The sequence below is a fragment of the Nocardiopsis protaetiae genome (assembly GCF_045446735.1).
Lineage (GTDB): Bacteria > Actinomycetota > Actinomycetes > Streptosporangiales > Streptosporangiaceae > Nocardiopsis > Nocardiopsis protaetiae.
Genome location: NZ_JBJJBV010000017.1, coordinates 1 through 55898, shown reverse-complemented (window position 1 = coordinate 55898; position 55898 = coordinate 1). Strand labels below are relative to the sequence as shown.

Here is a 55898-nt window from a genome sequence, read left to right as displayed (position 1 = left end):
TCCTGGGGCTGATGGGCACCATGGGCGCGGTGGCCATCGCCGTCGCCGTGGTCGTCGCGGTCACCCTGGTCCCGGCGCTGCTGTCGCTGATCGGCGGGCGCATCCTGTCCCGCCGCGAGCGGGCCCGCCTGTCCGAGCGGGCGTCCGGCGGGGCGACCGCCGCGGAGACGGTGCGGCCGATGTCGACCGGCCGGGCGCTGCTGCGGGCCGCCGTCGCGGTGGCCGCGCTGGTGGTCGTCGCCCTGCCCGCCCTGGACCTGCGGCTGGGCATGCCCGACGGCTCCTCCGAGGCCACCGACTCCACCCAGTACCGGGCCTACACCGCCGTGGAGGAGGAGTTCGGCGAGGGCTCCAACGGCACCCTGCTGGTGATCGCCCGGCTCACCGGCGGCCCCGACGACGAGTCCGCCGAGCTGAACGCGGAGCTGGACCAGGTCACGGTCGCCGAGGCCATCTACGCCTTCGACGACGTGGCGGGCGTGGCACCGATCGCGTTGTCCGACGACTTCACCTACGCCGCCTTCCAGGTGGTCCCGGTCGAGGGCCCCACGAGCGAGTCCACCGAGCGGCTCGTGCACGACCTGCGCGAGCTGGAGCCGATCAGCGGCACCGGGCCCCTGGGCGTCGCGGGCGTGGCCAGCGGCAACATCGACATCTCCGAGACCCTCAACAACGCGCTGCCGACCTACCTGACCGTGGTCGTGGGCATGTCCCTGGTGATCCTGCTGCTGGTGTTCCGGTCGATCTTCGTGCCGGTGGTGGCCACGCTCGGGTTCATCCTGTCGTTCTTCGCGTCGCTGGGCGGCGTGGTGGCCGTCTACCAGTGGGGGTGGCTGGGCGGCCTCATCGGGCTGGAGAACAGCGGCCCGGTGCTGAACTTCCTGCCGACGATCCTGGCCGGGATCCTGTTCGGCCTGGCCATGGACTACATGCTGTTCATCGGGACGGGCATGCGCGAGGCGTTCGTGCACGGCGCGCCCTCGCGCACCGCGGTGGTGCAGGGGTTCCGGGCGGGGCGCTCGGTGGTGACGGCCGCGGCGATCATCATGATCTCGGTGTTCGGCGGGTTCGTGTTCTCGCACTCGGTGATGATCAGCTCGATCGGGTTCGCGCTGGCGTTCGGTGTGCTCATCGACGCGTTCGTGGTGCGGATGCTGCTGGTCCCGGCGCTCATGCACCTGGCCGGTGACGCCGCCTGGTGGCTGCCCAGGTGGCTGGACCGGCTGCTGCCCGACATCGACGTGGAGGGCGCCGCCCTGGAGACCCGCCACCTGCACGCGCAGGAGGGCGGGGAGGGGTCCGGCCCCGAGCGGGAGCTGGCGGACAGCACCCGCAGCTGACCCGTGACGCCGAACGGCCCGGACACGCCGCCCCCGCGGGGCGTGTCCGGGCCGTTCGGCGTACGGCGGCCCGCCGGGACGGAGTGGGCGGACCGCCCGGCGGTCAGGCGGGAACGCGGTTGCGGCCCACGAGGAACCACAGGATGGATCCGATGAAGGGCGCGATGACGACGAAGACCAGCCACACGACCTTCATGGCGCCGTCGGTCCGCGAGGCGATGATGCTGATCACCGCGGCGACGACGAACACGATCGCGGCCACCGACACCAGCAGCACGGCCACGACCGCGAACGCGGCCAGCGCCGTCTCGCCGGGGGTCGCCTGTGCCAGAGTGAGCAGGTCCATGTCCGTTCCCTTCCGTCCGGTGCGGCCGTGCTCGGTGCCCGGCCGCCGTCCGGTGCCGCAGCACCGGAACACCTCCGATGCTAGGTTTCCGACCTGCGCCGACACATCCGTCCACGGGACGCTTCGGGGTGTCGCCTTCGGTGGCACGGCGGCCCCGAACCCGTGATTTTCGTCGGTCGCCCGGCCGACTTTCGTCGATGTCCGGAACCCCCCGGTGCCGGCGTGCGTCGGCGGCCCCTGCGGCCCGCCGCCTCAGCGGTCGTCGGGGCGCGGGCCGGGCAGGCCCAGCGGGGTGGGCCCCTCCGGCCCGGTGGCGCATGCGGCAGCACCGGCTCCGGGTCCGGCCGGGTGGTGGCCGGGGCCGCGGCGGCGTCGGGTCACGGGGTGGTCCGCCGGGCGGCGGCCCCGGTGAAGGGCAGGGGGCAGCAGTCGCTGGTGGCGCATGCGTGGAGGTCGTCGCAGCCGGCGTCCAGGGCGGCCAGCAGGTCGGCGCGGATCGCCTGGAGATCTTCGATGCGGGACTCGACCTCGGCGAGCTTGACCCGGGCGCGGGTCTGGAGGCCGGAGTCGGGGGTGCGGCGGCGCCGCCCGAGTTCGAGCAGGTCGGCGACCTCGTCCAGGGTGAAGCCCAGGCGCTGGGCCGCCTTGATGGTGCGCAGGGTCCGGACGGTGCCGTCGTCATAGAGGCGGTGCCCGCCGGGGCTGCGCCCGGGGGCGGCGAGCAGGCCGCGGCGCTCGTAGTAGCGCAGGGTCTCCTTGTTGACCCCCGCGGCCTCGGCGACCTCGGTGATGCGCAGGCTCATGCCGCCCTCTCCTTCGCCCGGGCGGCGAGGGCGTCGAGGACCTCGCCGTGTTCGGGGGGAACGGCGACGGTGAGGACCAGGTCGCCGTCCGTCCCCTCGACGGTGAAATCGAAGAACGAGCAGCAGGCGCTCTCCCGCTCCGCCAGGTCGCGGACCCGGTCGGCGAGGCCCGCGGCGCCGCCGAGGTGGATGCGCGCGGTGGTGCCGTCCTGCTCGACCCGGCGCGCGGACGAGGTGAACAGGTCGTCGAACTCGGCCAGCCGCAGCGGGCGTTCGGCGGTGGGGAGCGTGCAGCTCTGCGGTACCCAGAGGTTCTCCGGGCCGTGGACCAGCGGATTCTCCGTCATGCACTCCACGCTAAACCCGTACCCCGGTCCGGGTTGCAAGTCCCGGGGCCGAATCTAGGAGGCGGTGGGCTCGCCGGTGCCGGTCTCCTCCCCGGTCCGGGCAGGGCGTCCGCGATCGTCACTCCGCGCTCGTGGAGGTGGAAGACCCCGGGATCGGTGTAGGAGTCCCGCGCCACCGCCTCGGTGTCGGGGAAGGGCGCGGGTCCCCGCCGTCAGTCCGCGCGGGGGACGCGCAGTCCGGCCAGGAGCAGGCCGACCATGCGCTCGGCGTCGTAGTCGGGATCGTCCTCGGCACCGGCGCAGAGGTTGCCGATGGCGCGCATCAGCTCGTAGGCGCCGACCCCTACGTCGACCTGTCCGGCGTCCGCCGCGGCGCGCAGGATCTCCTCGCAGACGGGCACGAGCCGGTCCAGGAAGGAGGCGTGCAGGGCCTGGAACCCGGCGCTGTCGCCCTGCATCGCGGCGGCGAGGCCGTGTTTGGTGACCAGGAATCCCACGAAGAGCCCGGCCCACTCCACCAGCGCGTCGTGGGGGGTGTCGGCGGTGGCCAGCAGCCGGGGCCCGGCCTCGGCGCAGGCCTCGATCTGGTGGCGGTAGACGGCGACGACCAGGTCGGCCCGGGTCGGGAAGTGGCGGTAGACGGTGCCCATGCCGACGCCCGCGCGGGCGGCGATGGCGCGCACGGGGGCGTCGACGCCGGACTCGACGAAGACGGCGGCCGCGGCGTCCAGCAGGACCTGCTCGTTGCGCCGGGCGTCGGCCCGCTTGCGCGGCGGGCCCTCCTGTCGTCCCTGGTCCGTCACCGTTCCCCGCCCCTTTCCGAACGCAGCCTTGCTAAGCGGAGCAGTGTTCCGTATAGTCAATCGGAGCAACGTTCCGCTTGTTCATTGTGGCACGGACGGGCTCTCCCCGTCGTGCCCGCCGAAGGGAATCCGCCATGAGCGACCCGACCCCGGTCATCTCCGTCCGCCCCGTCGTCCTCCCCGCCCCCGAACGCGGCACGGACCTGCACGTCCGTGTGTCCGCCCCCGCGACGGGCACCGACCGCCTGCCGGTCGTGGTCCTCTCGCACGGGTTCGGGCAGTCGATGGACGGCTACGCGCCGCTGGCCGACCACTGGGCCGCGAGCGGGTTCGTCGTGGTCCAGCCCACCCACCTCGACTCCCGGCGCCTGGGCCTGGCACCCGACGACCCCCGCACACCGGAGATCTGGCGCATTCGCGTGGACGACCTCGGCCGGGCCATCGACCACCTCGACGTGCTGGCCGCCGCCGTCCCCGGCCTGGCCGGACGGATCGACCACGACCGCGTCGCCGTCGCGGGCCACTCCTGGGGAGCCCAGACCGCCGGGACCCTGCTGGGCGCGCGGGTGCTGGACGCCGACGGCGTGCCGGGCGAGGACATGGCCGACCCGCGGGTCGGGGCGGGCGTGCTGCTCGCGGCGGCCGGGCTCGGCGGGGACACGCTCGCGCCGTTCGCCGCCGAGCACTTCCCGTTCATGAACCCGGACTTCTCCACGATGGCCGCGCCCACCCTGGTCGTGGCGGGGGACGACGACCACTCGCAGCTCTCCTCGCGCGGGCCGGACTGGTGGACCGACGCGTACCACCTGAGCCCGGGGCGCAAGAGCCTGCTGACGCTGTTCGGCGCCCACCACTCCCTGGGCGGGGTGGCGGGGTACGGCGCGGCGGAGACGACCGATGAGAGCCCGGAGCGGGTGGCGCTGCTCCAGCGCCTGACCACGGCCTACCTGCGGGACGCGCTCGGTGTGGAGTCCGAGTCCTGGAAGCGGGAGGACGCGGGCCTGGAGGGGTCCGCGCTGGGCCGCGTCGAGTCCAAGGGGTAGCCCTGTCCGACCTACCCGGTCCACCCCGCCCACCCGCCCACCCGGCCAGCCTGGCCTGCCCGGTCCACCCGACCTACCCGGACTACCCGGCCCGCCAGGCCTCTCCGGCCGCCAGATGGGCCCGGGTCGCGGCGCGGATGGCGCGCACGCATGCGGCGACCGCGGGGTGCCCGCCGGCTCCGCGCCGGTAGGCGATCCGGGTCCGGCGCCGTACCGGCAGCGGCAGCAGGCGCACACCGTCCGGCGGGCGTTCGGCCCCCAGGCGCGGGACCAGGGCCACACCCTGGCCCGCCGCGACCAGGGTCAGTACGGCGGTGAAGTCGTCCACGCGGTGGCGGATCCGCGGCGCGAACCCCGCCGCCCGGCAGGCCTGCACGGCGACGGTGTGGCACAGGGTGCCCGGCGTCGCCACGATCCAGTCGGCGTCCCGGAACCCGGCGACCGGGTCGACCGGGTCGGCGAAGTCGGCCGAGTCGACCGGGTCGACCGGGTCGGCAGAGTCGACCGGATCCGCGGACCGCTCGCCTTCCTCCGCGTCCGCCGCCGTCGCGACCCCGGGCGACCCACCTCCCTCCGCGTCGGCGGGCGGCTCGGCCCCCTCCCCGCCGGGGACCGCGAGGAAGACGGTCTCGTCCAGCAGGGGTGTGGAGTCGAGCGCCGGGTCGGGTTCGACCGGCGCCAGGTCGTAGTCGTGCAGCAGCGCCACGTCCAGCCGCCGTTCGCGCAGCGCCTCGGGCACCGCGGCCGGGTCCAGCTCGGTGACCGACAGGTCGAGCCCCGGGTGGTCGCGGCCCAGCGCGACCAGCGCCGCCGGGAGCAGCGTGTGCACGGCGGTAGGGAACGCGCCGATGCGCACGGTCCCGCCGAGCCCGGCGCGGGCGGCAGCCAGGGTCGCGGAGGCCGCCTCCAGGGCGGCGAGCACGGTCTCGGCGTGCCCGACCAGCGCGACGCCCGCGGGGGTGAGGGCGACACCCCGGCCGCTGCGCTCCAACAGCCGCACCCCCGCCTCCCGTTGCAGCGCCGCGAGCTGCTGGGACACCGCCGACGGCGTGCAGGTGTGGGCTTCGGCCACCGCGGCCAGGGTGCCGAGCCGGTCCAGGTCGCGGAGCAGCCGCAGGCGGCGCACGTCGATCATGAGCTCAGCTTACGAATACCTTCAGGAAGCTGAACTGGTCCTTCATATTCGCCCGCGCCACGATGGTGCCCATGACACTGAACGGTCTCTTCGTCCCCCTGATCACCCCGTTCGAGGCCTCCGGCGCGGTGGCCCTGGACGCACTGGAACGGCTCGCCCGGCGGCTGCTCGCCGAGGGCGCGACCGGCCTGGTCGCGCTCGGCACCACCGGGGAGCCCGCGGCGCTCACGGACGCGGAGAAGCGCGCCGTGGTCGAGGTGGCGACCCGGGTCTGCCGGGAGCACGCGGCCCCGCTCCTGGTGGGCGCCGACTCGGCCGAGGCGCTGCGCCGCCTGCGCGGCCTGCGCGATCTGGGCGACCCGCGCGACCCGGACGACCGCCCGGGCCGCTCCGGGAACGCGGGGGTCACCGCCGCGCTGACGGTGGTCACCGCGTTCGTCCGCCCCGGCGAGGAGGGCGTCATCGCCCACTTCGCGCACCTGGCCGCGCAGAGCCCGGTGCCCCTGGTCGTCTACGACATCCCCTACCGCACCGGCCAGCACCTGTCGGCGGCGGGCCTGCGCAGGATCGCCGCGATCCCCGGCGTCGCCGGGGTCAAGTCCGCGACCGGCGGGATCGGCGCCGACGTGGTCGACCTGCTGGCCGACCCGCCCGCCGGGTTCGCGGTCCTGGGCGGCGACGACCCGTACATCTCCCCGATGCTGGCCCTGGGCGCCCACGGCGGGATCCTGGCCTCGGCGCTGGTGGACACCGCCGGCTTCGCGCGGCTCGTCTCCGCGTGGCGGGACGGCGACATCACCGTGGCCCGGCCCCTCGGGCACCGGCTGGCCCGGCTCTCGTTCCGGCTGTTCGCGGAGCCGAACCCCACGGTGGTCAAGGCCGTCCTGCACGCGCGCGGCGAGATCCCCTCCCCCGGCGTACGGCTGCCGCTGCTGCCCGCCTCCCCGGTCACCGTCGCGGCAGCACTGGAGGAGGCGGTACCGGAGGAGGCGGCCTGACCGCGCCGGAAACGGTCACCCGTCACCGGCACCGCCGGCGCGCGCCGGCGCGCTGGGGGTCCGGCACCCCACGACGGCGGGGTCAGCGGCGCCGCAGCCCGGGATCGGCGGCGGTCAGCAGTAGCGCCGCCGCCCCGAGCCCCGCGATGATCCAGCCCAGGGTGTGCAGCCCGGTGTCGGTGGGCGCCGCCCCGAAGACCGGGCCGATGACGCCCGAGGCCGCGATCGCGCTGAGCTGCACGGCGGTGCGCGACAGGCCGGACACCACCCCCATCCGGCCCGCGGGCGCCTGCCGGTGGATCACCACCTGGTTGGACACCGCGGCGAGCCCCTGCGGGGGACCGAACAGCACGACCACGCCGAGCAGGACCCACACCGGCGCGTCGGCGCCGACGCAGGTCAGCAGCAGTCCGCCCGCGATCGGGACGGCCGCGGCGGCGACCAGCGGAACGCGGACGCCGCGAACGCGGGAGACCAGCGCGGCGGCCGCCCCCGCGAGGACGACCCCGGGCAGCTGCATCCACCCCGCGGCGTCCGCGCTGTACCCGGCCGCCGACTGCGTCCAGGGTGTGAACCCGTAGACGACCAGGTACGTGCACGCGTGCACCAGGAACATGCGCGCGTAGGTGCGCAGCAGCTCCGGATGGGCCGCGAGCATGCGCAGGACCGGGAACGGCGACCGCCGCCCGGGGCTCTCCGGGGTCGGGTGGTCCCGGTCGGAGGGCAGGCCGGCCAGCGCGCACGCCGCCGCGACCACCGCGTAGGGGGTGTTGACGACAAAGATCGCCTGCCAGCCGAAGGACTCCACGAGCACCCCGCCCAGCACCGGCCCGACCGCGGCGCTGACCAGGCTCGACACCGAGAGCGCGGAGAACAGCCCGCGGGGCGGCTCGCGCCCCGTGCGCACCGACCGGTCCCTGATCGCCGTCATCGCGGCCGGGTAGGCCGCGGACGTGCCGATCCCGACGGCGACCCGCGACACCAGCGCCCCGGCGAAGGTCGGGGCCGCGAGCGGGACCAGCCCGGCGACGGCCGCGACGGCCATCCCGGCGACGTAGAGCCGCTTGGGCCCGTACCGGTCCACCAGCCTGCCCAGCACGGGCTGGGCGACCGCGCTCGCCAGGTAGAGGGCCGTCACCAGCAGGATCACGCCCGACGCGCTCGTTCCGGTCGCCCGGGAGATGGGCACGAGCGCGACGGCGATCATGGTGGTGTTGACGGAGTTGAGCGCGGGCCCCAGGAGGACGGGGAGCGCGAAGCGCGGGCCGAACCCCTCCGAGCCCGTCCCGTCACCCGTCCCCTCCTCCCGGGGGCCGCTCAATGCCGGACCCGCCTGAGGGCCAGGAGGCCCTCGGGGGTGAAGTCCGCGGACCGGGCCCACGTCACGATCTTCTGCTCCTCCTCGCGGATCTCCCCGGCCAGGCCGGGCAGCTCCCCCGCGACGGCGGCGGGGATCCTGAGCACGCCGTGCCCGTCGCCGTGCAGCAGGTCGCCCGGCGCGATGTCCAGGCCCGCCACCCGCACGGGGACGCCGACGGCGGTCAGCCGCATGTGGGCGCGGGCCACGCACGGACCCGCCGCGTGCACGGCGTACCCCATGCCGCGCAGGTCGGGGATGTCCCGCACCCGGCCGTCGGTCACGAACCCGGAGATCCCCAGCGCGTCCAGCAGCGTTCCGTTGACCTCCCCGAGGAACGCCCCGGCGCCCGGCTCGTCGTCGAGGTCCTGCACGACCACGACCACCGGCCCCTCGACTGCCAGGACCGCGCGGTGCAGGTCCGCGACGGGGACCGCGTCGTCCCCCGGGCGGCGGGCCCGCATGGTGGCGGTGACGGCGGTGCCGAGCATGGTCCCGCCCGAGATCCGGTGGATCGAGCCGTCCGTGTACCCCTGGCCGTCGGCCCCCGCCGGGGTGCGGCGCAGGGCGTTGCTCAGGGCGGGCGTGTCCCAGCGGGCGAGCTCCGCGAGGTCGGGGGCGGTCACCGCTCCCCCTCTCGGACGGCGGCGGGCGGGACCAGGGACGCCAGGGGCACGTGCTGCTGCCCCGAGTGGACGTCGCGGTCCCGGAAGCCGCCCTGCGGCACCTGCCGCGGGAAGGAGATCTTGACGACGTTCAGCTCGGGGATGCGGAAGATCCGGACCTGGTCGGCGGGGGCGCCGTACAGCCGGGCGACGACGTCCTCGTTGAGGAGTTCGGTGTCGGCGGCGGCCGCGTAGCCGTGTTCGTCGCGCATGAACAGCTCCAGGGTGGTCCAGAACGGCCCGGCGTTCTTGGAGCGGACCTCCAGGGCGAGGTCGCCCAGGGTGGTCGGGGCGGCCGGAGTGGTCGGGGTGGCCGGAGTGGTCGGGGTGGCCGGGGACTCAGGCATCGGCGGCGGCCTTTCGGTGTGCGGTCGTGCGTTGGGCGTTCGCGTGGTGGACGGTGCGGAACAGCTCGGCGGGGTCGTCGACGTCCACGACGTGGTTGAGGACGAACTCGTAGGCCGCGCCGCGCTCGGTCTCGGCGGGTGAGAACGGGAAGGCGGTGCTGGGCAGGTAGTCCATGTCGGCGGTGGGCAGGTGCAGCATCAGCGGGTTGGCGATCTTGGCGACCGCGGTGGCGGTCTCCTGGTCGCGTGCGCGGACCAGCAGCATCACGCCCACCTCGTGTGCGGTGCCCCGGGCCGGTTCGCGCTCCTGGAGGACGGCGTTGTGCCCGTAGAGGCGGACGTCCACGGAGTACTCGTCCGGCTCCAGCCTCAGGGTCCGCCGCACCCACTGGCCGAGGACCTCGCGCAGCAGGGCGGCCCAGTCGTCGATGTTCGCCACGATGTGCGGGTCGCGGATCGCGGTGAACGACAGGGTCTCGTAGCCGCTGATCCGGGCGCCCTCCAGCTTGATGGTGTGCTGTCCGGCGACCTCGAACGCGGACCCCTCGACGCGGACGGTCCGGTCGTCGACGGCGCGGTAGGTCGCCGCGGTGACGTCGATGGTGCCCGCGGGCTCGCGCATCCGGAACGGGTCGGCGGTCTCGTAGAGCATGTGCGCGGCCACCGAGGTGGGCGTGCAGGAGACGGCCGGGTCGAGCGGCTCGATGGTGAACCCGTCCCGGTCGATGGCGGCCAGCACCCCGCCGCGGCGCGGGTCGGTGGTGCACTGGCCGCCGCATTCGACGATCTTGGCGGCGTGCCAGGTGGGGCCGGCGGGCATGCCCCGCATCAGCGGGTAGGCGGCCGCCACGGCGGTGTCGGTGGCGCGCCCGGCCAGGACGACGTCGGCCCCGGCGCGCAGGGCGGCCTCGATGGGCTCGTGCCCCATCATGCCGACGATGCGGGTGCAGCCCTCCAGGGTCTCGGGCTCCAGGCCACCGAGCGGCGGCAGCGGGTGGATGCCGCCCGCGGCCAGGCGCTCGGCCAGCGCGGACGCCTTCTGCTCGCTGTAGATCGTCGCGACGTCCAGGTCGAGCCCCTCGGCGGCCAGGAGGTCGGCGACGATGCCCGCGACCCAGTCGACGCCGGCGTCGGTGCCGCCGGTGCCGCAGGAGCCGACGATGAGCGGGATGCCCGCGCCGGCGGCGGCCCCGAGCAGGATGCGCAGGTCGTGCTCGACTTGGGCCCGCGTGGTCTTGGGCGTGGCGGAGCCGAGGTAGTAGGGGCCGGAGTCGGTGGATCCGCCGTCGATGGCGATGACGTCGGCGCCCAGGGCGATGCCCCGCTCGATCGTCTCGGGCGGGAACCCGGCCCCCAGCATGCCCGCCGGGACCAGGACCCGTACGGAGGTGTCGTTCACGTGGTGCTCCTTTGTTCGGAACGCGGAGAGGTGGGCGGGGGGAGGTGGGAGGTGGTCTTTCACAGCGCGGCCGCCTCGGGGTCGCGGCGGCGGTGCAGCTCGACGGGCACCACCGCGACCACGGCGAGCGCCGCGAGCAGGGCGGCGTCCACGAGCAGGAAGCGCCACCCCGTGAGGTCGACCATGGCGCCGACCAGGGCCGGGCCGAGGAAGCTCCCGCTGGCGTAGCCGACCGTGTAGAGGCCGGTGTAGGTGCCCAGGACCCGGGCGGAGGGGGCGAGGTTCCACAGGATGACGGCGGCGTTGACCATGAACCCCGCGGCGGCCACCGCGGTCAGGCCGAGCATGACGAGGGTCCCGGCGGGGGTGGCGAACACGGTGCCCACGACCATCGCCACGGCGAACAGGGCCATGCCCAGGCCCATCACGCGCAGCCGCCCGATGCGTTCGGAGAGCAGTGCCACCGGCAGCGCGACCAGGATGAACACCACGCCGCTGGACAGGGTCAGGCCGCCGGCGTCGCCGCGCGACAGGCCCAGCACCTCCATGCCGTACGGGGTGATCAGCGCCCGGACCGACGCCCAAGCCCCGCCGAAGAACAGGATGGCCACGAGGACGAGCAGCCGGTCGCGGTTGCGGTCGCGGGCGATGTCGGCGACGACGGACCACACGCTCGTGGTGGCGCGGGGCGCCCCGCCCTGTGCGGCGTTCTCCGCGGCCGGTGTGTTCTCTGTGGCCGGTGTGTTCTCCGCAGCCAGTGCGTCCTCCGCGGCCCGTGCGTCCTCCGCCTCGACGGACCGGTAGGCCGGGGAGGTGCTGTCCCGGATGTTCGTGACGAGCACGGTGACGGCGACGAGCATCAGCGCCGAGGGCACCCAGAACGCGAGCACCGGGTGGGAGTCGATCATGAAGGCGCTGATCAGCGCCGAGACGATGATCGTCAGGCTGGTGGCGATCTTGACCGCGGCCGCGGCCCGGCTGCGGCGTTCGGGGCGGATGAAGTCCGGGAGCAGGGACTCGGTGACGGGCTTGAAGCTGTTGGCTACCAGCGCGTAGGCGAAGATCACCGCGATCAGCACCGGGAGCGAGGACGCCAGGGGCAGAGTGGCGAACAGCAGCGCCGCGATCGGCATGCCGACCACGAGGTAGGGGATGCGCCGCCCCCAGCGGGTACGGGTGTTGTCCGAGCGGTTGCCCATCCACGGCTGGACGAAGATGCCCAGCAGGTTGTCCATCCCCATGATCAGGCCCACGAGCGCGGTGCTCGCCAGGTATTCGCGCAGCAGCGGGGGGACCTGGGCGTCGTAGAAGCTCCACGTCGACTCCTGGGCGAAGACCGCCAGCGCGACGAAGAAGGTGATCCGGCGCCCCGCCGACCGCTCGGTGGCGGTGTCCAGACCTGTCATCGGCAACCTCCGCGGGCCGTCCCGCCGGGGCGGTGTGACCCCGGACACGCTGACTCTAGTTTTGCTATTGCAAATTTGTCAAAAGTGGCAAAACCGTCAGCGGGACGCGGGGGTCCGGTATCGTCGGGGCATGACCGGCAGGCAGTTGCGCACCTTGACCACCGAGACGCTCGCCGATCGCACGTACCGGGCGGTGCGCGACGCCATCAGGTCCGGGGAGCTCGGGCCCGGGGCGAAGATCACCGAACGCGGTCTCGCCGAACGCCTGTCCGTGAGCCCGACCCCGGTGCGCGAGGCCATCCGGAGGCTGGAGCGGGAGGGCCTGCTCGACCGCACCGGCCCCCGCACCATCGTCGTCTCGGCCCTGGAGGACACCGCGGTCCAGGACCTGGCCGAGGTCGAGGTCGCCCTGCGCGGCCTGGTCGCGCGCTTCGCCGCGCGCCACGCCTCCGACGCCCAGCTGGACCGGCTCGACGGCATCCTCGACGAGGCCGACGACCTGCTGATCCTCATCCAGCGGCGCGGCTCCCAGGGGCGCCCCGTCGACGACTACATCGGCACCCTGCTCGACACCATGCAGCAGTTCAACGACACGGTGAACGCCTGCGCGAACAACCCCGTGCTGGTGGGGCTGGTGGAGCAGACCCGGGTCTTCTCCAGGGCCGAGCGCCGCACCCGCCTGCTGGAGCACATCTCCGCCGGGGACCTGTCCGCCCTGGACCGCTACACCTACCACCGCGCCCTGGTCCGCGCCCTGCGGGAGCGGGACGCGCGGGAGGCGGAACGGATCGTGATGGAGGACGCCCGCGGGGGGCTGGCCGGCCGCCTCCCGATCCCGGAGGCGGAGGCCGCCGCCGAGGAGCGGGGCTCCGCCTAGCCGGGGCCGGGCAGGGGCGACGGCCCCGGCGGCCGCCCCCGGTCAGAGGCGACGGCCCCGGCAGCCGTCCCCGGTCAGGGATCGCTGCGCGCGAACCGGGTCGCGGCGGCGGCGCCGATCAGCGCGATCCACCCCAGCAGGACGAGTGTCCCGGTGGCCCCGGTGAGCACGGTGTCGGCGGCCGGGTCGTACAGCAGCGCCCCCGCGCGGTCCGGGAGCCAGCGGGCGTGCCCGGTGAGCCCGCCCAGCAGTGGGGAGGCGATCAGGACCAGGGACAGCATCCCGACCAGCGCAGGGACCAGGTGCCGCAGCAGCAGCGCGACCGCATGGGAGAGCAGGCCCAGCAGCGTCAGGTAGGCCGCCGCGCCCAGGGCGGTGCGCGGGTCGGTACCGGTCCAGGACGGCTCCCCGGCGGTCGCGGTCGCGGCCGCGGCCAGGCCCGCGCCGACCGTCGCCGCGGCGGTGAGCGCCACCGCGACCAGCGCCGCCGCGGTCTTGCCCGCCAGCAGCAGCCCGCGGTCCGGGACCGCAACCAGGGTCGTGCGGATCTGGACGCCCGCGTACTCGTGGGCGACGGGCCAGATCCCGACCAGGACCAGGCCCGCCTGCACGTACGGGATCGCCTGGACCACCGCGGCCACCGGGGACACGGGTGTTCCCCGGTCGGCGGCGTACACCGCCAGGGCCGCTGCGATCACCGCACCGGCCAGGACCGTGGCGAGGGCCGTCGCCACGGCGGCGGGCAGGGTGCGCAGCTTGGCGAGTTCGGCGGCGGTGACGGCGGTCAGGCGGGCGGGCAGCCGCGCCGCCCGGTCCGTCGCTCGCTTCGTCGTCCGGTCCGTCGACCGGCGCACGGCCGCGCTCACGCGTCCCGCCGGGAGAACACGGCCGCGGCCACCGCCAGCAGCCCCGCCGTCCAGGCGGCCATCACCAGCGCCCCGGGCCCCGCGTCCAGCCCGCCCTCGACCGTCTCCAGGCCACCGAACAGCTTGCGCCCCGCCATGTCCGGCAGCCAGTACGCCAGTGAGGTCAGGCGTGTGAGGAGCAGCGAGAACGAGACCAGGGAGCTGTTCACGATGAGGACGATGAGCGGGATGACCCCGCTGCGGGTCAGCACGGTGATGGCGAAGGCGATCAGTCCCATGAGCGTCCAGTAGAGCGCCGCGCCGAGGAAGCGGTGCAGCATCTCCTCCAGGGGGACCGTCTCGGGGGCGGCGTCGCCGATGACGAGGGTCGCGATGCCCACACTCGTGGGGATGGCGACCGCGGCGGTCGCGGCGACCGCCAGGACCACGGTCAGGGCCTTGGCCAGCAGCAGGTGCACCCGGTGCGGGGCCGCGGTCAGCGTCGCGGTGATCTGGCGGCCGCCGCCCGCGTCGGCGCTGTTGGCGGTGTACTCGCTGCCGATCACGACGACGCCGAGGACGACCGCGCCGACGGTGCCCAGCGGGACGGCCGCGTAGCCGAGCTCGAACGGGGAGGTGAGGCCGGTCGACTCCCCCCGCCCGGAGTCGAGGGCGACCCGGGCCGAGACGGAGTTGAGCACCGTGATCAGGGCCGATCCCAGCAGGGCCACCGCTGCGGCCACCCAGGTGGCCCGCAGGGAGGCGGCCTTGCGCAGTTCGGCGCCGAGGGTGTTCGGGAACGTCATCGCCCGGCCTCCCCCGGACCCGTGGCCGAGGTGAGGGCGAAGAAGGCGTCCTCCAGGCTCGGATGCCCTGCGGTGACCTCGTCCAGCGTCCCCCGCGCGGCGATCCGGCCGCCCGCGATGACCACGAGGTCGTCGGCGATCCCGGCGACCTCGCCCATCAGGTGGCTGGACAGCAGCACCGTGCCCCCGGCCTCCGCATGCCCGCGCAGCAGGCCGCGCATCCACCGGATGCCCTCCGGGTCCAGGCCGTTGACCGGCTCGTCCAGCACCAGCGCCTCCGGTTCGCCCAGCAGCGCGGTGGCCAGGCCCAGGCGCTGGCCCATGCCCAGGGAGTACCGGCCCACCCGCACCCGCCCGGCCTCGGCCAGGCCGACGTGTTCCAGCACCTCGCCGACCCGGCGCCGGGGGATGCCGTTGCTGCGGGCGACCCACGCCAGATGCCCGCGCGCCGTGCGGGAACGGTGCGCACCCGAGCCGTCGAGCATCGAACCGACCGTGCGCAGCGGGTCGCGCAGGCCCCGGTAGGGGCGGCCGCCGACCATGGCGGTGCCCCCGTCGGCGCGGTCCAGGCCGAGCAGGACGCGCAGGGTCGAGGATTTGCCCGCGCCGTTGGGGCCCAGGAACGCGGTGACCCGGCCGGGGCGGGCCTCGAAGCCGACCCCGTCCAGGACGAGGCGCCGGCCCCGGCGCTTGGTGAGCTGTTCGATCGTGATCATGCCCGCCATTCCAGCGGCCGGTCCGGCCCCCGCCATCGGACCGGGGTCGGGTCTTGTCCGCCCGGACTCGTCCCCGGGTCCCTCCGACCCCGGTCGGATGTGCGGCCGGGCCCGGCGAACCTAGACTCGGTCGGATGGAACCGATCCAGGACGAGGCGCCGGGAACGGCGGGGATGCCGGGGACTGCGGCAGCGGCGGGGATGCCAGGAGCGGCAGGGACACCGGGAACCGCGGAGGCGGCGGACCGTCCCGTGCTGCGCTCCCGCGCCGGGGCGGTCGCCGCCGCCGTGTTGACCCTGCTCGCCCTCGTCCTGACCACCACCGGCGCGGAGCCCCGCGTCCTGGCACTGGCCGGGGTGTGCGCGGTCGCCGTCGCCGCCGTGGCGGTGGTCGCCTGGGCCGTGCTGCACTCCCGTCGGCGGCGGCGCACCCACGAGGACGAACTGACCCGGTGGGCGGCCGAGCGCGCCGCCCAGGCCGAGCGCCTGCGCATCGCCCGCGACCTGCACGATCTCGCCTCCCACGGGCTCGGCCTCATCACCGTTCGCGCCGCGGCGGCGCGCACCGCGACCGGGCCGGACGGCGAGGCCGAGCGCGCGCTGGCCCTGGCCGACATCGAGCGGGCGGGCCGGGAGGCCACCACCGAACTGCGCCGCATGCTGACCGTGCTGCGGACCCCGGGCGAGGAGGCCGAACCGGCCCGGCTGCGCCCGGCCGAGACCCTGCGCGACCTGCCCGCCATCGTCGGGGCGGCCCGCGACGGCGGGGTCGCCGCCGTCCTGGACCTGGGCGAGCTCGGTGCGGTGTCGGCGAGCGCGCAGCTCACCGCGTGCGCGGTCGTCCGCGAAGGGCTGGCCAACACCGCCCGCCACGCGGGGCCGGTGGCCGCCCGCGTCACCGTGGCCCGCGAGGGCGGGACGGTCGTGGTGACGGTCGAGGACGACGGCCCCGCCCCGGGCTGGCGGCCCCACCCGGGGACCGGCCGGGGCCTCACCGGCCTGCGCGAACGCGTCGCCCTGCTCGGCGGAACCGTACACGCCGGGCGCAGCGGTCCCGGGTTCCGGCTCACCGCGGCCGTTCCGGACGGGGAGGACCGGTGAGCGGTGGGCCGCTCGGCGGCGGGCCGCCGACCGGCGAAGCGCTGGGAGGCGGGCCGGTGGCCGGCGAACCGATCGGCGGAGAGCCGGTGGCCGGCGCCCCCGTGGCCGGTGACCGGATCCGGGTGCTCGTCGCCGACGACCAGCCGCTCATCCGCCACAGCCTCCGGATGATCATCGACGGTGCCCCCGGACTCGGCGTCGTCGGCGAGGCCGGCACCGGCGGGGACGCGTTCGAGCGGGCGGTGGAGCTGCGCCCCGACATCGTGCTCATGGACATCCGCATGCCGGGCGGCGACGGCATCGAGGCGACCCGGCGCATCACCGGCCACCCGGAGCTGGCCGCCACCCGCGTCCTGGTGCTCAGCATGTTCGAGCTGGACGAGTACGTCCGCGCCGCGCTGGGCGCGGGGGCGAGCGGGTTCCTGCTCAAGGACGCCGAACCGGCCCGGCTGGTCGACGCGGTCGCGCGCACCCACGCGGGCGAGTCACTGTTCGCCCCGGACATCCTCACCCGGCTCGTCACCCACTACCTGGAGCGGCCCGCGCCGCCGACCGGGCCCGGCCCGCGGGTGCTCACCGGCCGCGAGACGGAGGTGTTGACGCTGGTGGGGCGCGGCCTGTCCAACCAGGACATCGCCGCGGCCCTCACCATCTCCCTCGGCACCGTCAAAACCCACATCGGCAACCTGCTCGCCAAGCTCCACGCCCGCGACCGGGCCCAGCTCGTCATCGCGGCCTACGAACACGGCCTCGTCCGAGCCCGTTCCGACCGGGGGCCCTGACCCCCGGTCGGAACAGGGACGGGATCACAGCGGGGTGCCGAGCACCTCCCCGGCCTCGGCCACGAGCGCGGCCAGGTACTCGCCCGCGCCCGCGCCGGTGGCCGTGCCGGAGGCCAGCAGGGCCGCCTGCCCCGACCACAGGTTGAGCCGGTCGGCCCGCCCCCGCTCCGCGGCCCGCGCCCGGATCGGCAGCATCAGGTTGTTCTGCGCCGGGTAGGGCGGGACCCGGTCCTCGGCATCGGCCAGCCCCCGCACCAGCGCGTTGGCGATCCCCCGGGCGGGTCGCCCGGAGAAGAGCCGGGTCAACACGGTGGTCCGCGCCTGCTCGGAGGCGAGCGCCTCGCGGTGCACCGGGCTCGCTCCGGACTCCGGGGTGCGCAGGAAACCGGTCCCCACCTGGACCCCGTCGGCGCCCAGGACCAGGGCGGCGGCGACCCCGCGCCCGTCGGCGATCCCGCCCGCGGCGACCACGGGCACGGACACGGCGTCGCGCACCTGGGGGACCAGGGAGAACGTGCCGACGAGCGACTCGCGCACGGGCTGGAGGAAGGATCCGCGGTGCCCGCCCGCGTCGCTCCCGGAGGCGACGATCACGTCACAGCCCGCCTCCTCCAGCGCCCGGGCCTCGGCGACCGTGGTGGCGGTGCCCACGACCCGTGTTCCGGTGCTCCGGGCGGCCTCGACCAGGCGGCGGGGCGGCGGCCCCATCACGACGCTGACCACCGGCGGGCGGGCCGCGAGGACGGCGTCGAGCTGGGCGTCGAAGTCCCGGTGCGCGTTGACCGCGTCCAGGTCCGGCGGAGTGAGGCCGAACTCGGCGTAGTGGCCGGCCAGGCGGTCGGTGTGGGCGGCCAGGGCGGCGGCGTCGGGGACGGGGCGGTCCTCCTCGGCGCGCGGCACCCACAGGTTGACGGCGAAGGGCGCCGCGGTGGCGGCCCGGATGCGGTCCACGAGGGGGCCGATGTCCTCGGGGTCCATGGCGTGGACGCCGTAGGAGCCCAGTCCGCCCGCCTCGGACACGGCGGCGGTCAGCTCGACCGTGGACAGCCCGCCGCCGAAGGGGCCCTGGACGACGGGGTAGCGGATCCCGAGCGCTTCGGTGAGCGCGGCACCCGGGCGGCGGGCCGCCGCGGTGGGACCGGCGCCGGGGCGGCGCGCCTGAGGAGTGGGGTCGGCCCCGGGCCGACTCGCCGCTGTGGTGGGACCGGCGTCGGGACGGGACGCCTGCGGAGTGCGGTCGGTACCGGGGCGGTGGGCCGCCGGGATGGGGTTTGCGCCAAGGCGACGCGCCTCCGGAGCCAGGTCGGCGTCGGGCCGACGCACTGCCGGGATGGGATCTGCGCTGGGGAAGAGCGCCTCCGGGGTGAGGGCTGCGCCAGATCGGTGGGTCGCAGGGGTGAGATCGGCGCCGGACCGGTGCTCCGCCCTCATGCCGTCACCGCCGCGCGCCCGTGCTCGAACCGCAGCGCCGTCCGGGCGACCTGGGCGCCCAGGTGCTCGGCCGTGCGCAGGTCGCCGTCGGAGGGGGCCCGGTCGGGCCCCAGGTCGGCGGGCGACTGGGCCATGGCCCCGGTGAACCCGGCGAGCCGGTTGAGGTCGTCGCGGTCGCCCGCGCTGGAGTACTCCCCGCCCGGGAGCAGGCCCAGCGGGACCCAGACCATCCCGTGCTGGGCGGCGAACACCGCGAGCGCGCTCAGCGTGGTGTCCTTGTTGCCGTTGATCCCCGCGGAGTTGGTGAACCCGGCCGCGAGCTTGCCCTGCCACCCCCGCCGCTGCCAGACGGGGCCGGTGGCCTCGGCGAACGCCTGGAAGGCGGCGGAGGTGCCGCCCATGTAGGTGGGGCTGCCGAAGACGATGGCGTGGGCGGCGTCGAGCGCGGACCACAGGTCCGCGTCGGGGGCGGTGACGTCGTGCAGGGAGACCCGGGCGCCGGCGTTCTCGGCGCCGCGGGCGACGGCCTCGGCCTGGCGGGCGGTGTGGCCGTAGCCGCTGTGGAAGGCGACGGCGATCTGGACTTCGGGCACGGGGGTGCCCCCTCTCCTGGTTCGGGTGGTGCAGGTGGGCCGGTCGGTCCCGGCGAAATCAATGTAGACGACCGGTCAACTATTCTGCAATACCGCTGCACCGCCGACTCTTCGCCGAGTAGTTGACCGTTCGTATACCCTCGGGCGCATGGGACGCACCAGCGACGCCAGGGAGCGCATCCTCGACTCCTCCCGCAGGCTCATGCGCACACGCGGCTACACCGCCGTCGGGGTGGCCGAGATCTGCGCCGACGCGGGGGTCAAGAAGGGCAGCTTCTACCACTTCTTCGACTCCAAGCAGGCCCTGACCGTCGAGGCGGTCGGCGACCAGTGGACCGAGGAGCGCGGTTCGCTGAACGCGGCCGTGGACGGCGCCGCCGACCCCCTGGACCGGCTCCGCGCCCTGGTCGACTGCCTGATCGCCCCCCAGCGCGCCGACCACGGCGAGTCGGGCGCGATCCACGGCTGCCTGTACGGCAACCTCGCCCTGGAACTGAGCGGGCGCGAGCCCGAGGTGCGCCGGCGGCTGGCGGAGGTGTTCGACGAGCAGGTCGCGATGGTCGCCCGCCTGATCGACCAGGCCCGGGACGCCGGCCGGATCGGGGCGGACGGCACCGGCCACGACTTGGCCCGCGCGCTGGTCGCCCAGGTCGAGGGCATGGTGCTGCTGGCCCGCGTGCGCAACGACCCCGCCCTGCTGGACGGGATCTGGCCCAACACCGAACGCCTGCTGGCCCTCAAAAGCTAGGCCCCCAGGGGCTCGAACCCTGGATCCGCGGATGAGAAGCCCGCCCCAGTAGCACCGCGACCAGTACCGCGGTCAGTACCGTGCCGCCCGGCGATCCTCCCCTCGCCCGAGTTCCGAGCCGCGCCCCGCCGGCGGAGCGGCCTTCCATGCCCTACGGGCTTTGTAGGCCTGCGGAACCCACTGGCGGTCAACAACATCAGCGACGGCGGATGGTTTCCATGCCCTACGGGCTTGGGACCCGGCCCACCCACACCGCCGCTCCCGAACCGGCGACGCCTTCGGTCATCCCTACCCGCTCCCGCCCCTCCAGGCACCCCACTTACCGCTATCGGCCACACTTCCCCATTTCCCGGACACACCACCACCAACGTTGCTAGCTTGCTCCGCAAGGCGGCACCGCACCGCGCGTCCGACGTTCCTCCCACATGCCCCGGAGGCCGCGTGCCCACCCAGTGGACACTGACCCTCACGCCCCCGCCCCCCGACCCCGTCGACCCGCGCCACCTGCACGCCCTCGCCTGCCAGCTGCTGGAGACCCCCACGGCGGAGCACACCGCCGCCACAAAGCCGTTCACCGCCGCCGCCACCGGCGCGCACCTGGTGGCGAGCTGGCTGGGCGGGCCCGCCGAGCCGGACCTCGGCGCCAAGCTCGCCGACCCCCTCCGCCTGGGCGCGCAGCCGGTCCGCCTGTCCCCGGCCGACCACAGGTCGGTGTCCTACCCCCGCCTGCTGGACCTGCCCCCCACGGCGAAGGCCGCGGTGGAGTTCGTCTCCCCGGCCTATGTCTCCCGGAACGGCCGCCAGCTCCCGCTGCCCGACCCCGAGCTGCTCCTGGCCGGGCTGGCCCGCCGCTGGGCCGCGTTCAGCCCCCTCCCCCTGCCGGAGCAGGAGGTCGACCAGGTGCTCGGCGCCGTGTTCCTGACCCGCCACCGGATCGCCACCCGCACCGTCGGCCAGGGCCCCCACCGGCGCACCGGGTTCGTCGGCCGCGCGGCCTTCGGCCTGCCCGCCCGCGCCACCCCCGCCCAGCGGCAGGTCTTCACCGCGCTGTGGGCCTTCGCGGAGTTCGCCGGGGTGGGAGCCCAGACCACCCACGGCCTCGGGCACGTCCGCGTGCACCTGCACGAGCGGCCCGCCGACCCCGAGCGCGCACGGCCCGGACCGGGCGGTGTCCGGGAAGCGACCGCGCGCCCCACGACCACCACACCCACCGGACAAAGCCGCAACCTCGCACAGAACGAAGGCGCATGAGCGAATCCGAACCGCGTGACCTGGTCGTCATCGCGCTTTCCGGGGTTCAGAGGTTCATCACCGAGTCCCGTACCACCGCCGACGCCGCCAATGCCAGCGACATCATGGCCCTGCTGGCCACCGCGGCCGCGAACCGGCTGGCCGAGGGCGGCGCCGAACTCGTCATCCCCGCCGAGGCCCACCCCTCGTCGGCCCCGAACCGGATCGTCGCGCTGACCACGGGCGGGGAGGGAGAGGACCTGGCCACGGCCGCAGCCGACCGGGTGCGCTCCGCGTGGAGCAAATGGACGTCACTGTTGTTCGACGAACCCCGGGACGTCCCCGGATTCCCCGAGGTCATGTGGAGCGTGGCACCCGCCTCGACGGGTGGTTACGCCGAGCAGTGGAAGATCGCGCAGACCGCCCTGGCCGCGCGCAAGCGGCTGCGCGCCTTCGACTACCCCGAGCGCACCGGGACCCGGCCGTGCGCGGTCTCACCGCGCTGGCCCTCCGAGAAGTCCCCGCCTTCGGGCGTGCCCCGGCACGAGCGCGGCAGTGAACTGTCCGCCGCGGTCTGGCTCAAGCGCCGCTGGCACGCCACGCCCAGGCTTCCCTCCACCCATGGCAAGGGCTTCCCCTCCACCGCCTCGATCGCCTCCACCCCCTTCCGTGACCGCGTCCTGGACGCGTGGGCCGCTCCCGGTGTGAGCGACCGGGTGGCCGAGCTGCGCACCGCCGCCCGGAAGGTGATGGGCGAGAGCCGCTTCCGGGCCCTGGAGGGCGCCGTTCCATGCCTGGACCGCGCGGGCCTGGACGAGCTCCAGCAGTGGTTCGTGCGCGGCGCGGGCTGGTGGGTCACACCCGAGACCTGGAACATCGACACCCTCACCCACGAGTACGGAACACCCGGCGACCCCGTCGACGCGGCCGCGGTACGGCAGGGCCGGGACGCCGCCGAAAAGCTGGCCGAGGCGATCGGCGCCGACGCCAATCCCTACTACGCGGTACTCGCCGCCGACCTGGACGGCCTGGGAAAGCACCTGTCCGCCGCTCCCGTCACGCGCCGGGGCCACCAGCACATATCCCTGCGTCTGGGGGATCTCTCCAAAGCCCACCGCAGCCGGGTCCAGGAGGACCATTCCGGGGTGACGGTGTACTCGGGCGGGGACGATCTGCTGGCCTTCCTGCCCGCGGCGACCGCCCTGGAGGCCGCGCAGGCCTGCCGGGCGGAGGTGGAGGAGGACCCGACCACGCTCAGCTGCGCGGTGGTCTTCGCCCACCAGGGCTCACCGCTGCACACCGCCATCGCCCGGTCCCGGGAACTGCTGGCCGAGGCGAAAAAGGTCCCCAACAAGAACGCCGTCGCGGTCGGCTACATCACCGGATCGGGATCCCGTTCCCACACGGTGCGCCCCTGGTCCTCGGACTGGGTGGAGGACGCCCTGGGCACACTGCGCACGTTCAAGCCGCGCACGGGAGGGACGGCCCCGGCCCCCGGGGACAGCGGGCTCTCACCCCGGCTGGTCAACGACCTGTACGCCGAGCGCGCGGCCCTCGCCGACCTGGCCGAGAGCCCCCACAGGAAGACCTACGAAGCGGAGGTGACACGGTTGGTCCTACGCCACGGCGGCAGCCGACAACAGGCCCGGAACCTGGTGAACCTGGGCAGGTCCGAGCACGGTGAGACCTCCCACGCCCCGGTGCCGCTGGCCGCGGCACGGGTCGCGGTGTTCCTCAGGAGGCAGGCGTGGTGACACCCGGACAGGCCAGGGCGCCGGAGGGGAACGCCGACGACGGCCCGCCGGAGACCGTGTGGATGGCCCTGCGCCCACGCGACGCGGTCCAGGTCCGGGACGGGCGTACCTTCGCAGCCGGGGCCGGGGGAGCGGCCAACACCCAGCGCCCCTGGCCCAGCACCATCGCCGGCGCCCTGGGAGCGGCCTTCAAGGCCGCCGCAGGACCGGGCGCGGACGCGGACCCGGAGCCGAGCACGGTGAGAGGCCCCTTCCTCGGCTGGTGGGACACCGGGGCGGAGCGCTGGCGCCTGTCCTTTCCCGTCCCCGCCGACGTGGTGCCCTCCGACACCTCCGACCGGGTCTGGCGGCGGCTGCGGCCCCAGGACACACCCGCCCGGACCGACCTGGTCCGGGACGGGCTGCAGTGGCTGCACGCACCCGACGCCGGAACCCGGGACGAGGATCTGTGGTGGAGCGGTTCCGAGATGGGGGGCTACCTGCACGGGAAGGGGATCGACTCCGCGTTGCTGTCGAGCCTGAGCCCTCCCCTGAAGGTCGAGCGCCGCACCGGCATCGCCAGGCAGGGGCGGACCGCCCGACACGCGCACCTGTACGCGTCGGACTACCTGCGTCTGCGTGAGAACGCCGACGAGGAGTGGGCGTTCCTGGCCCTGTGCGAGCTCGACCCGGGCCTGTCCCCGCCGCCGCCGGGACCCGTCCGGCTGGGTGGCGAGGGGCGACTGGCCGACCTCCAGGTGTGCGAGCGGCAGAACCGCATCTCCCTGCCCGAACACCCGGAGGAGTTCCCCGACGGAAAGGTGCTGGTGTACCTGGCCACCCCGGCGATCTGGCGCCACCGCTCCCCCACGGGACCCTGGCGCAACACCTGGCTGCCGCCGCTGCCCGAAGGCGCGCACCTCGTCGCCGCCGCGGTCAACGGCCCCGAGCACGTGGCCAGCGCACGCCCCGACCGCGATGGCGGAGTCGAGTACGCCTGGCTGCGGTGGGCCGTGCCCGCCGGATCGGTGTACCTCCTGCGGTTCACCGGGCCGGACCCCGAGGTCTCCGCGAAGAACTGGGCCGTCCAGGCGCACGGACGTGCCTGGGGAGAGGACCCCGACAACCCTGACCACACCGGCCGGCGGCTGGCCACAGCCGGATTCGGGCTGATCCTGACAGGAACGTGGACGTGAAAGACCTGCTGGTGTTCTTCTACACCGAATCCCCCCTGCACGCCGGCGCCTCCGACAGCAAGGGGATCATCGACCTGCCCATCCAGCGCGAGGCGCACACCCGCTATCCGACCGTGTACGGGCAGAGCCTCAAGGGCGCCCTACGCCAAGCCGCCGAGGAGCACTCCGAGTGGTCCGGCCAGGCCGTGAACGAGGTGTTCGGCTCGCCCGTCGGTCAGGGCGGCCCCACCACCCCGGGACTGCTGTCGGTGGGGGACGCCCAGCTGGTGGCGCTGCCGGTCCCCACCCTGCGCCGGACTTTCGCGTGGGTGACGTCCGTGATCGCCCTGGGTCGGCTGGCACGCAAGTACCGGGCCTCGGATACCCCGGCAGGCCCGGCACTGCCCGAGGAACCCGGGGAAGCACTCTCCACCGGCCATGGCTGGACGGGGAAGCAGGCATTCGGCCCCCTGGTCCTGGCGGTCGACGGCAACGGGGCCGATGAGCAGAACCGGCTGCTCCGTGCGTGGGCGGAGAGGATCCGCTCCGACGCCTTCGCCCCGGAGCAGGCCTTCCTCCCCTTCTCCGAGAAGTTCGCCAAGGACCTGGTGCTGGTCGACGACGACGCGATGGCGGCCCTGGTGGAGGAGGGGACCGAGATCAGCGTCCGCGTCCAGCTCGGCGCCGACAAGACCGTGCAGAACGGCCCCTTCCACAGTGAGTACCTGCCCGCGGAGACCGTTCTGGCCTGCGCCCTGACTCTGCGCGGTCCCCGGGGCGCTACGGCCCCCGACCAAGAGCACCTGCGGCTGCTGACCCTGCTGCTGCACGGCTCGGGCACGGTCCTGCACCAGATCGGCGGTGACGAGACTCTCGGCAAGGGGCTGGTGTGGACGCGCCTGGCCGGGGTGGAGCAGGGTTCCGGGAAGGAGACGGCCTGATGTACCGCGTTGACCAGGGCATGGCGCGCACCGCCGCCGGGCTCCTGCCCGAGGCGACAGGGGACAACGCCAGGGAACTGCGTTCCCGGTTCCGGCACCTCCCCGTCCAACTGCACGGGAGCGGCCTGGCCGCCACCTACGCCTTCCTCGCAGCACGTTCGAACTCGGCCTCCTCGGAACGGCTGACCCAGGCCTACGGCGCCGTCGCCCAACAGATCCGCACCCATCTGGCCGAGAAGGGCCTGGTCCCGGACACGCTCGCCAGGGAGGAGGGACCCGGTGCGCACCGGACGATGCTCGCCGTGCTGGGCGACATGGACCGGGCGACCTATGCGCGGGCCGGTCGGGAGGTGGCCGTGCTGTTCTCCTGGCTGCGCAGGCTGGCCGACGCCGTCTACCCCAGCACCGGACAGGGTTCCTCCGAGGGCGGGGAGGAACGGTGAGCGAGGAGACCGCACCTCCCCCACGCGGACCGGGCCGGCCCGGGTTCTCCCCGGCGAACATGCCGAAGGCACGGGGGCTCCCCGGGCCCGGCCCTCTCCCGGATCGGGCCACTCCGCGCGCCGCCCCCGACCGGACGTCCGGATCCCGGACACGGACCGGCGGAGGACCTCCGCGAAGGACGGAGGACCCTCGTACCGCGCCCGCGGCGGACCGGCATGTGAGCATGCCCGTGCCCAGCGCCGGACCGCTCGGCGGCCTCATCCAGGCCGAGTGGGGCACCGACGCGAACCCGCATCCGGCCCTGGTCGGCACGGGTGCCTCCGGGAGCGCCAACGCGTTGACCGTGCTGCGACGGACCGCGTTCGTCCCCGACGGGCCGGCCGGGGTCGAACTGCCCAAGCAGGCGGGCCAGGCACTGGTGCGGTGGGCGCAGGACCACGCCCTCGGCCAGGTGGGCGAGGACCTGTCCGCCGTGGCGAAACGACGTGAGCGCGCGCTCGCCCAGCTCCGTTCCCAGGGCAAGCACGTGGCCCGGGTCCTGCTGAGGCCCCAATGGCGGCTCGTCGTCGGCCTCGGTGAGAAGGGCAACGCCCACGAGCTCGGCATCACGCTCCACGGCACGTACGGGTGGCCGATCATCCCCGGGTCCGGCCTCAAGGGGGTGACGGCGGCCTACGTGTGGGACAGGGCCGCGAAGACGGCCGGGGGCAGAGAGATCTTCCGCATGGTCTTCGGAGCCCCCCTGCCCCCTTCCCGACGCGTATCCGACAGGGAACCGGGTGGGGGCGGCACCGCCCCGGAGGGCCGCGCCGGGTCGGAGGCGGAAGGGCGGGACCATGACAAGGCGGCACGGGGCGCGGTGCGCTTCCTGGACGCCCTGGCCGTCGACGGCCCGTTGACGGTGTCGGCCGATGTCCTCACCCCTCACGTGAAGCCCTACTACGACACCACCCGGGTGCGCAGGGAAGGGGAGGAACCGGAGCCTCCGGCGGAGTACCACCAGCCCGTACCCGTCCAGTTCCTCACCATCACGGGCGGCACCTTCGCCGCCGACCTCGTCGGGGACACCGAGAAGATCACCGGCTTCGCCGCCGCCCGGCTCCGGGAGGCGGTCGAGGACCTGGGAGTGGGAGCGAAGACCGCAGCGGGTTACGGGTACATGAACGCTCACAGGGGTGGGATATGACGGTCCACATCGTCTCGGTCGGGGTCAGCCTCAGAGACTTCTTCGAGAAGGGGCATCTGGAACGGGTGGGCCGGACCGTGCCCGGTGGTGAAGAAGCGCGCGAGTACTGGAACAAGGACAAGCTGGGACTCGCCGAGAAGGTCTACGACACCACGCGGCGGCTCAACGACGCCTTCGGCCCCGGGACGGGACCCGCGTCCGGCGCCCCGTCCGGTGCCGAGCTCCCCTCGCGCAACGAACTCGCCGTTTTCAGCGAACTGGCCTCTGACGTGCAGGCCAGAAAGTGGACCTCCGTGGCGGGGCTGTCCGCCGAGCTGGACACCGTACGCACCTACAACCCGGCGATGATCGCGGACGAGGACCGGACCGTCCTGCTCGCCAGCGACACCGAGGACGGGCGCGCCTGCGCGGTCTGGACGGCCATCGCCCTGGCCAAGGGGAACGTGGAACGCGTCCTGTACCTGTGCGGGATGGGCCCGGACACCAGGCTCGACCGCCCCGGACCGGGGCAGATCCTCGTGGTCTGCGTCAAAGGCCTGGACGCCCGGCGCAAAGAGGAGTTCGCCCTGGCCATGGAGGGGCTCGGCTACCTGGCCCGCCTCCTCGTCGGCAACCGGACACGCGGCATCGACCCGCTCCTGGAGCACGGGGAGAGTGTTCTCTTCCACCTCTCCGGCGGCTACCGGGCCACCGTGCCCTACCTGATCTCGGCGGCCGAGTGGCTGCGCAGCCTGGGCCGTGACGCACAGGCCCACGTCCTGCCGGAGAAGGCCGAGCAGACCCTGCCCATCCCGCTGCGCCGCCTGTCCCCGGAACTGGTCGGTCGGGAGCTGGCCGGTTTCGGCGAGTACACCGCACCCGAGGTGCCCCAGGGCGCGCTGCTGGAGGGCTACGCCTACGAGCGGCAGAGCCCGGGCGCCAGGCTCACGGCCTTCGGCAGGGGTATGCGGATCCTGTTCGAGGAACACCTGGAAACGAGGCGGTGATCCGGTGACCGTGCCCGACGGCTCCGGTGCCGAGTGTTCCGACATCGCGCCCCGCCTGCACCGGAGGGTCACCGCGGGGGTGGGTGAAGCGCTCAACCGGTACGGGTCGGGGTTCAGCGAGCAGACCGACATCGCCGCGCTGTCCGTTGCCGAGGTACGCCGGGCGTACGAGATCATCCCGAAGGTGCTCAGCCCTCCGGTGGGGCAGGAGGTCACCGCGGACCAGGTCGAGCAGGCGATCGGCGAGATCAGTCGTGTGCTGCGCGGGCACCGGCCCAGGCTCATGGCCGCCCTGTACCGGCCCCTGGCCATCATCCCGGCTCTGACGAAGAAGACAGGGGCCACAGAGAAGACGGAGCTCAGCCTCAACCACCAGTGGCTCGCCTGGTGCTGGACCAGTGAAGCGGCCTGGCGCGCCCTGCACGACCCGCCCGGGGAGGGCATTCCCCCGCTGACGGACACCGAGGTCGAGGTGCTCGTGCCGCTGGCGGCACGGCACCGCTTCCTCGCCCTGTCCGAGCCCTACCGGGGTGGCCGGGGTGAGACAGGGTTCCTCCCCGAGGACGCGGCGCACGACCTTTTCGGCAGGCACACCGGCGACGTGTTCCTCGCCCGCAGCCGCCAGGCACGGTGGGAGTGGTCGGAGCTGCTGGGCCGCCACGAGTCCCTGCCCGCCCTGGACGGGGCCGAGCAGGCCGAGATCGAGGCCGAAACGGACCTCCTGCTGTTCGAGTACCCGACGGACGGCCGGGCCCGGAAGAACCGCGCCCGGTCCGCCCGGCCGGGACCGCCTCTGGCGATCGGACCCGACCGGCGGCTCGGCCCGGGCCGCTCCTCCCCGTACGCCACGGAGGACATCGGATTCGCGTCCGGGATCATCGAGCGGCACCTGCTCCCGCGCTACCGCGTCCTCACCGCGGCACACGCCGCCCTGGCCCTTTCCGAATACCCCCGCCTCGGCCGGTACACGGCGGCGGCGACGCTGTGCCTGGGGGTCCTCACCCTGGCTGGGGCCCTCTCTTCCCCCTGGCTGGCCTCCGTCCCCTTCACCGACCAGAGCACTCTGGACGTCTCCGCGATCCTGGCCGGGCTCACCTACGCCATCGGGCTCACCGGGCTCACCGTACACGGGCGCACGTGGGCACTGCCCTGGCTCCTGCGCATCCCGGCGGCCGCCGCGATCGGCCTGTTCATCGTGACCACCATGCATCCGTCCTGGTGGGCGGCCGCGTTCGAGCCCACCGGCATGGAGATCCCCGGCAGGGACGAGGGCCCCGAACCGCCCTTGGGGCCTGTCCGCGTCGCCCTCCTCCTGGCGCTGGCGGCGTTCGCCTACCTGCTCGCCAACGCACGCAACACCGGTGTCGGCATCGGCGCGGCCCTTCTCCGCGCGTTCCTGGTGTGGTGCGCCGCCGCCGCGCACTCACTCCTGATCGCACTGCTCGGCCTCGCCTGGGTCGTACCCGCCTTCAGCGAGAACGGCCATATCTTCCGGGGCGCCTGGGCCCTCCACCCCGACGCCGTCTGGGCCGCCCTGCTCCAGGCGGGAGCCTGGTGCCTCGTCGCCGGTGTCTTCTCTCAGATCCTGTGGGACGACCGGCCCCTGACCGCCCCCCTCACACACGCGCACTGGCGCACGGAACAGAGGTGACCTCCCATGTGGACCACGCTCAGCGTCCAAGTGGCGACCCCGGTCTTCAACTCGGCCGCGACCCCCGCGGACGCCCACCTGAATGCGCCCCCCGAGATCCGCGTCCCCTCCCTCCGGGGCGGGATGCGGTTCTGGCTTCGGGCCATGGCCGCCCGCTACGTCGGCGACGACGTGCACCGCCTCCGCCGGGTCGAGGACCGGGTCCTGGGCTCCACCGCCGGCTCCTCCCCCATCAAACTGCGCATCCCCCACCGGCTCACGCCCTCCACGGTGGAACTCCGAGACCTTCTGCGAGAGCGGGGCCAGGACAGGCGGGATCAGGAGAAGTGGATCGCCTACCTCCTCGGCCCGGGCCTGGCCACCAAGGGGAGGCCGCTGACGAGGGACTTCATTCCTCCCCAGGAGTTCGAACTCCAGGTCCGCCTGGACGGGCGGGACCGAGACGCCCACCGATGTGCTCTCGCCGCACTCTGGCTCAACTGCACATACGGCGGCGTCGGGTCGCGTGTCCGCCGCGGGTTCGGCAACCTGCGCATCGTGGGAGCCGGACAGGGCCTTCCCTTCGAGTCGGGTTCCTCCCTGATGCGCACCCCGGGGCTCTCGCACTACGCCGCGGCCCGGCACCTGCTGTTCACCGGCCCTCTGATCGAGGCCCGTCAGGCACTGAGCCGGGTGTGCGCGGCGCCCGGGAAGCGCGACTCCACCGCGGAAGCGGAAGAGTTCGACTGGGGTGAGGAACCGATCGCCCCGTTCCCGGTCCTGGGCGAGGAGCACACCACGGCGGGAATCGCGGGCGGCCGGGCCCAGGCCTCCTGGGACGCGGTCCTCGCCAAGGCGGGCAGGGAGCTGCGCTACTTCCGCGCCGAACTCGACTCGGACAAGCCGGAGAAGTACAGCCCGCCGATCAAGACGAAGGGCTGGATCAACGTCATCCACGACAAGGAAAGGAGGGAGAAGCGAATGCCCATGGCCACGATGGGACTGCCGCTGGTGTACAAGGACGAGTACGAGGTCAGGGTCACCAAGACCAAGGCCGGCGGCGGCGGCGTGGAACAACTCCGCCGGGCCTCACCGCTGTGGCTTCGCGCGGTCGGAGAGAAGAACGAATGGAAGTTGTTCTCCTTCGCTTTCTGGAACCGCTTCCTGCCGGAGGACCAGGAGACGAGCGTGGACCTGTGGAAGAGGGGGAACCACGTCCGGGAGATCGAGGCCGACACGGACAACGCCCACGGCCTTGTGGAGGAATGGATCGACGAGATCGGAAAGGGAGGGAGTTTCGTTCGCCGGGTGTGAGCGGTGACCCCCATCCCGGATCAGCCGAGGATTTTCGCCAGCCTGGCCTGGTACCGATCCCAGGATGCCATGTCCTTCGGGTGGATCTCGACGAGCTTGATCCTGTGCTTTTTGGCCAGGGCGCGCTTCAGTTCGACCTTTTCGTCGTACTCGACCCTGCCGACCAGCCCGAAGTACTCGATCAGGGTTCCACCCACCTCGAAGTCCGCCCTCATCTGGCTGTCCGGATATCGGGGTTCCTTGGTGTGCTCGATTCCGTTGTCGGTGAGCCAGTCGTCAATGGTCTTCTCCGCCAGGGAATTGCACACGTGACCGTCCCTGGCGAGGGTGCGGATCCCGAAAACACCCTTGTGGGCCCCGTCGGGGAGCACCCCCGTCGCGATCAGTGCCGCCAACCAGCTCCCGTACTCCTTCTTGACCGACGCCGTGCTCGGCCGTCCTCGGCCGCAGATCTCCACGAGCGCGGTGAGGTTCGAGCGCGGAATGTCGGACCAGGCAACGGTTCGCTCCCAGCTCTGGCTGGGGACGCGGCCCAGCGCGCGGGCGAGGTCGACGATGTACTCGTCGACCTTGTCCTTGTCGGCCCAGCGGTCCCAGGTCTCCTCGAAGAAGATCCCTTGGAAGCAGGAGTTGCAGCATCGGACGCCGGTCCTGCCGTCCACGTAATCGATGATCCTGCGGCTGTCGATCTCCTGGAACCCGTCGCCGCAGGCCTCACAGGTCAGACTCCGAGGCGGTTCCATCTCTCGCGCGTAGTCCAGTATCTGAGCCCGGGCGAACGCAAAACCACCGAGGACACCGTAGTAGGCGTACCTTTTACAAAGGGGGTCCCTGGATCTCCAGTGGGCAATGACATCCGGATCGGTCATCTTCTTGATGACATCAAAGGAGTAGCTGTCGAACGTCCAGCCGTACTTCGCTATCAGAGCACGAATGGCCTCGTCATGCTCCTCCGTCCACCACTCCAGGATGTGGGGGTTCTTTGCGTACTCGTTCGGAACCTCACGCCCGCCCGGAAATCTCACTGGACACCCCTCCGAACCATGAAACGCAATTCAGGAGGTCAGCGTACGCGATCCGCCCGACGGGACCGCCTTCCGGTGCCGGAGCGACCACCGGGCGAACGCCCTACGCCGCAGGCCACGGATCACCTCCGTGAGTGCGGGCCGCCCCGGGAGGCGACCGGCTCCGCGGCCAGCTCCTCCACGGCGCCGATCAGCAGCTCTGCCGCCGCGACCAGGGTGGCGGTCTCGACCCGATCCGGCGTCTCCAGCGGTGTCTGGTAGCCGGGCATGCCCATCCCGATGCCGACGGCGGCATGACCGGCGGCGGCGTAGCGGCGGTTGTCCGAGGGCATCGCACGGGCGCGCAGGGGCACGCCCAGTCGCCGGCCGACGCGGTCCAGCGCCGCCAACAGCGGTCCGGCCGGCCCGCCCGCTTCGACGTGGGCCTCGCGCAACGCGGCGGCGCCGTCGAGGTTGAGGACGTGGGTCCCGCGCGCGAGCGTCGGCGCGTGTGCCGCCGAGCCGTGCGCGCCCGCCTCCTCCCCGTCGAGGAGGGCCACGGCGAGCCCCGCCCCCGCCGGAAGCCGGTGGTGCAGGATCCGGGCCGCCTCGATGACGGCGGCCACCCCCGAGGCGTTGTCGCAGGCCGCCGGGTATCGGGTGCCGTCCGGGTCATCGCCGACCCCGTCGAAGTGGGCGGTCAACAGGAACGCCGGTCCTTCGCCGTGCTGCTCGCGGAAGGTCGCGAGCACGTTGCGGCCGTCGACGTCGACCGGGCGGACGGGGACGGCCGCACGGATCGTGGAGTCCCCCGCGTGAAGCCGCCCGTGGATGTCGGTGCGCACGGCCAGCACCGGGAGCGCGGCGGGGGCCGGCCCCGCGATCATCTTCGGCATCCGGCCCGCCGCGTCCGTGCCACGGGGCACGAGGACGCCGACGGCACCGGCCTCGGCCGCGGCGGTGACGGCCTCGTGTGAGAACGCGTCGTGGAGCACCCAGGCTCCCGGTTCGGCGGTGGCGGACACCCGGCCGGTGACCGCGTGCGGCAGGTCCGCGGAGGCGAGGTGCTCACAGAAGTCACGGCGGAAGTCCAGCACGCGGCGGGTTCCCTCGTGTGCCCAGGACATGGTCGGGAGGTCGTAGACCTCGCGCACGGCGGCGCCGACGGCGAAGTCCTGGAAGGCCACGGTCGCGCCCGTGCGCCGCAGGACACGTGCGAGGTGGTCGGCGGCCGCCCGGCCGCCGCCGGTCCCCACCCGCCGCCCCTGGAAGGGGGCGGCGGCCAGGGACTCGACGACGGCTCGCAGGCGGGCCGGGTCGGGCTGCCTCACCCGCAGCACCCGCTGCCGGTGGCGGGCTGCTGCGCCGCGGGGACGGTGCCGCAGCACCCTCCGGCCGAGGAGTCGGCCGGAGGGGCCGCCGCGGTGGTCACGGGCGTTCCGCAACAGCCGCCCGCCTGCGCGGGCGGGGCCAGCGCCTCGCGGGGGTCGACGTCGAACCCGCCCGTGGTGGTGCCTGTCATGACTGCTCCTTCATCTGAGTGACCGGATGGATCGGTTCGTGCCGGTGGTCAGTGGCGAGGCGGGAGGTAGACGGCGCGTAGAGCCGTCTCACGGGCACGCTCCCGCTGTGCGTCGGCCCGGCACTCCTGCGTGCACACCTCGCCGCAGGAGTCGCAGAACTCCACCCGCCTGAGGCGCTCGGGCCTGCCGAGCAACCTGGCGAGCAGCCCTTTTCCTCTCGGGCGACCGCCTCCGGCCGTCGATCCCGAAGGATCGGGACCGGCCACGACCTTGCGTGCCTCGACCATGACCCCCCTCTCATATCGATGAACATCGATGCTTTGCGATACATCGACGATCGCCGATGTATCGAAGTTTGTCAATGCTTCCTGGTACGCTCGACCCATGAAGAGCCTCACCGTGATCGACACCCCCGGCGATGCCGCCGCCTGCTGCGGCCCGTTGGCCTCAGGGGGCATCGACGAGGAGTCGGCCGAGACCCTGGCGCGCACCTTCAAGGCCCTGGGGGATCCGACCCGGGTGCGCCTGCTCTCCATGGTCGCCGCCTCACCCGACGGCGAGGCCTGCATCTGCGACCTGAAGGAGTCGGTGGGGCTCTCCCAGCCGACCGTCTCCCACCACATGAAGCTGCTCGTCGAGGCCGGCCTCCTGAACCGGGAACAGCGCGGCCGCTGGGCCTACTTCGCCGTTGTCCAGCCCGCCCTCGACCGCCTCGCCGACGTACTCCGCCACGCCGATTGAGAGGCGTCGCGGCCTCTGCCCGGTCCCGGCCCCGTCAGAGTGCGGTCTCCACGCGAAGGACACCCACGCGACTCGCAAGCGTGATGCTCCACAGCGGCACCGTGTGCCGACCCGCAGGACCGCCTTCTTCCTGACCTGCCGTCCCCCGATGTCGGCGGCCGGACCGAACAGGGCCCACCCGCAGACCTGGAGGGAGCACCGCCGGGACAGGCATCAGCCCAGGTGGGAAGTGGACAAGCCACGCGGGTCGGTTGCCCGGGATGAACTGCACCACCAACGGGGCCTTCCCCGTGCCGGTCTACAAGCCTGGCCACCATTGGAGCATCCCCGCCATGGGACTCCTGGCCTTCCTCGGGTTGTCCACAGCCTGTGGACGCGGTGCGCGCACCACCACCCCGGAGGAGAACGAGGACCGGTGAGCACTGTCCGCGAAGGCTCCACCCCGACACCCACAAGCCCGTCGGAGCTCGCTGCCCCAAGCTGCGGCGCCGCAACGGGACCTGGAGCTCCACCCACGGCCGGTGGGGCTACCAGATCGAACTCCCACTGACCGCCGAGGGCAAACACCGTCAGGCCCGCAAGGTGGGCCTGGCCTCCCAGGAGGACGCCCTGGGCGAACTCGCCCACATCAAGATCCTGCTCGAAACCGCCAACGAGGACGAACCCGAAACGCTGGTGCGGGTCGCCGACCTCATCCAGTCCGCCCTGCGCGCCCGCGCTCCCCTACCGAACGTTGATGAGGTCAAGCGGCGGATCACCCTCGGCGTGGATGTCCGCACCACGGTGCCAACCGTCGCGGAGTGGTTGACCGAGTGGTTGAAGGGCAAACCGGGGCTGGCCGAGGGCACCCGCGCGTCCTACGCCGGGCACCTACGCAACCACCTCATCCCCCACCTCGGCCACCTGGCTTTGAACAAGCTCCAAGCCCGCCACATCGAGGCCATGTTCGCCACGATCGAGGAGAACAACGAGCACGTCCTGGAATGCCGCGAATCCGCCGACCCGCAGGTGCGCGCGTAGGTCAAGGGAAAGCGCATCACCTCGCTGTCCACCAAGCACCGCATACGCGCCACCCTGCGCAGCGCCCAGTCCGAAGCCATCCGCTCACCCGAACTGCCCATCACGGTGAACGTCGCCTCCCACGCCCGGCTCCCCTCCTACCCCAGGAAAAAGCCCCTGGTGTGGACCACCGACCGGGTCACGAAATGGCGTAAGGACGGCGCCATTCCGGGTGAGGTCATGGTCTGGACACCCGACCAGACCACCTCATTTCTCACCCACGCCCGCAAATACCCCAGGCTCTACGCCCTGCTCCACCTCATCGCCATCAAGGGACTGCGATGCGGAGAAGCCGTCGGACTCCCCTGGCGGAACGTGCGGCTCACCGACGAACAGATCGATATCACCACCCAAATCGTCCAGGTGGGATGGAAGACCATCACGAGTACCCCGAAAAGCGACGCGGGGTCCCGCACCATCACCCTCGACACCACCACCGCCCGGGTGTTGAAGCGGTGGCGCCGCCACCAGCTGGAGGCCAAACTCGCCGCCGGAAAGGACTGGGTGGACAGCGGGCTGGTGTTCACCCGCGAGAGCGGCCAGGGGTGGCATCCGGCCGAGGTCACCGACTGGTTCAACCGCATCGCCCAAGCAGCGGACCTGCCGCCGATCGGGCTGCACGGGCTGCGCCACGGCGCCGCCTCCACCGCCCTGGCCGCTGGCGTCGACGTCAAGGTGGTCTCCGCCGAACTCGGCCACGCCACCACCCACTTCACCCAGGACACCTACCAGACCGTGTTCCCCGACGTCGCCAAAGCGGCAGCCGAGGCCACCGCCGCCATGTTCACCACCCACCGAGCACCCGCCACCCGCTGACCCGACACCATCACAAGGCCGGGGCGGGAGGATCAACCCCCCGCCCCGGCCCTCGCATTGGCAGCAGCCGCCATTTCATGCCCTACGGGCTTTATAGGCCTCCGGAACCATGCTGTTCATCGGGGTGCTCTTCGCCTGAGCGTTTCCATGCCCTACGGGCTTTATAGGCCTCCGGAACCAGGCATCATGGCTCTCGTCGCCCTCATGCTTCCGGTTTCCATGCCCTACGGGCTTTATAGGCCTCCGGAACCCTCCCCCGTTTTCAGGGGTCGCGACCTGCGACGATACACCCCCGCTGCACGCGACCACCTTCCCGAGCGCACTCCAACCCGTGACCCAGGCCACTTTTCGCAGCTGCAAGCCCCTGAACAGCGCGAACGCTCTGCACGCAACACGGGGCTTCCAGAACCGAATCAGATTCTGTGTACACGCCCACCCCGAGGAGATGGCCTACAGCTCGTCACCTCTTCTACCCACCCATGCCCCGGCTGCCACCCGCTGGCCGCAACCGGCCGCAGGCGCCCCACCCCCGGGGTGCGCTACCGAACGGGGCGGTACGGCACACGGGCGCCCAGCGGGGCGCTGGTGGGCGCACACGGGCCCGGGGCAGGAACGAACGCGGCGGGCCCGGCGGAGGAGCATGGAGCGAGCAGGCTCGGGAGGTGGGAGGCACGGGCGAGACAAAAGAGCGAGCTTCGAGCAAGCGGGAGGTGCCTGGGGCGAGAAGAACGCAGAACCGAGACCTCAAAAAGGGCCTCTGGCCTGGGGTTTTGTGGGTAGGCCCCCAGGGGCTCGAACCCTGAACCCACGGATTAAAAGTCCGTTGCTCTGCCAATTGAGCTAGAGGCCCGTGACGCACCGCCCTGAGCAGGGCCGACGCCACCGAGGCCAGAGTCTACCGGAAACCCCTGGGGGCACGCAGTCGAGTATGGGTCGGCCCGCTAGCCGACCAGCACGATCGCCTTGGTGTGAAGCTTGTCCCGGTCCTGGAGGGGTTGGGGTGAGGTCTCGGGCCAGAAGAGGACGAACCGGCCCGCCGGCCGGGCGTCGCCCGGGCCGAGGGTGGCGGCCCAGGCGGTGGCGGACGTTGTGTCGGGCAGCTCGTACACGGTGAGGAGGTCGGTCTCGACCGCGCCGAGGCAGCCCTCGGGCTCGCAGGAGGGGGTTTCGTCGCGGGGGTCGGGGAGCGGGTAGAGCGTGTCGAGTTCGTCGACGAGGGTGGCGGCCGTGTACCCGTCCGCGGCCTCCTCGACGACGGCCGTCGGGGAGGGTTCGGGGGCCAGGTGGCGGAGGGTGAGGACGGTGCCGATCACGCCGACCGTTCCGAGGAGGGTGGTGAGGAGGAAGCCGATGCCGAGGCCGAGGGCAACCTTGGCGCCGTTGGACAGGGGCCGTTTGGAGGGATGGGAGGGGAAGGAAGGCTGAGAGGGGAGGGGGTCCTGGGTCATGGGTGCGGTCCGGGGGGTGGGGGTCGGGGGGTGAAGGCCGAGGGTAGCGGATGAGTCGGGTTCGAGGGGTGGGGATCGGTGGTCTGGGTGTGGGGATCGGTTGTGGTGTTCGTTTTGGTGGCTGGAGGCCCATGTGGGGCTCGGTATCGGAGAGCGGAGTGCGAGTCCCCCCTTGACCCTGACACCGTGTCAGCCCCGAACGTGGAGGTGTCATGTTCACCATCGGAGAGTTCGCCTCGATCGGGCGGGTGAGCGTGCGGATGCTCCGGCACTACGACCGGATCGGTCTGCTCACCCCCGCCCGGGTCGACCCCGTGACCGGGTACCGGTTCTACGAGGTCGGGCAGCTGACGCGGCTGAGCCGCATCGTGCAGCTGCGCGGTTTCGGCCTGGGGTTGGAGGACATCGCGCGGATCGTGTGCGGTGACCCCGACCCCCGGCTGGAGAGGGAGATCCTGGAGGCGGCCGGGGAGGGCGTTCGGCGGGAGATCGCCGAACGCCGTGCCCGGCTGGCGCGGGTCGAGGCCTACCTCCGGCGCAGGGAAGGGATCCCCGCCATGTCCACGTCCGACACCATTGCGGCAGAGCTGCGCCGGGTGGAGCCGCAGCGGATCGCCACGTTGACGCGAACGGCCCCCGGCCCCGGGCCGGAGAACGTCGGCCCCGTGATCGGCCCGATGTTCCCCGAGGCGGCCGGCGCACTGGCGGCCGCCGGGGTCCACGGCCACGGCCCCGCGGTGGCCTACTACGGCTACGACGAGTCCGGGGAGGGTGAGGGCATCGCGGTCACCGCGGGCTTCGTGCTCCCGGCCGGGGTGGAGGGGGTGCCCGGGCTGGAGGTGTCCGAGCTGCCCGGCGGCGAGGCCGCCGTCACCACCCACCGGGGTGAGGTCGCCGGGATCGGGGAGACCTGGGCGGCGCTGGTCGACTGGGTGCGCGAAGAGGGTCTGGAGCTGGCCGGGGTCTGCCGGGAGGTGTACTGGACCCCCGGCGACCGCCCGCAGGAGGAGTGGGTGACCGACCTGGTGCAGCCCGTCCGCCGAGCGGAATAAGCGGAGTAGAGCGTGCGAGCGGAATAGAGCGTGTTCGGTGGCGGTGTGGTCGTCAGGTCCGCGCGAACGCCGACCGGGCGGGCGCACCGTCGCCGGACGCTGTCTCGTGGAACCGTGGTGTCGCGCGGCGGAGGCCGGTCCGGAGGGGCTGAGCCCTGTCCGGCGGACGCTTTCGGTCGGGTGCGATGCCTGTGACGGTCGAACGGCCGGGCGTTGCTCCGCGTACCCGCGGTGTCGGGCGGTGGGTGCTCGCGATCGGGTGGTGCTCGCGCCGGCCGAACGGCCGGGCGGCCACCACGGCCCCGGGAAAAACGCTGGTCACCACCCGGCCCGTGTGCGAGGCTGCCCCGCATGAGCGACGCCCGTATCGACCTGCTGCACCGCCAGTTCGACCTCACCTGGGGCCTGCTGAAGTACCACCTGGACCGCCTGGTCCCCGAGGACGTCCTGTGGGAGCCCGTCCCCCTGTGCTGGACGATGCACCGGTCCGGGGACGGCTGGGTCCCCGACTGGGCAGACTCCGAGCCCGACCCGGTCCCCGTCCCCACCGTCGGCTGGGTGACCTGGCACATCGGCTGGTGGTGGGGTGTCACCCTGGACCACCTGTCCGGGCGGGTCCCCCGGGACCGGGAGGCGGTGGCCTGGCCCGGCCCCGACGGGGTGGTGGAGTGGCTGAACGCGCTGCGCGGGGAGTGGGCCGCGGTCCTGCCGACCGTGTCCCCCGACGCCCCCGCGCCCTTCCCCTGGCCGGAGGGGTCGGGGATGTCGGTGGCGGACACGGTGGCGTGGGTCAACGCCGAGCTGATGAAGAACGCCGCCGAGCTGGGTCAGCTGCGGATGCTGCGGGCGGCCTCCTCCGCGAAGCCGTAGAACCGGTCGAGGACCTCGCCCGCCCCCTGGCCCCGGTCGGGGTAGAAGTACAGGCCGGTGACCCGGACCAGCAGGCCGCCGTCCCGGAACACCACCTGGGCCTTCCAGGAGTCGTCGTCCTCGCGGGTGTACACCGCGAACGCCTCGTCCCCCGGCCCGTCCACGGGCACGAACACGTGTGTCGGGGCGGGGTCGTCCGCGCCGTCCGGCCGGGGCGCGGCCCGCTCCCGGTGGAACAGGTACAGGTACTCGCCGCGGGCGTCGACCGCGGTGGGCAGCAGCACCGTGTCGACGTCGATGTACTCGGGGCCGGGCCACTCGCAGGAGGCCTGGGGGATCTCGGTCTCGCCGAAGCGGGCCGTCTCCACCAGGTACGCCTCCTCGGTGCGTTCGGGCTCCCGGGGGTGCGGCAGGTCCGGGCAGCGGTCGGGGAGTCCGTCGCGGGTCTCGGGCTCATGCTCGAACGCTGTGAGCGGCCCGGCGACCGCGCCCAGGCCGTCGGCGATCGCGGCGGCGGCGAACACCGCGCCGTCCCCGCCGCCCCCGGCCTTCCCCTCGTCCCCGTTCTCCCCGCCGCCCGGGTCGAGTCCCAGGTCGAGCCCCGGATCGAGCCCCGGCGGAAGTTCGGGCGACTCACCGCGGTGGGCCACCCGGACCACGGTGTTCGCGCTGCGGAAGAACACGGCGGTGCCCGGCGTCTCCTCGTCCCGGTGGACGCCGCGGACCCCGTGCACGAGGTAGGCCTGCTCGCCCAGCCCGGTGAACTCGGCGACCTCCGCCTCCGGGTGGTCGCGCAGCTCCCAGGTCAGCAGGTCGGCGAGCCCGCGCACACCCGCGGCCGCGGCCCGGTCGGGGTCGCCGTCCTCGGCCTCGAACACCCGCACCTCGACGTCGAGCACACCGCCCTCCCCCGCGCCGCCCTCCCCCACACCGCCCTCCTCGTCCCGCCACACGCAGCGGCGTTCGAGGGCCGTGTTGGGCGAGGACACCGGGGCGGAGGGCCGGACGTCCCCGGCGAGCGCCCGGACCGTCCCCTCGGGGACACCGCAGTCGGGGTGGATCCCGGTGACCGGGCGACCGACCGGGTGCGGGTCGTCGATCCGGGCCCCGGCGACCGCCCCGGTCAGGGTGTCGTCCGCCGGCCCGTTCCCCGACCAGTAGGTGTACGCCGCGAGCGGGAGGAGAACGGCGCCGATGACGCCGGCCGTCCACATCCCGGCCCGGATGCGTTGCCTTCCGACGACCGGGACCCCGTCCCGGGCCACGGCCTCCTCCGCCTTCCGCACGCCGCTCACCGCCGCCACCCCGTCTCGATCCGCGTCCCCAGGTCCAGCAGCGCCGCCACCGGGAGCACCGCGACCGTGGCCAGCGCCCCCGGCAGCCGCCGGGGTTCGCGCAGCGCCCGCGGCAGGTCGCCGCGCAGCACCACGGCGGCGACCGCCGCCAGCACCGCAAGACCGGCCAGCACCGCGATCCCGATCCCCGCCCACGGCACCACCGGGTCCCCCGGCCGGACGATCACCAGGACCTGCGAGGTGTCCCCGTCGGCCACGTACACGTTGCCGTGCCGGTCCACCGCGAGTCCGCGCAGCGAGTGGTACCGCGCCCCCTCCTCGGTCTCCACCCTGGTGTCGAAGACCGTGGAGATCTCCCCGTCCCGCACCATGCGGACCCGCCCGTACCCGCTGATGAAGACGGTGCCGTCGTCGGCCACCGCGACCCCCGACACCGAGGGCAGCACCGCCTCGGTCGCGGGCCCGCCGTCGCCCAGGTCGTCGCCGCTCCAGGAGGTCTCCCCGGTGCCCGCCACGAGGGTGCGCTCCCCGGCGGCGTCGAACCGCCAGACCCGCGGATCGGTCCCCTCCGCGACGTACACGCCGTCGGGCCCCACCGCGAACGCCGCCACCTCCACGGCCGGGTCCCGGTCCTCCTCCTCGTCCGCGAACGTCCAGCCGTCCCCCTGCGGCACGGGCCCGCCCACCACCGGGGTGACCGACCCGTCCTCCTCCACCCGGTACACGGCGTCCTCCGGGGTGGACACGTACAGCGCGCCGTCCGGTCCGGCGTCGATGTCCCTGGGCTGGAGTTCCACGGTCCCCGACCCGTCGGAGAGCCCGACCGTCCCCGGTCTCAGCGCGACCTCGGCGGTCCCGTCGCGCAGGATCCGGTGGACGGCGCCGTAAAAGGCGGTGTAGGCGTACACGGAGCCGTCCGGCGCGGCCGCGACCAGCCGGGTCTGCAAGGTCACGCTCCCCCCGGCGGTGTCGGCCTCCCTCCGTGTGCGCACGGTCCCGCCGGCCACCGTCCGCAGCAGCCCCTGGTGCCCGTCCACCAGGTGGACGGTGTCGTCGGGCCCCACGTCCAGTCCCCGCGGGGACCACAGCTCGAACTCCTCCGCCCTCCCCCCGTCGGCGGGGACCGCCTCGTCGAGGACGAGGGCCTCCTCGCCGACCAGGGTGTCGATGGTCCCCTCCGGGTCCACCCGGCGCACGCCGTCCGTGTCCGGGCCGGTGAGGTACAGGGAGCCGTCGGGCCCGGCCGCGATCGCGGTCGGTTCGGCCAGCCCCGCGTCGACCGCCGGCACACCGTTCCCGGTGTCCCGGGGCTCGCCGGTCCCGGCCACCGTGGTGATGTCCCCGTCCGCGTCCACCCGGCGCACCCGGGCGTTGAAGGTGTCGAGGATGTACAGGTCGCCGCCGTGCGCGGCGATGCCGGTCGGGGTGTTGAGCTCGGCCTCGTCGGCCGGTCCGCCGTCGCCGGAGAACCCGCCCTCCCCCTCCTCCCGGTAGGAGTCGCCCGCGACGGTGATCAGGGTGCCGTCCGGCTCCACCCGCCGGACCGCCTGGTTTCCGCCCTCGATGAAGTGGACCCGCCCCCGGCCGTCGACGGCGACCCGGTAGGGGCTCCACAGGCTGGCCTCCACCGCGGGGTACCCGTCGGCCTTGTCGGCCCAGCGGTCGCCGCCGCCCGCCAGGGTGGTCAGGTCCCCGGCGGGGTCGACGGCGAACACGCGGCCCGCCCCGGCGTCGGTGATGTACAGGGTTCCGTCGGGGCCGACCGCCACCGCCGAGGGGGTGAGCGGCACCGTGCGGGCGTCGCCCTCCCGGACCTCCTCGCCGTCCTCGGCGTAGCGGCCCGCTCCGGCGACGGTGCCGATGGTCCCGTCCGGGTCCACCCGGCGCACCCGGTGGTTCCCGGTGTCGGCGATGTACAGGGAGCCGTCGGGGCCCACGGCCAGCCCGCCGGGGCTGTTCAGCGCGGCCGCGTCGGCGGGGCCGCCGTCCCCGGAGGACCCGCCCTCGGGGCCGCCGGTCCCGGCGACCACGGTGACCTCTCCGTCGGGGCCGACGCCCAACACCCGGTGGCGTGCCGGGTCGGCGACGTACACGATTCCGTCCCCGGCCGCGTCGCCCGTCCCTTCCCCGACGGCCCCGTCCCCGGCCGCACCGCCCCCGACCGCCATGTTCCGCGGGAGGTCCGCCACCTCCGCGTGCGGGAAGAAGGGCGTGACCGGGTCCTCCTCGAAGGGCTCGTGTTCGGTACCGGCCACGGTGAGCACGGTGCCGGGGTGTTCCCCGGCCCACGGGTCGGACCCGGTCACCACCGGTTCGGTGCGGGTCAGGTCCTCCTCCTCGGGGGCGATCCGCCACACCCGCCCCGGGGTGGCCGCGTACAGCTCCCCGTCCGGTCCCAGGGCGACGTCCCGGACCTCGCCCAGGTCGGCGATGAGCGTCGAGACGGTCCCGTCCGGGGCCACGGCGCGCACCCGGCCGTTGCGGCCGTCGGCGATGTACAGGGTGCCGTCGCCGCCGACCGCCACCGCCTCGGGGGTGAACTCGGCGGAGGTGGCGGGGCCGCCGTCGCCGGAGAACCCGCCCTCGCCGGGCACCCCGGCGGCCACGCCCAGGCGCCCGTCGGGGTCCACCCGGTGGACCACCGGGGACATCGAGTCGAGGGCGTACAGCGAGCCGTCGGGGCCGACCGCGATGTCGCGGACCTCGTACACCTGGGCCCGGAGCGGGTCGTCGGTCCTCCTCGGGGCCTGGTCCCCACCACCCAGAACGGTGGTGATGGTCCCGTCGGCGTCCACCCGGCGCACCCGGGAGTTCTCGGTGTCGGCGATGTACAGGGAGCCGTCGGGGCCCACCGCCAGGTCCCCGGCGTCCGTGATCCGGGCGTCGGCGGCCGGTCCCCCGTCGCCGCCGTCCCCGTCGCCGTCCCCGTCCCGGAAGTCGGCGCCCTCGCCGTCGGCGACCACCTCCGCCTCCCCGTCGGGGGCCAGCCGCCGGATGTCGTTGCGGGCGGCGACGAGGAGCGCCCCGGTGTCGTCCACGGCGACGGCGGCGGGGGTGTTGCTCGGGCTGTGGAACCACCCGGGGACGACCTCGGGGCCGTCGGTCTCGGGCGATCGGCGGCCCAGGGTGCCCGCGACCGTGTCGATGGTGCCGTCGGGGGACACCGCGCGCACCCGTTTGGCCTGGCGGTCGGCGATGTAGACGGTGCCCTCGGGGCCGACGGCGAGGTCGAGCCACTCGCCCAGCCGTGCGTCCCGGGCGGCTCCCCCGTCTCCGGAGTAGCCGCTCACGTCGCGTCCGGCGACGGCGACCGCCTCGAAACGAACGGCGGTGCCGGCGGCATCGGCGGCGCCCGCCGTGTCGTCGTCGGCCCGCGCACCCACCGCGGGCGCACCCACCGCGGGCGCGCCCACCGCGGGCACACCCGTGGCCAGCAGGACCAGGCAGGCCGCGAGGGCGGCGGCCCGCCGGGGTCGGAACGTCATCGGGGCTCCCGTCTCCGTACGCGCCCCGGCCGGGGGTGCGGGGGTTCTCCCAGGTGGATGCCCCGAGGAGGGCGATCGGTTCCGGCCGTCACCCGACGACGATCGACCACTACCCTCCGTGACGAATTCCGCGCTTCGCGCCCGAAACGCCCCGAAAGCACACCGAAAAGCCGTTTCCGCCGTAACAGTGGGAAACATTTATGGTCCGCTTTTCAACTTCCCCCGGGAAAGGAAAGCGCATCCGCCCCGAAGCGCACATGCGTACGGAGTCCGATCCATCCGGAACCTCTTTCGGTACCGGATACCAATGAGAACCCCACCCATTACCCCGATATGTGAAACACATCACAATTTGGTTTTGAGAAAACCCCAGGTGATCACACCGGACCCATCCCTGAACACGGCGGACAAAGGCCGAATGGCGGAGTCCACTGGGGCTCTTGTGCACTAAAGTCTCCTTGTCATGAGGGAAACAGCGGTACGCGACCCCGCGGACACCCTCGCCCGGCGACCCGACAACACCGAACTGGCCCGGGCACTGTCCGCCCAACTCGGTCTTGACCTGGCACCACGCGAGTTCACCCTCGCCGACGGCGTCCGGGTCGGCGTCGACTGCGCCGACGGAGACCCGCCGAGCCTGCTCGTGCAGTGCTCGCCCTTCTCCGGCCAGGTGAAGTCGTCCCAGCGCAACAAGGTCATCGCCGACGCCTTCAAACTGTCCTGGATCCGGGACACCCACTTCCCGCGCGCGCGGGTACTGCTGGTCCTGGGAGAACCCCTGGCCCGGCTGTTCGGCCGGGGCGCCTGGCTGCCCAGTGCGTTCGCCACGCACCGGATCACCGTCGCCCTACTGGACGCGGACCTCCGTGTACGCGTCCTTGATATCGGTACGTGACGGAGCCTTCATACAGAGTTAATGCCGGCTCCCTAACGTCTCACCCCGTCACACAACCCCCCGCGGGCCGTCGATCCACGATCTTCCACCCGCTCTCCAACCGCCAGCCCCCGGTTCGTCGTACCCGGGGAGCGACAGGAGGGTGCCTCCGTGGACTTCTCACCCGTGACCGCCGGATCCCCACCCGGCCCCCCACTCCTCACCGACGCGGTCTGATCCGCCGTGCGCGTCCTCGACACGCCCCGGATGGCGACCCTGTGCAAGCATGTGCGCACACAGAATGAGGAGCGGGCATGACACACCCCTCACCGCACAACTCGCGACACACCTCGTCGCACACTTCGCGATACCCCTCGCCACACGCCCCGTCGCACCCCCTGCCACATCTCTCGGACGATCTCGGTATCCGCATCCGCGGCCTCACCAAGACCTACGACGGCGGTGACCCCGACCGTCCGGCCCTGGCGTCCGTGGACCTGGACATCGGCCCCCGCCGGTTCGTCAGCCTCATCGGCCCCAGCGGCTGCGGCAAGTCCACCCTGCTGCGGGTGATCGCCGGCCTGGAGGACCACGACGCCGGGGAGGTCTCGCTCTTCGGCTCCACCCCGCACGCCCTGTGCGCCGCCAAGGGGGTGGGCCTGGTCCCGCAGACCCCGGCACTGCTGCCCTGGCAGACCGTGCGCCGCAACATCGTCCTGCCCCGCCGGGTCAACCGCCGCTCTGGGGCCGGCGGCGAGGACCCCGACGACCTGCTGCGGGCGGTGGGCCTGTCCGACGTCGCCCACCGGTACCCGCACGAGCTCTCCGGCGGCCAGCGCCAGCGGGTGGCCATCGCCCGCGCCTTCGGCCTGCGCCCCCGGCTGCTGCTCATGGACGAACCCTTCTCCGCCCTGGACGAGTTCACCCGCGAGGCGCTGCGGCTCCAACTGCTGGGCCTGTGGCAGCGCCGGGCGACGACGGTCGTCTTCGTCACCCACTCGGTGCGCGAGGCGGTCACCCTCTCCGACGAGGTCGTCGTCATGTCCGCCCGGCCCGGCCGCGTCCACGAGGTGCTGCCCATCGACCTGCCCCGGCCCCGGGACGCCGACGTCGTGACCGGTCCGCACATGCACGCCCTGGAGGACCGTGTCCGCGCCTCCCTGCAATCCGCGTGGGAACGCGGAGCCGCCCCCGACGACCTCGTTCCGCTATGAGCGGGAACACCGAGGTCACGCTATGAGCGAGAGCACCGAGATGACCGCGACCGCCCCCCTGCGCCGCTCCCCCGACCGCCCCGAACAGGCGCCCGGCCCCGGTTCCTCCCCCGCGCGCCGCCGCCGTCGCGGCGACCGGCCGCGCGGCCCCCTGCACCCGGCCACCTGGGCGCCCACCGCCGTCGTGGTGCTGCTGCTGGGCGTGGGCTGGTCGGCGGTGTCCGCCGAGCACCCCTACATCCTGCCCCGGCTCTCCGATGTGGGGCTCACCCTGGTGGACCGGCCCGAGGTGTTCCTCGCCAACGCCTGGAGCACCCTGTCCATCGCCCTGATCGGGGTGGCCTGCGGGGCGGGCATCGCGTTCGTCCTGGCCCTGGTCATGTCCGAGGTCCCGGTGGTGCGGCGCGCGCTCATGCCGCTGGCCGTGGTGCTCAACGTGACCCCGGTGGTCGCGCTGGCGCCCGGGCTGGTGGTGGCGTTCGGGTTCGGCCTGGCCCCCAAGGTCATCGTCACCGGGATCATCACGTTCTTCCCCGTGCTGATCAACGTCGCCACGGGGCTGCGCGCGGTCCCCGAGCCCGTCCTGCACGTGTTCCGAACGCTGCACGCCTCCCGCTTCGAGGTGCTGTGGCGGCTGCGCATCCCCTACGGCCTGCCCTACACCCTGGCCGCGCTGCGCGTGGTCATGCCGCTGTCCATCGTGGGCGCCGTGGTCGCCGAGTTCGTGGCCGCGGGCAGCAGCGGCGGGCTCGGCACCCTGATCCGCACCTCCGCCTCCGCGGCGCGGCTCGACTCCGTCTACGCCGCGATCGCATGCCTGGCCGCCATGGGCGTGCTCATGCTGGCGCTGGTCTCCGCCGTCGAGCGCAGGGTGCTCTTCTGGCACGAGTCGCAGCGCACCCACGCTTCCCGTCCCCGCAGATCCCATCTTGTCCAACGAACGGAAGAGCGCCCCCGATGACCACCCCCACCACCCCCCTGGCCCGGTACCTCGGTGCCGCGGCCCTGACAGCGGCCGTCCTGGCGACCGCCGCCTGCGGCGGCTCCGAGGCCGCCACCGAGCCCTCGGCCAATTCCGACCTCGCCATCAACGCCGAGAGGTGCACCACCAACCAGGACGCGGGCACCATCACCTACATCTCCGGCTACTTCTACCAGGCCTCGGTGAGCCAGCTGGAGGTGTTCGCCGCCGAGGGCCTGGGCTTCTTCGACGCCGTCTGCCTGGACGTGGAGATCGAGGGCGGCGTCGGCGACATCATGGCCAACTCGGCGCTGGTGTCGGCGGGCACCGCCCACTTCACCCCGATCGCCAACGAGGCCGAGGTCGTCCAGGCCAACGAGCAGGACCACGACGTCGTCGGCATCGCCACCTACGGGCACGTGCCGATCGCATCCCTGCTGACCGGCCCCGACGTGGAGGACCTCAAGGAGCTGGAGGGCCAGACCCTGGGCCGGCCCGGCATGCTGGCCGCCCCGCTGGAGGCGATGCTGAACTCCGCCGGGGTCGACGTGGACTCCATCGAGCAGGTCGAATCCGGGTACGACCCGAGTGTGCTGCCCCGCGACCAGGTGCAGGCGCTGACGGCGTTCCGCTCCAACGAGCCGCACCAGCTCGACGCCATGGGCGAGTCGTACAAGGAGTGGCTGCCCGAGGACTTCGGTGTCATCGGCTCCTTCGGCGTGATGGCGACCAACCCGGAGTGGGCCGCCCAGAACCGGACGGTGGTCGAGGACTTCCTGCGGGCCATCGGCAAGGCGTTCGAGTACTGCGAGGAGAACGAGCGCGAGTGCGTGGAGCAGGCCGCCTCCTTCGACCCGACCGGTGAGTTCGACGTCGACCACAACCTCAAGGTCTGGGCGGCCGAGAGCGAGCTGGTGCGCGCCTCCACCCCCGACGAGACCGCCTTCGGCTACATCGACCTGAGCATGACCGAGTCCGAGACGCAGAACCTGGTCGCCAACGGCGTGCTCGACGAGGTGCCCAACCTGGAGCCCCTCTTCGAGCCGCACTACCTGGAGGCCGTGTACGTCGCCGGGAACGTGAGCTGGCCCGCCGAGGACAAGGACGAGTAGTACCCCCCGCCCGCGGGGAACGGCCACGGGCACCGGGGCGACGGCCCCGGTGCCCCCTGTAGTTGTCAGAGCATTCACAGAGCGAGGGAACCGAGTTGTCAGAACCTGGCGGGACACCGGCCGCCGACACCGAGTACGGGATCTTCCTGCCCATCGGCAGCGGCGGGTGGATCGTCTCCGAAACGGCACCGCACCCGGAGGCGACCTACGCCTACAACCGCAGGGCGGCGGTCCTGGCGGAGCAGTACGGCCTGGACTTCATCATGTCCATGGGCAAGTGGCGCGGGTACGACGGCGCCACCGACCACTGGGGCCGGACCCTGGAGTCCATCACGATGATGGCGGGCCTGGCCGAGGCCACCGAGCGGGTCAAGGTGTGGTCGACCGTCCACACCAACCTGTTCCACCCGGCGATCGCCGCGAAGATGTTCACCACCCTCCAGGAGATCGCGGGCGGCCGCGCCGGGATGAACATCGTGGTGGGCGCCTACGCCAAGGAGTTCGCCCAGATGGGCCTGTGGGACGACACCCTGTCCCACGCCGACCGCTACCGCTGGACCGAGGAGTGGACCTCGGTGCTGGAGCGGCTGTGGTCGGAGCAGGCCGTGGACCACGACGGCGAGTACTTCCACCTGGACGACTGCCGGTCGCTGCCGCACCCGGCGACCCGGCCGACGCTGATCGCCGCGGGCCGCTCCGAGGCCGGGCTGGACTTCCAGGCCCGGCACTGCGACGGCTCGTTCCTCACCGCGCAGGACCTGCCCGGCCTGCGCACGGCCTGCCAGGACGTCAAGCTGCGCGCCGAGAAGCAGGGGCGGAGCATCCGCACCTACTCGATGCTGACGGTCGTCCTGGCCGACACCGACGAGGAGGCCGAGGCCCGCAGGCTGGAGTACGGGCGCGGCGCGGACGTGGAGGCGCTGGTCAACATGAAGGTGGCCTGGGGGCTGCCGCCGGACCGGGCGCTGTCGCTGACCGCGGAGCGGCCCGAGGACGAGGCGTTCCAGACGCCGTTCGTCACCGGCGCCCCGCACACCGTGGCGGAGCGCATCCGGGAGATCGTCGAGTTCGCCGGGCTGGACGGCCTGATGCTGATCTTCCCCGACTACCACGCGGACCTGGCGGACTTCGGGGAGCGGGTGATGCCGCTGCTGCGCCCGGCCGCCGAGGGGGAGCGGTGACCGCCGACCTCGTCGACGTCTCGGGGCACACGCGCCCGATGCCCGGCCCCCTCGGGGAGGCGGCAGTGCTCGTCGTGGACCCGCAGCGGGACTTCGCCGACCCGGAGCGGCTGCCCCGGCTGGACGCGGGCGCCCGGGGGCGGATCGACACCGCCCTGGACGGGACCCGGACGCTGGTCGACCGGGCCCGCGCGGCGGGGGTCCCCGTGGTGTGGACCCGGCTGGAGCAGGACCCGGACGAGCCGTGGGACTCCTCGCGGTGGCTGCGCGGGCTGGCGGGCCTGCCGCCGGAGCAGGCGCAGGCCCGGGAGCCGTGCCTGACGGGCACCCCGGGCCCGGAGTGGTTCGGGGTGGAGCCGCTCGGGGACGAGGAGGTGGTGGCCAAGCGCCGCTACTCGGCGTTCCACGGCACCGACCTGGTCCGCCTGCTGTACTCCTCGGGGGTCACCTGGCTGGTGGTGTGCGGGCTCACCACGGACTGCTGCGTTGACGCCACCGCCCGGGACGCCTTCCAGCACGGGTTCCGCGTGGTGGTGGCGGCCGACGCCGTCGGCACCTACGAGCAGGGCCGGCAGGAGGCGGCGCTGGCGGGGCTGGCCCGGCACGCCGCGGTGGTCGCGACGGTCGACGCCGTCACCGGGCTGTGGCGGGCCGGGGGTTGACGCTCCCGGCCGCCGGGTAGTCACCCCGTGCGCCGCGGGAGGGGCCCGCGGTGCACGGGGGAGGGGCCATGGGGGTCGAACGCGGTCTGGCGGGCCTGCGGCGGATCCTGGAGGGCATCGACTTTCCGGCGGACAGGGACCGCATCGTCGCCGCCGCCCTGGAGGCGAACGGCGACGAGGAGATCCTGACCGCGCTGCGGGCGATGCCCCCCGCGGACTTCTACGAGGCGAAGGAGGTCCTGGCGGCGGTCCCGCTGCCCGAGACCGAGCCGGGCTCGCACACCGAGTCCGCCCGCGCCCGGGAACGCCGGCGGCACTGACCGCCGCGGCACCGCGCACCGCCGTACCGAACACCGCGACACCGAAACACCACGGCCGGGACCCGCACGGGCCCCGGCCGCTCCGGTCCCCCGGATGGCGGAGGATGGGGGATGGACATCCCCGAGGCCGAGGTGGACATCACCCCCGGGCTGGTCCGGCGGCTGCTGGCCGACCAGCACCCCGATCTGGCCGGACTTCCCCTGACCGTTGTCGCCAACGGGTGGGACAACACGATGCTGCGGCTGGGCGACGCGCTGGCGGTGCGGCTGCCGCGGCGGGAGCGGGCCGCCGAGTTGGCCCGCAACGAGCAGCGGCGGCTGGGAGAGATCGCCGCCCGGCTGGACACCCCGGTGCCCGCGCCCGTGCGGGTCGGCGTCCCCGGGCGGGGCTACCCCTGGCACTGGTCGGTCGTGCCCTGGTTCGACGGGGTCACGGCCGCCGAGGTCCCCGTCGCGGAGCGGGGCGGGCTGGTCGCCCCGCTGGCGGACTTCGTCGTACGGCTGCACGTGCCCGCGCCCGCCGACGCCCCCGACAACCCCTTCCGGGGCGTGCCGCTGGCCGCCCGCGCCGAGGGGTTCCACCGGCGGCTGGAGGCGTCGGGCGTGCCCCGGCGCGGGCGGCTGGCCGGGCTGTGGGACGGCCTGGCCGCCGCGCCGGCGTGGCCGGGCCCGGCGCTGTGGCTGCACGGCGACCTGCATCCCGCCAACCTGCTGGCCGCCCCGGGGCGGGGGCTGGCCGCGGTCCTGGACTTCGGCGACCTGACCTCCGGCGACCCCGCCACCGACCTGGCCGTCGCGTGGATGCTGTTCGGGCCCGCGGAGCGGGCCGCGTTCCGCGCGCGGGTGGACGTGGCGGGCACCGTCGACCCGCACGTGTGGGACCGGGCCCGGGCCTGGGCGCTGCTCTTCGGGGTGCTGCTGGCCGGCCACTCCGACGACGCCCCGGTTCTGGCGGCGATCGGCTCGCATACGCTTGACCAGGTCGTTCTCGCGGAGAGGACCCCGGAGGTGGACCACGGCTGAACCCGGGCGGACCCTCAAGTCCCTGCTGGACGCCCTCGACGAGTCCGCGCACGGGCTCATGGCGGCCCCGCGCGGCCTGGGCACGGTGGTGCGCTCGGTCACCGTCACCGACGAGGGCGAGCCGCTGCCCGTGGGCACGCCAGCGGTCGTTCCCGGCGAGGAGGCCGACGCGCTGGCCGACCGGATCCCCGACGGCGTCGCGGCCGTCAGTCCAGGGAGCGCACGAGCCCGGCGATCTCCTCGGGGACCTCGTGCGGGGCCAGGTGCCCCGCCCCCTCCAGGACGGTGACCTCGGTGTCCAGCAGCCGCCGGGCCGGTCCGTGCAGGCGCGCGGGCGAGTAGAAGGCGTCGTCGGAGCCGGTGGCCACGACCACCGGGGTGCCCTCCCAGGGGCGCAGGCACTCCATCGGGAGCGGCCCCGGGGCCAGGCTGGTCCGGCAGTGCCGCCCCACCAGGGTCATCCACGGCGCCAGCGGGTGCACCCGTACGCCCCGGGCCCGGGAGGTGTACCCGGGCCCGCTCATGTAGTCGAGCAGGCGGGTGCTCTTGTCGTCGCGCGGCCCGATCATCCACGGCAGGGTGACCCGCATCAGGTCCGAGTTCATCGAGGCCGCCGTCAGCCCCGCCGGGCCGACCATCACGACGGCGCGGACCAGCTCGGAGGGTTTGGCGGCCAGCGCCACGGCGGCGCCCAGCGAGTGCGCGAGCACGGTCGCCGGGCGGCCGGTGAGCAGCGGCAGGACCTCGTCGAACCAGGCCCCGTAGGAGACGGCCCGGCCCGAGCGGGGGCGCAGCCCCTCGCTGAGCCCGGGCTGCCCGGGCAGGTCGACCAGGGTGACCGCGCGGTCGCGGGCCAGGATCCGGGCCAGCTCCACCGAGGTGGCGGAGTTGAAGTTGGTGCCGCTCAGGACGATGACCGGAGGGGCGTCCCCGCCCGGGGCGGTGAAGGCGCGCGTGGCGCCCAGGCCGGTGCGCAGTTCGGGCAGTGCCCTGAGCGCGGGCCATGCGGCGATCCGCTCCTCGCACCAGGTCCGGATCTCACGGGCACCGGTCTCGGAGCGGTAGATGTGCGTACCGTGGAGGTGTGTGTCGGGCATCGGACACCTGCTCGTTTCCGGATGGGAGATGAAGCCACCGCCGACCAGTCTTCCCGGCCCGCGGCGGAACAAGCCTGCCTGACACCCCGGACAGGAAACACGGAAAACGGACGTATATGCTCTGGTCTGGACTTTCGCACCATCCCCGGAGAGCACGGGGTGAGACTCGAAAGTCCTAGGTGTGCCGGGAAGACTGGTCGGCGGTCCCACAGCCGTCTCCAGAAAGCCGCCCATGAGCATCGACCCGCTGGCACATTCCGCGTCCCGGGGCCCCCTCGCCCGACTCGCCGACGCCCTGCGCAGTGACACCGTCGGAGGTTTCCTCCTCATCGGCGCCGCGCTGATCGCGATCGTCTGGATCAACTCGCCCTTCGGTGAGGTCTACGAGAACCTGCGCTCGGTCACCTTCGGCCCCGCGTCCCTGCACCTGGACCTGTCCCTGGAGACGTGGGCGGCCGACGGGCTGCTGGCGGTCTTCTTCTTCGTCGTGGGCAACGAGCTCAAGCAGGAGTTCGTCAACGGCGAGCTGCGCAACCCGCGCCGGGCGATGCTGCCGATCGTGGCGGCGCTCTGCGGCATGGCCGTGCCCGCCGCGATCTACGCGGCGGTCAACTCCTCCTCGCCGGACACCGTCCACGGCTGGGGCATCCCGATGGCCACCGACATCGCCTTCGCGGTGGCCATCCTCGCGGTCATCGGCCGCCACCTGCCGCCCGCGCTGCGCACGTTCCTGCTGACCCTGGCGATCGTCGACGACCTGGGCGCGATCGTGGTCATCGCGGTGTTCTACACCTCCGGCATCGACCTGCTCATGCTGGCCGGCGCCCTGGCCGGCCTGGCGGTCTTCGGCTACCTCCAGCGCGGCAGGGGCCTGGCCGTCGTCCTGAACGCCTCGCGGCTGCCCAACTGGGTGGTGTACGTGCCGCTGGCGGTGCTGGTCTGGGTGCTGATGCACGAGAGCGGCGTGCACGCCACCATCGCCGGTGTGGCCATGGGCCTGCTGATGCGCACCAGGGCGCTGCCCGGGGAGGCGCACGACCCCAGCCACGGGGTGGAGCAGATCCTGCGGCCCTGGTCGGCCGGGCTGGCGCTGCCGATCTTCGCGTTCTTCTCGGCCGGGGTGGTCATCGACGGGTTCGGCGCGGTGCTGCGCGACCCGGCGTCGCTCGGCATCATCCTGGGCCTGGTGGTCGGCAAGACCGTCGGGATCGCGGGCGGCTCGTGGATCACCACCAAGGTGACGCGGGCCGAGCTCAACCCGAGCCTGAAGTGGATCGACATCGTCGGCATGTCCCAGCTCGCCGGGATCGGGTTCACGGTGTCGCTGCTGATCAGCGAACTGTCCTTCGCGGACTCCCCCGAGCACCTGGCGCACGCCAAGACCGGTGTGCTGGCGGCCTCGCTCATCGCCACCGCGCTGGCGGCGGTCGTGCTGGGCTCGCGGTCGCGGCACTACAGGGGTCTGATGCGCGCCATGGCCGAGCGGGAGGGCGGCGACCGGGGCTGAAAGCCCCGCCATGCCCGGGATCCGGCGGTTCTGCACCGGGGCGCAACACATTTCCGACCGTTTCGATACCACATCCGCCGGTGCCATGTGACACACCGAATTATCGGGACAGGGCGATTCCCGTGTGCTAGGTTCTAGGAAGTTGCAGTCGTGAGCCCCGATGGATCCATCTCGTCGGGAGATCACCGCGGTGACGGGAAAATCGTCACACGCGGTTTTCTTCATTTCTTCTACGAGAGGTATCCATATGGCGACCGGTACGGTCAAGTGGTTCAACGCTGAAAAGGGCTTCGGCTTCATCGAGCAGGACGGCGGCGGCCCCGACGTCTTCGCCCACTACTCCAACATCCAGGCCACCGGCTTCCGTGAGCTCGCCGAGGGCCAGGCCGTGCAGTTCGACGCCGTCGCCGGCGCCAAGGGCCCGCAGGCCGAGAACATCACCCTGCTCTAGCCTGATCCAGGGGAGCGCCAGCTCCTCCCGCGACGGGGTCCGCCCTTCGGGATGCCGGACCCCGTCGTTCTTCTTTTTCCGGCCGGGTCTTCGGACCGGCCCCCGCGCCCCGGCACATCCGCCGGACGAGCGCCCACGAGTTTCATTCATCCGGCGTACCCCGGTTTCCCCCTGCGAGGCCACACGGGCGTGGCACAGCTGCACGAAGCACGCCCCCAGGCCTCCCGCCCGGCGAACGCCGTCGGCGAAAGGCCACCCATGAGTCATCCGTATCGCACCGGTACGAGCACCCGCAGCCGCCCCTCCCGGGGGTACGGCCGGCAGCGCCCCCGCGCCGCCGCCCGCCCCCGCACCGGCGGCGGCCCCTCCGGGGAGTTCGCTCTCCCCGTCACCGTCACCCCGGCGCTCCCGCCGGTGGACTCCTTCGAGGCCCTGGACATGCCCGCGGCCCTCAAGAGGACCCTGGCCAAGCAGGGTCTGACCACGCCGTCCGAGATCCAGGCGGCGACCCTGCCCAACTCCCTGGCCGGACGCGACGTGCTCGGCCGCAGCCGGACCGGGTCCGGCAAGACCCTGGCCTTCGGCCTGGCCCTGCTCGCCGGCCTGGACGGGCGCGCCGCCGAGCCCCGGCGGCCCCTGGCGATCGTCCTGGCCCCCACCCGGGAGCTGGCCCAGCAGGTCGCCGACTCCCTTGAGCCCTACGCGCGTTCGGTGGGGGTGCGCACCGCCACCGTCGTGGGCGGCATGCCGATCTACCGCCAGTCCCGAGCCCTGCGCCAGGGCGTCCACCTGGTCGTGGCCACCCCGGGGCGGCTGCGCGACCTGATGGAGCGCGGCGACTGCGTCCTGGACCGGGTGGAGTCCTCCGTCCTGGACGAGGCCGACCAGATGACCGACATGGGCTTCATGCCGCAGGTCACCGCCATCCTCCAGGAGGTCCCGGCGGACGGGCGGCGCATGCTGTTCTCCGCCACCCTGGACCGCAACGTCGACACCCTGGTCCGCCGTTTCCTGAACGACCCGGTGGTCCACTCGGTCGACCTGTCCGAGGGCGCCGTCTCCACCATGGAGCACCACGTCGTGCACGTGTCGCCCACGGACAAGAAGGACGTGGCGACCCGGATCGCCGCCCGCGAGGGCCGGGTGATCATGTTCCTCGACACCAAGCGCGCCGTGGACCGGATGGCCGAGCACCTGCTGGCCAACGGGGTCCTGGCCGCCCCGCTGCACGGCGGGCGCAGCCAGCCGCAGCGGACCCGCACCCTCGACCAGTTCAAGCGGGGCGACGTCACGGCGCTGATCGCGACCAACGTGGCGGCCCGCGGCATCCACGTGGACGGCCTGGACCTGGTCGTCAACATCGACCCGCCCACCGACCACAAGGACTACCTGCACCGGGGCGGACGCACCGCCCGGGCCGGGGAGTCCGGCAGCGTGGTCACGCTGGTGATGCCCTCCCAGCGCCGCGACATGACCCGGCTGATGAGCCGGGCGCGGATCGAGCCGCGCACCCTGGGCGGGGGCGTCGCCGCCCCCGAGCTGGCCGAGGTGACCGGGGCGCGCGAGCCCTCGGGCGTCCCGGTCACGGTGCGGTCCGTCGCGCCCCCGGAGCAGCGGCGCGACCGGGCTCCGCGCGGGCGCCGCCGCCCGCGCCGCTGACCCGAGGTCTCACAGCGG

At 73.5% G+C, this 55898-nt stretch carries 52 protein-coding genes, 1 tRNA gene and 2 pseudogenes (1 of these 55 running past the window's edge); 32 read left to right on the top strand and 23 right to left on the bottom strand.

The window, feature by feature from the left end; genetic code table 11:
- A protein-coding gene (locus ACJOT3_RS04675; RefSeq protein WP_406969134.1) for an MMPL family transporter crosses the window boundary here: on the top strand, positions 1-1340 show its 3' portion. The gene continues 1105 nt to the left of window position 1, outside the view; the window shows 1340 of its 2445 coding nt (coding positions 1106-2445); its start codon lies beyond the left edge, outside the window; it ends in the stop codon at positions 1338-1340.
- Between the two features lie 103 nt (positions 1341-1443).
- Here ACJOT3_RS04675 and ACJOT3_RS04670 read toward each other — a convergent pair whose 3' ends face one another.
- The 4 genes from ACJOT3_RS04670 to ACJOT3_RS04655 form a co-directional block, all read right to left on the bottom strand.
- Positions 1444-1686, bottom strand: coding sequence for a PLD nuclease N-terminal domain-containing protein (locus ACJOT3_RS04670; RefSeq protein ID WP_406969132.1), 243 nt, complete (start codon positions 1684-1686; stop codon positions 1444-1446).
- Between the two features lie 377 nt (positions 1687-2063).
- Positions 2064-2489, bottom strand: coding sequence for a MerR family transcriptional regulator (locus ACJOT3_RS04665; RefSeq protein ID WP_406969130.1), 426 nt, complete (start codon positions 2487-2489; stop codon positions 2064-2066).
- Positions 2486-2836: a hypothetical protein gene (locus ACJOT3_RS04660; protein WP_406969128.1), complete on the bottom strand. Its 351-nt coding sequence runs from the start codon at positions 2834-2836 to the stop codon at positions 2486-2488. The genes ACJOT3_RS04665 and ACJOT3_RS04660 overlap by 4 nt, the downstream gene beginning before the upstream one ends.
- A 212-nt stretch (positions 2837-3048) precedes the next feature.
- Complete coding sequence (locus ACJOT3_RS04655) at positions 3049-3639, bottom strand: TetR/AcrR family transcriptional regulator (protein ID WP_406969126.1); 591 nt, start codon at positions 3637-3639, stop codon at positions 3049-3051.
- 134 nt (positions 3640-3773) lie between these two features.
- On the opposite strand from ACJOT3_RS04655, the gene ACJOT3_RS04650 reads away from it, so the two are divergent.
- Positions 3774-4682 carry an alpha/beta hydrolase family protein gene (locus ACJOT3_RS04650; RefSeq protein WP_406969124.1) on the top strand — a complete coding sequence of 303 codons (909 nt, stop codon included), beginning with the start codon at positions 3774-3776 and terminating at the stop codon, positions 4680-4682.
- Positions 4683-4764: 82 nt separating this feature from the next.
- On the opposite strand, the gene ACJOT3_RS04645 is transcribed toward ACJOT3_RS04650, so the two are convergent.
- Positions 4765-5817, bottom strand: coding sequence for a LysR family transcriptional regulator (locus ACJOT3_RS04645; RefSeq protein ID WP_406969122.1), 1053 nt, complete (start codon positions 5815-5817; stop codon positions 4765-4767).
- Positions 5818-5888: 71 nt separating this feature from the next.
- Between ACJOT3_RS04645 and ACJOT3_RS04640 the strand changes: the two genes are divergently transcribed.
- On the top strand, positions 5889-6815 hold the full coding sequence (locus ACJOT3_RS04640) for a dihydrodipicolinate synthase family protein (RefSeq protein ID WP_406969120.1): 927 nt from the start codon (positions 5889-5891) through the stop codon (positions 6813-6815).
- Between the two features lie 82 nt (positions 6816-6897).
- Here ACJOT3_RS04640 and ACJOT3_RS04635 read toward each other — a convergent pair whose 3' ends face one another.
- Genes ACJOT3_RS04635 through ACJOT3_RS04615 form a run of 5 tightly spaced genes read right to left on the bottom strand, consistent with a single transcriptional unit; the run spans position 6898 to position 11989 of the window.
- On the bottom strand, positions 6898-8136 hold the full coding sequence (locus ACJOT3_RS04635; protein WP_406969118.1) for an MFS transporter: 1239 nt from the start codon (positions 8134-8136) through the stop codon (positions 6898-6900).
- Positions 8133-8798, bottom strand: a complete 666-nt coding sequence (locus ACJOT3_RS04630) for an RraA family protein (RefSeq protein ID WP_406969116.1) — start codon at positions 8796-8798, stop codon at positions 8133-8135. The genes ACJOT3_RS04635 and ACJOT3_RS04630 overlap by 4 nt, the downstream gene beginning before the upstream one ends.
- Positions 8795-9184 (bottom strand): DUF4387 domain-containing protein, encoded by a 390-nt coding sequence (locus ACJOT3_RS04625; protein WP_406969114.1) that lies wholly within the window; start codon positions 9182-9184, stop codon positions 8795-8797. The genes ACJOT3_RS04630 and ACJOT3_RS04625 overlap by 4 nt, the downstream gene beginning before the upstream one ends.
- Positions 9177-10583 carry an acyclic terpene utilization AtuA family protein gene (locus tag ACJOT3_RS04620; RefSeq protein WP_406969112.1) on the bottom strand — a complete coding sequence of 469 codons (1407 nt, stop codon included), beginning with the start codon at positions 10581-10583 and terminating at the stop codon, positions 9177-9179. The genes ACJOT3_RS04625 and ACJOT3_RS04620 overlap by 8 nt, the downstream gene beginning before the upstream one ends.
- 59 nt (positions 10584-10642) lie before the next feature.
- On the bottom strand, positions 10643-11989 hold the full coding sequence (locus tag ACJOT3_RS04615) for an MFS transporter (RefSeq protein ID WP_406969110.1): 1347 nt from the start codon (positions 11987-11989) through the stop codon (positions 10643-10645).
- A 130-nt stretch (positions 11990-12119) separates the two neighbouring features.
- On the opposite strand from ACJOT3_RS04615, the gene ACJOT3_RS04610 reads away from it, so the two are divergent.
- The gene (locus ACJOT3_RS04610) at positions 12120-12866 is read left to right on the top strand and encodes a GntR family transcriptional regulator (protein ID WP_406969108.1); all 747 of its coding nucleotides are present in this window, start codon (positions 12120-12122) and stop codon (positions 12864-12866) included.
- 74 nt (positions 12867-12940) lie between these two features.
- On the opposite strand, the gene ACJOT3_RS04605 is transcribed toward ACJOT3_RS04610, so the two are convergent.
- Genes ACJOT3_RS04605 through ACJOT3_RS04595 form a run of 3 tightly spaced genes read right to left on the bottom strand, consistent with a single transcriptional unit; the run spans position 12941 to position 15233 of the window.
- Complete coding sequence (locus ACJOT3_RS04605) at positions 12941-13732, bottom strand: ABC transporter permease (protein WP_406969106.1); 792 nt, start codon at positions 13730-13732, stop codon at positions 12941-12943.
- On the bottom strand, positions 13729-14517 hold the full coding sequence (locus ACJOT3_RS04600; RefSeq protein ID WP_406969104.1) for an ABC transporter permease: 789 nt from the start codon (positions 14515-14517) through the stop codon (positions 13729-13731). Before ACJOT3_RS04600 ends, ACJOT3_RS04605 begins: the two co-directional genes overlap by 4 nt.
- Positions 14514-15233 (bottom strand): ABC transporter ATP-binding protein, encoded by a 720-nt coding sequence (locus ACJOT3_RS04595; protein ID WP_406969102.1) that lies wholly within the window; start codon positions 15231-15233, stop codon positions 14514-14516. Before ACJOT3_RS04595 ends, ACJOT3_RS04600 begins: the two co-directional genes overlap by 4 nt.
- 251 nt (positions 15234-15484) lie before the next feature.
- On the opposite strand from ACJOT3_RS04595, the gene ACJOT3_RS04590 reads away from it, so the two are divergent.
- Together ACJOT3_RS04590 and ACJOT3_RS04585 are read left to right on the top strand one after the other, a co-directional pair.
- The gene (locus ACJOT3_RS04590) at positions 15485-16333 is read left to right on the top strand and encodes a sensor histidine kinase (RefSeq protein ID WP_406969100.1); all 849 of its coding nucleotides are present in this window, start codon (positions 15485-15487) and stop codon (positions 16331-16333) included.
- On the top strand, positions 16330-17115 hold the full coding sequence (locus ACJOT3_RS04585; protein ID WP_406969098.1) for a response regulator: 786 nt from the start codon (positions 16330-16332) through the stop codon (positions 17113-17115). The genes ACJOT3_RS04590 and ACJOT3_RS04585 overlap by 4 nt, the downstream gene beginning before the upstream one ends.
- A gap of 24 nt (positions 17116-17139) precedes the next feature.
- Here ACJOT3_RS04585 and ACJOT3_RS04580 read toward each other — a convergent pair whose 3' ends face one another.
- Together ACJOT3_RS04580 and ACJOT3_RS04575 are read right to left on the bottom strand one after the other, a co-directional pair.
- Positions 17140-18438, bottom strand: coding sequence for an NAD(P)H-dependent flavin oxidoreductase (locus ACJOT3_RS04580; protein ID WP_406969096.1), 1299 nt, complete (start codon positions 18436-18438; stop codon positions 17140-17142).
- A gap of 104 nt (positions 18439-18542) precedes the next feature.
- On the bottom strand, positions 18543-19139 hold the full coding sequence (locus ACJOT3_RS04575) for a flavodoxin family protein (protein WP_406969094.1): 597 nt from the start codon (positions 19137-19139) through the stop codon (positions 18543-18545).
- Between the two features lie 148 nt (positions 19140-19287).
- Here ACJOT3_RS04575 and ACJOT3_RS04570 point away from each other — a divergent pair, with 148 nt between their 5' ends.
- The 10 genes from ACJOT3_RS04570 to cmr1 all read left to right on the top strand — a co-directional run bounded on the left by ACJOT3_RS04570 (position 19288) and on the right by cmr1 (position 30526).
- Positions 19288-19887: a TetR/AcrR family transcriptional regulator gene (locus tag ACJOT3_RS04570; RefSeq protein ID WP_406969092.1), complete on the top strand. Its 600-nt coding sequence runs from the start codon at positions 19288-19290 to the stop codon at positions 19885-19887.
- Between the two features lie 441 nt (positions 19888-20328).
- Positions 20329-21138 carry a CRISPR system precrRNA processing endoribonuclease RAMP protein Cas6 gene (gene cas6, locus ACJOT3_RS04565; protein ID WP_406969090.1) on the top strand — a complete coding sequence of 270 codons (810 nt, stop codon included), beginning with the start codon at positions 20329-20331 and terminating at the stop codon, positions 21136-21138.
- Positions 21135-22871 (top strand): Cas10/Cmr2 second palm domain-containing protein, encoded by a 1737-nt coding sequence (locus tag ACJOT3_RS04560; protein WP_406969088.1) that lies wholly within the window; start codon positions 21135-21137, stop codon positions 22869-22871. Before cas6 ends, ACJOT3_RS04560 begins: the two co-directional genes overlap by 4 nt.
- On the top strand, positions 22865-24046 hold the full coding sequence (locus ACJOT3_RS04555; protein ID WP_406969086.1) for a type III-B CRISPR module-associated Cmr3 family protein: 1182 nt from the start codon (positions 22865-22867) through the stop codon (positions 24044-24046). The genes ACJOT3_RS04560 and ACJOT3_RS04555 overlap by 7 nt, the downstream gene beginning before the upstream one ends.
- On the top strand, positions 24043-24966 hold the full coding sequence (gene cmr4 / locus ACJOT3_RS04550) for a type III-B CRISPR module RAMP protein Cmr4 (protein WP_406969084.1): 924 nt from the start codon (positions 24043-24045) through the stop codon (positions 24964-24966). The genes ACJOT3_RS04555 and cmr4 overlap by 4 nt, the downstream gene beginning before the upstream one ends.
- Positions 24966-25409, top strand: coding sequence for a type III-B CRISPR module-associated protein Cmr5 (locus ACJOT3_RS04545; RefSeq protein ID WP_406969082.1), 444 nt, complete (start codon positions 24966-24968; stop codon positions 25407-25409). Before cmr4 ends, ACJOT3_RS04545 begins: the two co-directional genes overlap by 1 nt.
- Positions 25410-25633: 224 nt before the next feature.
- Positions 25634-26596, top strand: coding sequence for a type III-B CRISPR module RAMP protein Cmr6 (gene cmr6, locus ACJOT3_RS04540; RefSeq protein ID WP_406969080.1), 963 nt, complete (start codon positions 25634-25636; stop codon positions 26594-26596).
- On the top strand, positions 26593-27582 hold the full coding sequence (locus tag ACJOT3_RS04535; protein WP_406969078.1) for a hypothetical protein: 990 nt from the start codon (positions 26593-26595) through the stop codon (positions 27580-27582). Before cmr6 ends, ACJOT3_RS04535 begins: the two co-directional genes overlap by 4 nt.
- A gap of 4 nt (positions 27583-27586) precedes the next feature.
- Complete coding sequence (locus ACJOT3_RS04530; RefSeq protein WP_406969076.1) at positions 27587-29233, top strand: hypothetical protein; 1647 nt, start codon at positions 27587-27589, stop codon at positions 29231-29233.
- 6 nt (positions 29234-29239) lie between these two features.
- The gene (cmr1, locus tag ACJOT3_RS04525) at positions 29240-30526 is read left to right on the top strand and encodes a type III-B CRISPR module RAMP protein Cmr1 (RefSeq protein WP_406969074.1); all 1287 of its coding nucleotides are present in this window, start codon (positions 29240-29242) and stop codon (positions 30524-30526) included.
- 20 nt (positions 30527-30546) lie between these two features.
- Here cmr1 and ACJOT3_RS04520 read toward each other — a convergent pair whose 3' ends face one another.
- From ACJOT3_RS04520 to ACJOT3_RS04510, 3 genes are all read right to left on the bottom strand, one after another.
- Entirely contained in the window at positions 30547-31551 is a 1005-nt protein-coding gene (locus ACJOT3_RS04520; RefSeq protein ID WP_406969072.1) for a hypothetical protein, read from the bottom strand.
- Positions 31552-31673: 122 nt separating this feature from the next.
- Complete coding sequence (locus tag ACJOT3_RS04515; RefSeq protein WP_406969070.1) at positions 31674-32861, bottom strand: M28 family peptidase; 1188 nt, start codon at positions 32859-32861, stop codon at positions 31674-31676.
- A complete protein-coding gene (locus ACJOT3_RS04510; RefSeq protein WP_406969068.1) occupies positions 32858-33052 on the bottom strand; it encodes a hypothetical protein in 195 nt (64 codons plus the stop codon). Before ACJOT3_RS04510 ends, ACJOT3_RS04515 begins: the two co-directional genes overlap by 4 nt.
- A gap of 385 nt (positions 33053-33437) precedes the next feature.
- Between ACJOT3_RS04510 and ACJOT3_RS04505 the strand changes: the two genes are divergently transcribed.
- From ACJOT3_RS04505 to ACJOT3_RS34840, 3 genes and pseudogenes are all read left to right on the top strand, one after another.
- Positions 33438-33794 (top strand): ArsR/SmtB family transcription factor, encoded by a 357-nt coding sequence (locus ACJOT3_RS04505; protein ID WP_406969066.1) that lies wholly within the window; start codon positions 33438-33440, stop codon positions 33792-33794.
- A 260-nt stretch (positions 33795-34054) separates the two neighbouring features.
- Positions 34055-34213 carry a hypothetical protein gene (locus ACJOT3_RS04500; RefSeq protein WP_406969064.1) on the top strand — a complete coding sequence of 53 codons (159 nt, stop codon included), beginning with the start codon at positions 34055-34057 and terminating at the stop codon, positions 34211-34213.
- 61 nt (positions 34214-34274) lie between these two features.
- Positions 34275-35669 (top strand): annotated as a pseudogene (locus ACJOT3_RS34840) (tyrosine-type recombinase/integrase).
- Between the two features lie 777 nt (positions 35670-36446).
- Here the strand turns inward: ACJOT3_RS34840 and ACJOT3_RS04485 are convergent.
- Positions 36447-36519: transfer RNA gene (locus ACJOT3_RS04485), tRNA-Lys, on the bottom strand.
- A 91-nt stretch (positions 36520-36610) separates the two neighbouring features.
- The gene (locus tag ACJOT3_RS04480) at positions 36611-37117 is read right to left on the bottom strand and encodes a hypothetical protein (RefSeq protein WP_406969058.1); all 507 of its coding nucleotides are present in this window, start codon (positions 37115-37117) and stop codon (positions 36611-36613) included.
- Positions 37118-37329: 212 nt separating this feature from the next.
- Here ACJOT3_RS04480 and ACJOT3_RS04475 point away from each other — a divergent pair, with 212 nt between their 5' ends.
- Both ACJOT3_RS04475 and ACJOT3_RS04470 read left to right on the top strand, forming a co-directional pair.
- Complete coding sequence (locus ACJOT3_RS04475; protein WP_406969056.1) at positions 37330-38169, top strand: MerR family transcriptional regulator; 840 nt, start codon at positions 37330-37332, stop codon at positions 38167-38169.
- 351 nt (positions 38170-38520) lie between these two features.
- Positions 38521-39039 carry a DinB family protein gene (locus ACJOT3_RS04470; RefSeq protein WP_406969054.1) on the top strand — a complete coding sequence of 173 codons (519 nt, stop codon included), beginning with the start codon at positions 38521-38523 and terminating at the stop codon, positions 39037-39039.
- Here ACJOT3_RS04470 and ACJOT3_RS04465 read toward each other — a convergent pair.
- Both ACJOT3_RS04465 and ACJOT3_RS04460 read right to left on the bottom strand, forming a co-directional pair.
- Positions 38997-40334 carry a hypothetical protein gene (locus ACJOT3_RS04465; protein ID WP_406969052.1) on the bottom strand — a complete coding sequence of 446 codons (1338 nt, stop codon included), beginning with the start codon at positions 40332-40334 and terminating at the stop codon, positions 38997-38999. The genes ACJOT3_RS04470 and ACJOT3_RS04465 overlap by 43 nt on opposite strands.
- Before the next feature lie 1853 nt (positions 40335-42187).
- A pseudogene (locus tag ACJOT3_RS04460) lies at positions 42188-43819 on the bottom strand (NHL domain-containing protein); the annotation flags it as partial.
- Between the two features lie 463 nt (positions 43820-44282).
- Here ACJOT3_RS04460 and ACJOT3_RS04455 point away from each other — a divergent pair.
- The 8 genes from ACJOT3_RS04455 to ACJOT3_RS04420 all read left to right on the top strand — a co-directional run bounded on the left by ACJOT3_RS04455 (position 44283) and on the right by ACJOT3_RS04420 (position 51166).
- Positions 44283-44714 carry a hypothetical protein gene (locus ACJOT3_RS04455; protein WP_406969050.1) on the top strand — a complete coding sequence of 144 codons (432 nt, stop codon included), beginning with the start codon at positions 44283-44285 and terminating at the stop codon, positions 44712-44714.
- Positions 44715-45007: 293 nt separating this feature from the next.
- The gene (locus tag ACJOT3_RS04450) at positions 45008-45907 is read left to right on the top strand and encodes an ABC transporter ATP-binding protein (RefSeq protein WP_406969048.1); all 900 of its coding nucleotides are present in this window, start codon (positions 45008-45010) and stop codon (positions 45905-45907) included.
- 40 nt (positions 45908-45947) lie between these two features.
- A complete protein-coding gene (locus ACJOT3_RS04445) occupies positions 45948-46868 on the top strand; it encodes an ABC transporter permease (protein ID WP_406969182.1) in 921 nt (306 codons plus the stop codon).
- Positions 46865-47980 carry an ABC transporter substrate-binding protein gene (locus tag ACJOT3_RS04440; protein ID WP_406969046.1) on the top strand — a complete coding sequence of 372 codons (1116 nt, stop codon included), beginning with the start codon at positions 46865-46867 and terminating at the stop codon, positions 47978-47980. The genes ACJOT3_RS04445 and ACJOT3_RS04440 overlap by 4 nt, the downstream gene beginning before the upstream one ends.
- A gap of 95 nt (positions 47981-48075) precedes the next feature.
- The gene (locus ACJOT3_RS04435) at positions 48076-49161 is read left to right on the top strand and encodes an LLM class flavin-dependent oxidoreductase (protein WP_406969044.1); all 1086 of its coding nucleotides are present in this window, start codon (positions 48076-48078) and stop codon (positions 49159-49161) included.
- On the top strand, positions 49158-49823 hold the full coding sequence (locus ACJOT3_RS04430) for a cysteine hydrolase family protein (RefSeq protein WP_406969042.1): 666 nt from the start codon (positions 49158-49160) through the stop codon (positions 49821-49823). The genes ACJOT3_RS04435 and ACJOT3_RS04430 overlap by 4 nt, the downstream gene beginning before the upstream one ends.
- A 68-nt stretch (positions 49824-49891) precedes the next feature.
- Positions 49892-50143, top strand: a complete 252-nt coding sequence (locus tag ACJOT3_RS04425; RefSeq protein ID WP_406969040.1) for a DUF2795 domain-containing protein — start codon at positions 49892-49894, stop codon at positions 50141-50143.
- A 111-nt stretch (positions 50144-50254) separates the two neighbouring features.
- A complete protein-coding gene (locus ACJOT3_RS04420) occupies positions 50255-51166 on the top strand; it encodes an aminoglycoside phosphotransferase family protein (RefSeq protein WP_406969038.1) in 912 nt (303 codons plus the stop codon).
- 206 nt (positions 51167-51372) lie between these two features.
- Here ACJOT3_RS04420 and ACJOT3_RS04415 read toward each other — a convergent pair whose 3' ends face one another.
- Positions 51373-52263: an alpha/beta fold hydrolase gene (locus ACJOT3_RS04415; protein ID WP_406969036.1), complete on the bottom strand. Its 891-nt coding sequence runs from the start codon at positions 52261-52263 to the stop codon at positions 51373-51375.
- Positions 52264-52495: 232 nt separating this feature from the next.
- Here ACJOT3_RS04415 and nhaA point away from each other — a divergent pair, with 232 nt between their 5' ends.
- The 3 genes from nhaA (at position 52496) to ACJOT3_RS04400 (ending at position 55880) form a co-directional block, all read left to right on the top strand.
- A complete protein-coding gene (gene nhaA, locus ACJOT3_RS04410) occupies positions 52496-53770 on the top strand; it encodes a Na+/H+ antiporter NhaA (RefSeq protein WP_406969034.1) in 1275 nt (424 codons plus the stop codon).
- 247 nt (positions 53771-54017) lie between these two features.
- Positions 54018-54221: a cold-shock protein gene (locus ACJOT3_RS04405; RefSeq protein ID WP_306370511.1), complete on the top strand. Its 204-nt coding sequence runs from the start codon at positions 54018-54020 to the stop codon at positions 54219-54221.
- Between the two features lie 258 nt (positions 54222-54479).
- Positions 54480-55880 carry a DEAD/DEAH box helicase gene (locus ACJOT3_RS04400; protein ID WP_406969031.1) on the top strand — a complete coding sequence of 467 codons (1401 nt, stop codon included), beginning with the start codon at positions 54480-54482 and terminating at the stop codon, positions 55878-55880.
- Positions 55881-55898: the final 18 nt, after the last annotated feature.

Bases quoted from the DNA above. Each gene is read 5' to 3' on its own strand.
- ACJOT3_RS04670 (WP_406969132.1), bottom strand. From the start codon at position 1,686: ATGGACCTGCTCACTCTGGCACAGGCGACCCCCGGCGAGACGGCGCTG.
- ACJOT3_RS04665 (WP_406969130.1), bottom strand. From the start codon at position 2,489: ATGAGCCTGCGCATCACCGAGGTCGCCGAGGCCGCGGGGGTCAACAAG.
- ACJOT3_RS04660 (WP_406969128.1), bottom strand. From the start codon at position 2,836: ATGACGGAGAATCCGCTGGTCCACGGCCCGGAGAACCTCTGGGTACCG.
- ACJOT3_RS04650 (WP_406969124.1), top strand. From the start codon at position 3,774: ATGAGCGACCCGACCCCGGTCATCTCCGTCCGCCCCGTCGTCCTCCCC.
- ACJOT3_RS04645 (WP_406969122.1), bottom strand. From the start codon at position 5,817: ATGATCGACGTGCGCCGCCTGCGGCTGCTCCGCGACCTGGACCGGCTC.
- ACJOT3_RS04640 (WP_406969120.1), top strand. From the start codon at position 5,889: ATGACACTGAACGGTCTCTTCGTCCCCCTGATCACCCCGTTCGAGGCC.
- ACJOT3_RS04625 (WP_406969114.1), bottom strand. From the start codon at position 9,184: ATGCCTGAGTCCCCGGCCACCCCGACCACTCCGGCCACCCCGACCACT.
- ACJOT3_RS04615 (WP_406969110.1), bottom strand. From the start codon at position 11,989: ATGACAGGTCTGGACACCGCCACCGAGCGGTCGGCGGGGCGCCGGATC.
- ACJOT3_RS04610 (WP_406969108.1), top strand. From the start codon at position 12,120: ATGACCGGCAGGCAGTTGCGCACCTTGACCACCGAGACGCTCGCCGAT.
- ACJOT3_RS04600 (WP_406969104.1), bottom strand. From the start codon at position 14,517: ATGACGTTCCCGAACACCCTCGGCGCCGAACTGCGCAAGGCCGCCTCC.
- ACJOT3_RS04595 (WP_406969102.1), bottom strand. From the start codon at position 15,233: ATGATCACGATCGAACAGCTCACCAAGCGCCGGGGCCGGCGCCTCGTC.
- ACJOT3_RS04570 (WP_406969092.1), top strand. From the start codon at position 19,288: ATGGGACGCACCAGCGACGCCAGGGAGCGCATCCTCGACTCCTCCCGC.
- ACJOT3_RS04560 (WP_406969088.1), top strand. From the start codon at position 21,135: ATGAGCGAATCCGAACCGCGTGACCTGGTCGTCATCGCGCTTTCCGGG.
- ACJOT3_RS04545 (WP_406969082.1), top strand. From the start codon at position 24,966: ATGTACCGCGTTGACCAGGGCATGGCGCGCACCGCCGCCGGGCTCCTG.
- cmr6 (WP_406969080.1), top strand. From the start codon at position 25,634: ATGCCCGTGCCCAGCGCCGGACCGCTCGGCGGCCTCATCCAGGCCGAG.
- ACJOT3_RS04535 (WP_406969078.1), top strand. From the start codon at position 26,593: ATGACGGTCCACATCGTCTCGGTCGGGGTCAGCCTCAGAGACTTCTTC.
- cmr1 (WP_406969074.1), top strand. From the start codon at position 29,240: ATGTGGACCACGCTCAGCGTCCAAGTGGCGACCCCGGTCTTCAACTCG.
- ACJOT3_RS04510 (WP_406969068.1), bottom strand. From the start codon at position 33,052: ATGACAGGCACCACCACGGGCGGGTTCGACGTCGACCCCCGCGAGGCG.
- ACJOT3_RS04505 (WP_406969066.1), top strand. From the start codon at position 33,438: ATGAAGAGCCTCACCGTGATCGACACCCCCGGCGATGCCGCCGCCTGC.
- ACJOT3_RS04500 (WP_406969064.1), top strand. From the start codon at position 34,055: ATGAACTGCACCACCAACGGGGCCTTCCCCGTGCCGGTCTACAAGCCT.
- ACJOT3_RS04480 (WP_406969058.1), bottom strand. From the start codon at position 37,117: ATGACCCAGGACCCCCTCCCCTCTCAGCCTTCCTTCCCCTCCCATCCC.
- ACJOT3_RS04475 (WP_406969056.1), top strand. From the start codon at position 37,330: ATGTTCACCATCGGAGAGTTCGCCTCGATCGGGCGGGTGAGCGTGCGG.
- ACJOT3_RS04470 (WP_406969054.1), top strand. From the start codon at position 38,521: ATGAGCGACGCCCGTATCGACCTGCTGCACCGCCAGTTCGACCTCACC.
- ACJOT3_RS04455 (WP_406969050.1), top strand. From the start codon at position 44,283: ATGAGGGAAACAGCGGTACGCGACCCCGCGGACACCCTCGCCCGGCGA.
- ACJOT3_RS04450 (WP_406969048.1), top strand. From the start codon at position 45,008: ATGACACACCCCTCACCGCACAACTCGCGACACACCTCGTCGCACACT.
- ACJOT3_RS04445 (WP_406969182.1), top strand. From the start codon at position 45,948: ATGACCGCGACCGCCCCCCTGCGCCGCTCCCCCGACCGCCCCGAACAG.
- ACJOT3_RS04440 (WP_406969046.1), top strand. From the start codon at position 46,865: ATGACCACCCCCACCACCCCCCTGGCCCGGTACCTCGGTGCCGCGGCC.
- ACJOT3_RS04425 (WP_406969040.1), top strand. From the start codon at position 49,892: ATGGGGGTCGAACGCGGTCTGGCGGGCCTGCGGCGGATCCTGGAGGGC.
- ACJOT3_RS04420 (WP_406969038.1), top strand. From the start codon at position 50,255: ATGGACATCCCCGAGGCCGAGGTGGACATCACCCCCGGGCTGGTCCGG.
- ACJOT3_RS04415 (WP_406969036.1), bottom strand. From the start codon at position 52,263: ATGCCCGACACACACCTCCACGGTACGCACATCTACCGCTCCGAGACC.
- nhaA (WP_406969034.1), top strand. From the start codon at position 52,496: ATGAGCATCGACCCGCTGGCACATTCCGCGTCCCGGGGCCCCCTCGCC.
- ACJOT3_RS04405 (WP_306370511.1), top strand. From the start codon at position 54,018: ATGGCGACCGGTACGGTCAAGTGGTTCAACGCTGAAAAGGGCTTCGGC.
- ACJOT3_RS04400 (WP_406969031.1), top strand. From the start codon at position 54,480: ATGAGTCATCCGTATCGCACCGGTACGAGCACCCGCAGCCGCCCCTCC.